The 47,487-nt window shown below is 72.0% G+C and carries 43 protein-coding genes, 1 tRNA gene and 1 pseudogene (1 of these 45 cut by a window edge); 30 read left to right on the forward strand and 15 right to left on the reverse strand.

What is annotated here, in order from left to right:
• The 4 genes in view from ASG70_RS13725 to xerC are tightly spaced (at most 13 nt apart) and all read left to right on the forward strand, a layout consistent with a single transcriptional unit that may run on beyond the window.
• Positions 1–731 carry the 3' portion of an FtsK/SpoIIIE domain-containing protein gene (locus ASG70_RS13725; RefSeq protein ID WP_056884406.1) on the forward strand. 871 nt of this gene lie to the left of the window's left edge, so the window shows 731 of its 1,602 coding nt (coding positions 872–1,602); its start codon lies off the left edge, out of view; its stop codon occupies positions 729–731.
• A gap of 5 nt (positions 732–736) precedes the next feature.
• Positions 737–2,278, forward strand: a complete 1,542-nt coding sequence (locus tag ASG70_RS13730; RefSeq protein ID WP_056884407.1) for a replication initiator — start codon at positions 737–739, stop codon at positions 2,276–2,278.
• A 13-nt stretch (positions 2,279–2,291) separates the two neighbouring features.
• Positions 2,292–2,501, forward strand: a complete 210-nt coding sequence (locus tag ASG70_RS13735; RefSeq protein ID WP_056884408.1) for an AlpA family transcriptional regulator — start codon at positions 2,292–2,294, stop codon at positions 2,499–2,501.
• A complete protein-coding gene (xerC, locus tag ASG70_RS13740) occupies positions 2,498–3,673 on the forward strand; it encodes a tyrosine recombinase XerC (RefSeq protein ID WP_235531502.1) in 1,176 nt (391 codons plus the stop codon). The genes ASG70_RS13735 and xerC overlap by 4 nt, the downstream gene beginning before the upstream one ends.
• Positions 3,674–3,751: 78 nt before the next feature.
• Here the strand turns inward: xerC and ASG70_RS13745 are convergent.
• Together ASG70_RS13745 and ASG70_RS13755 are read right to left on the reverse strand one after the other, a co-directional pair.
• Positions 3,752–3,824 (reverse strand) — tRNA-Lys (locus ASG70_RS13745).
• Between the two features lie 442 nt (positions 3,825–4,266).
• Complete coding sequence (locus ASG70_RS13755) at positions 4,267–4,812, reverse strand: hypothetical protein (protein WP_156400003.1); 546 nt, start codon at positions 4,810–4,812, stop codon at positions 4,267–4,269.
• A 637-nt stretch (positions 4,813–5,449) separates the two neighbouring features.
• Between ASG70_RS13755 and ASG70_RS13765 the strand changes: the two genes are divergently transcribed.
• From ASG70_RS13765 to ASG70_RS13780, 4 genes are all read left to right on the forward strand, one after another.
• The gene (locus ASG70_RS13765) at positions 5,450–7,552 is read left to right on the forward strand and encodes a hypothetical protein (protein WP_056884412.1); all 2,103 of its coding nucleotides are present in this window, start codon (positions 5,450–5,452) and stop codon (positions 7,550–7,552) included.
• A 46-nt stretch (positions 7,553–7,598) separates the two neighbouring features.
• Positions 7,599–9,080 (forward strand): glycoside hydrolase family 3 N-terminal domain-containing protein, encoded by a 1,482-nt coding sequence (locus tag ASG70_RS13770; protein ID WP_056884413.1) that lies wholly within the window; start codon positions 7,599–7,601, stop codon positions 9,078–9,080.
• 102 nt (positions 9,081–9,182) lie between these two features.
• Complete coding sequence (locus ASG70_RS13775; protein WP_056884475.1) at positions 9,183–11,474, forward strand: MMPL family transporter; 2,292 nt, start codon at positions 9,183–9,185, stop codon at positions 11,472–11,474.
• An 11-nt stretch (positions 11,475–11,485) separates the two neighbouring features.
• Entirely contained in the window at positions 11,486–12,250 is a 765-nt protein-coding gene (locus tag ASG70_RS13780) for a hemerythrin domain-containing protein (RefSeq protein ID WP_082590777.1), read from the forward strand.
• Between the two features lie 22 nt (positions 12,251–12,272).
• On the opposite strand, the gene ASG70_RS13785 is transcribed toward ASG70_RS13780, so the two are convergent.
• Entirely contained in the window at positions 12,273–15,656 is a 3,384-nt protein-coding gene (locus ASG70_RS13785; protein ID WP_162253918.1) for a BTAD domain-containing putative transcriptional regulator, read from the reverse strand.
• Positions 15,657–15,837: 181 nt separating this feature from the next.
• Entirely contained in the window at positions 15,838–17,253 is a 1,416-nt protein-coding gene (locus ASG70_RS13790; protein WP_056884415.1) for an FAD-binding oxidoreductase, read from the reverse strand.
• 426 nt (positions 17,254–17,679) lie between these two features.
• Between ASG70_RS13790 and ASG70_RS13795 the strand changes: the two are divergent.
• The 6 genes and pseudogenes from ASG70_RS13795 to ASG70_RS13820 form a co-directional block, all read left to right on the forward strand.
• Positions 17,680–18,321: pseudogene (locus ASG70_RS13795) on the forward strand (SDR family NAD(P)-dependent oxidoreductase); the annotation flags it as partial.
• A 37-nt stretch (positions 18,322–18,358) separates the two neighbouring features.
• Positions 18,359–19,006, forward strand: coding sequence for a hypothetical protein (locus ASG70_RS13800; protein ID WP_056884416.1), 648 nt, complete (start codon positions 18,359–18,361; stop codon positions 19,004–19,006).
• Between the two features lie 529 nt (positions 19,007–19,535).
• Positions 19,536–19,754 (forward strand): hypothetical protein, encoded by a 219-nt coding sequence (locus ASG70_RS13805; protein WP_056884417.1) that lies wholly within the window; start codon positions 19,536–19,538, stop codon positions 19,752–19,754.
• Between the two features lie 99 nt (positions 19,755–19,853).
• Entirely contained in the window at positions 19,854–20,480 is a 627-nt protein-coding gene (locus tag ASG70_RS13810) for a DUF47 domain-containing protein (protein WP_056884418.1), read from the forward strand.
• An 8-nt stretch (positions 20,481–20,488) separates the two neighbouring features.
• On the forward strand, positions 20,489–21,481 hold the full coding sequence (locus ASG70_RS13815) for an inorganic phosphate transporter (RefSeq protein WP_056884419.1): 993 nt from the start codon (positions 20,489–20,491) through the stop codon (positions 21,479–21,481).
• Between the two features lie 188 nt (positions 21,482–21,669).
• Positions 21,670–22,764 (forward strand): hypothetical protein, encoded by a 1,095-nt coding sequence (locus tag ASG70_RS13820; protein WP_056884420.1) that lies wholly within the window; start codon positions 21,670–21,672, stop codon positions 22,762–22,764.
• 59 nt (positions 22,765–22,823) lie between these two features.
• Here ASG70_RS13820 and pstB read toward each other — a convergent pair whose 3' ends face one another.
• The 7 genes from pstB to mshD form a co-directional block, all read right to left on the reverse strand.
• Positions 22,824–23,600 carry a phosphate ABC transporter ATP-binding protein PstB gene (gene pstB, locus ASG70_RS13825; protein ID WP_056884421.1) on the reverse strand — a complete coding sequence of 259 codons (777 nt, stop codon included), beginning with the start codon at positions 23,598–23,600 and terminating at the stop codon, positions 22,824–22,826.
• 74 nt (positions 23,601–23,674) lie between these two features.
• On the reverse strand, positions 23,675–24,685 hold the full coding sequence (pstA, locus tag ASG70_RS13830; RefSeq protein WP_082590779.1) for a phosphate ABC transporter permease PstA: 1,011 nt from the start codon (positions 24,683–24,685) through the stop codon (positions 23,675–23,677).
• Positions 24,682–25,692 (reverse strand): phosphate ABC transporter permease subunit PstC, encoded by a 1,011-nt coding sequence (pstC, locus tag ASG70_RS13835; protein WP_056884422.1) that lies wholly within the window; start codon positions 25,690–25,692, stop codon positions 24,682–24,684. Before pstC ends, pstA begins: the two co-directional genes overlap by 4 nt.
• Positions 25,693–25,773: 81 nt before the next feature.
• Positions 25,774–26,892 carry a phosphate ABC transporter substrate-binding protein PstS gene (pstS, locus tag ASG70_RS13840; RefSeq protein ID WP_056884423.1) on the reverse strand — a complete coding sequence of 373 codons (1,119 nt, stop codon included), beginning with the start codon at positions 26,890–26,892 and terminating at the stop codon, positions 25,774–25,776.
• A gap of 271 nt (positions 26,893–27,163) precedes the next feature.
• A complete protein-coding gene (locus ASG70_RS13845; protein ID WP_056884424.1) occupies positions 27,164–28,114 on the reverse strand; it encodes an NUDIX hydrolase in 951 nt (316 codons plus the stop codon).
• Positions 28,111–30,381 (reverse strand): RNA degradosome polyphosphate kinase, encoded by a 2,271-nt coding sequence (locus tag ASG70_RS13850; protein ID WP_056884425.1) that lies wholly within the window; start codon positions 30,379–30,381, stop codon positions 28,111–28,113. Before ASG70_RS13850 ends, ASG70_RS13845 begins: the two co-directional genes overlap by 4 nt.
• A 4-nt stretch (positions 30,382–30,385) precedes the next feature.
• Complete coding sequence (mshD, locus tag ASG70_RS13855; protein ID WP_235531503.1) at positions 30,386–31,384, reverse strand: mycothiol synthase; 999 nt, start codon at positions 31,382–31,384, stop codon at positions 30,386–30,388.
• A 102-nt stretch (positions 31,385–31,486) separates the two neighbouring features.
• On the opposite strand from mshD, the gene ASG70_RS13860 reads away from it, so the two are divergent.
• Positions 31,487–33,388, forward strand: a complete 1,902-nt coding sequence (locus tag ASG70_RS13860) for a bifunctional UDP-sugar hydrolase/5'-nucleotidase (protein ID WP_056884427.1) — start codon at positions 31,487–31,489, stop codon at positions 33,386–33,388.
• Positions 33,389–33,508: 120 nt separating this feature from the next.
• Here ASG70_RS13860 and ASG70_RS13865 read toward each other — a convergent pair whose 3' ends face one another.
• On the reverse strand, positions 33,509–34,198 hold the full coding sequence (locus ASG70_RS13865; protein ID WP_056884428.1) for a response regulator transcription factor: 690 nt from the start codon (positions 34,196–34,198) through the stop codon (positions 33,509–33,511).
• Between the two features lie 92 nt (positions 34,199–34,290).
• Between ASG70_RS13865 and ASG70_RS13870 the strand changes: the two genes are divergently transcribed.
• Both ASG70_RS13870 and ASG70_RS13875 read left to right on the forward strand, forming a co-directional pair.
• On the forward strand, positions 34,291–34,557 hold the full coding sequence (locus tag ASG70_RS13870; protein WP_235531504.1) for a MoaD/ThiS family protein: 267 nt from the start codon (positions 34,291–34,293) through the stop codon (positions 34,555–34,557).
• A gap of 16 nt (positions 34,558–34,573) precedes the next feature.
• The gene (locus ASG70_RS13875; RefSeq protein WP_056884429.1) at positions 34,574–35,428 is read left to right on the forward strand and encodes a hypothetical protein; all 855 of its coding nucleotides are present in this window, start codon (positions 34,574–34,576) and stop codon (positions 35,426–35,428) included.
• Between the two features lie 62 nt (positions 35,429–35,490).
• Here the strand turns inward: ASG70_RS13875 and ASG70_RS13880 are convergent, their stop codons facing one another.
• Complete coding sequence (locus tag ASG70_RS13880; protein ID WP_056884430.1) at positions 35,491–35,880, reverse strand: DsrE family protein; 390 nt, start codon at positions 35,878–35,880, stop codon at positions 35,491–35,493.
• Positions 35,881–36,002: 122 nt separating this feature from the next.
• Here ASG70_RS13880 and ASG70_RS13885 point away from each other — a divergent pair, with 122 nt between their 5' ends.
• The 5 genes from ASG70_RS13885 to ASG70_RS13905 all read left to right on the forward strand — a co-directional run bounded on the left by ASG70_RS13885 (position 36,003) and on the right by ASG70_RS13905 (position 39,712).
• Positions 36,003–36,500, forward strand: a complete 498-nt coding sequence (locus tag ASG70_RS13885) for an FABP family protein (protein ID WP_056884431.1) — start codon at positions 36,003–36,005, stop codon at positions 36,498–36,500.
• 6 nt (positions 36,501–36,506) lie between these two features.
• Complete coding sequence (locus ASG70_RS13890) at positions 36,507–37,091, forward strand: hypothetical protein (RefSeq protein WP_056884432.1); 585 nt, start codon at positions 36,507–36,509, stop codon at positions 37,089–37,091.
• Entirely contained in the window at positions 37,091–38,020 is a 930-nt protein-coding gene (locus tag ASG70_RS13895; RefSeq protein WP_156400005.1) for a hypothetical protein, read from the forward strand. The genes ASG70_RS13890 and ASG70_RS13895 overlap by 1 nt, the downstream gene beginning before the upstream one ends.
• A gap of 137 nt (positions 38,021–38,157) precedes the next feature.
• Positions 38,158–38,628, forward strand: coding sequence for a Fur family transcriptional regulator (locus tag ASG70_RS13900; RefSeq protein WP_235531505.1), 471 nt, complete (start codon positions 38,158–38,160; stop codon positions 38,626–38,628).
• Entirely contained in the window at positions 38,606–39,712 is a 1,107-nt protein-coding gene (locus ASG70_RS13905) for a folate-binding protein YgfZ (RefSeq protein ID WP_369818915.1), read from the forward strand. The genes ASG70_RS13900 and ASG70_RS13905 overlap by 23 nt, the downstream gene beginning before the upstream one ends.
• A 37-nt stretch (positions 39,713–39,749) precedes the next feature.
• Here ASG70_RS13905 and ASG70_RS13910 read toward each other — a convergent pair whose 3' ends face one another.
• Positions 39,750–41,162 carry a polysaccharide biosynthesis tyrosine autokinase gene (locus tag ASG70_RS13910; protein ID WP_056884435.1) on the reverse strand — a complete coding sequence of 471 codons (1,413 nt, stop codon included), beginning with the start codon at positions 41,160–41,162 and terminating at the stop codon, positions 39,750–39,752.
• 149 nt (positions 41,163–41,311) lie between these two features.
• On the opposite strand from ASG70_RS13910, the gene ASG70_RS13915 reads away from it, so the two are divergent.
• The 7 genes from ASG70_RS13915 (at position 41,312) to ASG70_RS13945 (ending at position 45,716) form a co-directional block, all read left to right on the forward strand.
• Complete coding sequence (locus ASG70_RS13915; protein ID WP_056884436.1) at positions 41,312–42,157, forward strand: 3-keto-5-aminohexanoate cleavage protein; 846 nt, start codon at positions 41,312–41,314, stop codon at positions 42,155–42,157.
• 75 nt (positions 42,158–42,232) lie between these two features.
• Positions 42,233–42,724 (forward strand): helix-turn-helix domain-containing protein, encoded by a 492-nt coding sequence (locus ASG70_RS13920; RefSeq protein WP_056884437.1) that lies wholly within the window; start codon positions 42,233–42,235, stop codon positions 42,722–42,724.
• 1 nt (position 42,725) lies between these two features.
• Complete coding sequence (locus ASG70_RS13925) at positions 42,726–43,436, forward strand: hypothetical protein (RefSeq protein WP_056884438.1); 711 nt, start codon at positions 42,726–42,728, stop codon at positions 43,434–43,436.
• 115 nt (positions 43,437–43,551) lie between these two features.
• Positions 43,552–44,532, forward strand: a complete 981-nt coding sequence (locus ASG70_RS13930) for an asparaginase (RefSeq protein WP_056884439.1) — start codon at positions 43,552–43,554, stop codon at positions 44,530–44,532.
• A 19-nt stretch (positions 44,533–44,551) separates the two neighbouring features.
• Positions 44,552–44,977 carry a D-aminoacyl-tRNA deacylase gene (dtd, locus tag ASG70_RS13935; protein ID WP_056884440.1) on the forward strand — a complete coding sequence of 142 codons (426 nt, stop codon included), beginning with the start codon at positions 44,552–44,554 and terminating at the stop codon, positions 44,975–44,977.
• 17 nt (positions 44,978–44,994) lie between these two features.
• Positions 44,995–45,333 carry a DUF2516 family protein gene (locus ASG70_RS13940; RefSeq protein WP_056884441.1) on the forward strand — a complete coding sequence of 113 codons (339 nt, stop codon included), beginning with the start codon at positions 44,995–44,997 and terminating at the stop codon, positions 45,331–45,333.
• Between the two features lie 26 nt (positions 45,334–45,359).
• Positions 45,360–45,716 (forward strand): phosphomannose isomerase type II C-terminal cupin domain, encoded by a 357-nt coding sequence (locus ASG70_RS13945; protein ID WP_056884479.1) that lies wholly within the window; start codon positions 45,360–45,362, stop codon positions 45,714–45,716.
• A 68-nt stretch (positions 45,717–45,784) separates the two neighbouring features.
• Here ASG70_RS13945 and ASG70_RS13950 read toward each other — a convergent pair whose 3' ends face one another.
• A complete protein-coding gene (locus ASG70_RS13950) occupies positions 45,785–46,579 on the reverse strand; it encodes a class I SAM-dependent methyltransferase (RefSeq protein ID WP_200949298.1) in 795 nt (264 codons plus the stop codon).
• Positions 46,580–46,634: 55 nt separating this feature from the next.
• On the opposite strand from ASG70_RS13950, the gene ASG70_RS13955 reads away from it, so the two are divergent.
• Entirely contained in the window at positions 46,635–47,423 is a 789-nt protein-coding gene (locus tag ASG70_RS13955) for a hypothetical protein (protein ID WP_056884443.1), read from the forward strand.
• Positions 47,424–47,487: the final 64 nt, after the last annotated feature.

Below are 47,487 nucleotides of genomic sequence, written 5' to 3' on the forward strand. Positions count from 1 at the left end.
CCCCGGAGACGATGTGCGACCTGCTCGAAGACCTCGTCGCCGTCATGGACGCCCGTGCCAAGACCCTCGCCGCCCAGGGCATCCGCAAGCACCAGCCATCGGTAGAGTCCCCGCACCTGCTCGCTGTGATCGACGAGCTCGCCACCCTGACGGCGTTCGCCGAGCGCACCACCGTCCGACGGATTGAACAGGCCCTCGGGCTGCTGCTCACCAAGGGACGCGCGGTCGGCATCACCGTGCTGGCGGCGGTGCAGGACCCCGGCAAGGACGTCGTCGGCTGGCGCGATCTGTTCCCGACCCGGGTCGCGATGCGCCTGGACAACCCGATCCAGGTCGACATGGTCCTCGGCGACGGAGCCCGCGACATGGGCGCCACCGCGGACCACATCTCCGAACGTACCCCCGGAGTGGCCTTCATCCGGGTCGAAGGCACCCGCGCCATACGAAGGGTCCGCGCCTCCTATCTGACCGACGCCGATATCGCCGACCTCGCATCGTCGGTGACCGCATCCGCTGCCCTGACCGCGCCGCGCGCACCCAAGCCGGCCGACCCGTTCGACTCCTGGCCATCGCGCCCGACCCCAGTTGCTCCCCGAGCCGAGGCAGGGTCAACGGCCACGGCCACGACGGCACCTAGGGCCGCGAAGACGACAGCCACGGGGGACGGGGCCGCGGGCAAGCCCAGAAAGCCCCGTAAGCCGCGCAACCGCAACGGGTCCCAGGTCGCCTGACCGCCATGACCACGACCGGAGCCGCGACGCCGCCGCGACCCTTCGCCGGGTTCGGGGACGAGGCAGAACTGGACCTCGACCTCGCCTCACCCCGGGTCGCGGCACAGGTCGTGAAGCGGCTGCTATCCCCGGACTTCGAGGACTGGTCGACCGCCGTGGCGCGGGTCGGGTCGTGCACCAACCCGATCCACCTGACCGGGACCTCTACCCGGGTCGACGCGGGCACGGGGGAGGTGCTGTCGTCGTACTCCTCGGACTCCGAACCGTTGGGGACGACGTTGATCCGGTGCGGCAACCGCAGGGCGGACAAGTGCCCGTCCTGCTCCCGGGTCTACGCGGCCGACATGTTCCACCTCATCCGCTCCGGCGTCGCTGGTGGCAAGGGCGTCCCCGAGCGGGTGGGGGAGAACCCGCTGGTCTTTGCCACCTTGACCGCGCCGTCGTTCGGCCACGTCCACGGCAAACGCGACAACGGACGAGCCTGCCGCCCCCACGCCAAGATGTCACGGTGCGAGCACGGCCGACTCACGACCTGCCTAGCCAAGCACGAGGACGGGGACCCGCTGCTGGGGCAGCCGCTGTGCTGGGAGTGCTACAACTACGCCTCCCACATCGTCTGGCAGTGGTGGGCGCCCGAGCTGTGGCGACGGTTCACCATCGCCCTCAAAAGACTCCTCGCCCAACGCCTCGACGTTCGCGAGGCCAAGCTCAATGACCACGTCACGGTGCAGTACTCCAAGGTGGCCGAGTACCAACGCCGCGGCCTGATCCACTTCCACGCCCTGATCCGCCTCGACGGGCCCAAGGCCGATGAAGGCTTTGCCCCCGCCCCCGGGTGGCTGACCGCGCAGCACCTGGCCGACCTGGTCCAGGAAGCGGCACGTTCGGTCCGGTTCACCGCGCCCCCGGTGTTGGCCGACGACGTCGACCGAGTGCTGGCGTTCGGCGCCCAGGCCGACTCCCGACCGGTGAAGGTGGGACATCGCACCGACGACCCGAACGGGCCCTTGGCACCGGAGCAGGTCGCCGGGTACCTGGCGAAGTACTCGACCAAGTCCGCCACTGACACCGTCGACGGCGAGGCATCGAACTCCCACCTGCGCCGGATCCAAACCGTGGCGGGCGAGTTCGCGACCCTCGTCGAGGACGAATGGGCCGCCGCGGGCATGCCGTGCGAGCTGAAGGAGCTGACCTACGGGCTGCTTGGCAAGTGGCACACCGCGCTGGGGTTCCGGGGCCATTTCGCCACGAAGTCCCGCCGCTACTCGGTCACCCTCGGCGCGCTACGACGTGCCCGCCGACGTGCCCAGGCGCTGCTCGCGGACGCGCAACGCACCGGTATACCCGTGGACCTGACAGCGATGGAAGCACAGCTGCTCGCCGACGACGAGGACGAAACCACGCTCGTCATCGGGTCCTGGGCCTTCGCCGGGATCGGGTGGGACACCGAGGGCGACGTCCAGCTCGCTCGCGCCGCTGCGGCTCGGGCACGCGAGTATGCACAACACCGAGCGGAGATTAAACGTGTTGCTGGGCAATCGAACTGAGAGGTGAAGGGTGATGAGCGGTGAGACGAGAGTCTTGAGTGACGACCGGTTGTGGACGGTCGAGGATGTGGCTTACTACCTCGGGGTGCCGGTTCAGACCGTGTACTGGTGGCGGGGTGCTGGGAAGGGGCCGCCCGGGCGTCGGGTGGGCAAGCGGGTCCGGTATCGCGGTGAGGACGTGAAGGCGTGGTTTGCCTCGCTCGCCGTTGGGGTTTCGGCGTGAGCGTGCTCGGCCTGGGTGAGCATGGGGAGGTCTTCTTCAGCGCCGAGCGTGGTCGGACGGTGGCGATGGTCTACTACCGCGACTTCTCCGGCATCCGTCGGCGTCTCCGCGCCACTGGGAAGTCGAAGGCCGAGGCTCGTCGTGCCGTGGAGGTGTCGCTGCGTCGTGCTCTGACGGTTGGGGCGGATGGCGACTTCACGCCGCGGTCGACTCTGGCCGACGGGGCTCGCGGCTGGCTCGCCATGTTCGAGGGCCTGGTCGAGCGTGGCAGCCGGTCTCCGTCGACGTTGGACCTGTACCGCGACGCCATCGAGCGGCACGTGATCCCGGGAGTCGGGTCGCTCAAGCTCGGGGAGGTCAGCACGGCTCGGATGGACCGGTTCCTCCAGTCGGTCCTCGAGGAGAAGGGCTACGCCACGGCGAAGCTGTGCCGCACCGTGCTGTCGGGCCTCTGCGGCTGGCTGGTGCGTCGCGACGGTTTGAGCGTGAACCCGGTGCGCGACGTCACGCCATTGGAGGCTGATCGCGACCGGACCGCTCGGGCCTTGTCGGTCAAGGAGATCAGCGACTGGCTGGCGATCCTGGACGCCGACCCGGTCGCCAGGAGGAAGGACCTTCCCGAGCTGGCGCGGTTCATCCTCGCGACGGGCCTGCGTCTCGGTGAGGCGTTGGGGATCCGGTGGAGCGACGTCGACATGGATCGCGGCGTGGTCAACGTCGAGCGCACGGTCATCCGGGTCAAGGGGAAGGGGCTACGAGCATCCCGGCTCAAGTCGAAGACGTCGTACCGCGTGCTGCTCCTTCCCGGGTGGTGCCTGGCGATGTTAAAGGCTCGTCGGGTGCGTCTCGGGGCCTTCGACGGCCCGGTCTTCGCTGATGCGAAGGGTGGCTACCGGGATCGCAACAACGTCGGCCGGGCCTTCCGGGAGGTGCGCGCCGGCACGGAGTTCGACTGGGTGAAGCCGCACACGTATCGCAAGACGGTGGCGACGCTGCTGGATGGGAGCGGTGCGACCGCACGGCTGATCGCTGACCAGCTGGGGCACTCGCGGGTGTCCATGACGCAGGACGTCTACCTGGGCCGGCGTGCTGTGGACCCGAGCGTCGCCCTGGCGTTGGAGGGATTCGACCCGGACGCCGGACGGTCCACCGACGTGGTGGAGACGCCGTGAGCGTGTCCTGCTCCGTGTCCTTCTCCGCCGCTGTCGAGGGGCTGACTGCACTGCTCAGGTCGCTGACGTGCGTGTTTGTGGGCCCCGTGGGGCTCGAACCCACAACCTACGGATTAAAAGTCCGCAGCTCTGCCAATTGAGCTAGAGGCCCGGGGGATCAGGGATTTAGTCGGGACTTCCCTAGGGACTTCCCTAGGGAAGATCGATCGCAGTGACCCCGGCGGTGACAGGGTACCGGGCAGCGAACGGCGCAGCGGCGATGGCGTAGCGGTACCGCACCAGATGGCCAAGGATCGCAGCCCATGGCGTCGGGCGCGCTTCGGGTGAACTCGGCGTGCCTCTGTTCTGCTACGCGAGCAGCTGACCGCCCGCGTGCGCTGCTCGTGCAGACGGTGCACGCGGACGCCGACGGCGTCACCGTGCACGTCGTTAAGTCCCGCGAGGGGCTGGAGACGAGGCCGACCGCCTCGAGCGCGCAGCGCTGACCCATCACGGCCCGCGTTCCCGGAACCTGGGGGATGCGGGCCGTACCCATGCCCGCGCGCCCACGCCCACGAGAGGCCGCGCCGGAGCAGCCGCCCGGGGCGGGGCGGTCAGCCGACCATGTGCTCCACGGTGAAGCACGTCAGGACCGCGCTCGCCTGAAGGTTCGGGTCCGAGCTCGTGCGCGCTTCGTACAGGTTCTGCCACAGGCCGAGGACGTCGTTGGCCAGCTGCTGGCCCTCGCTGGGGGAGTAGTCGGCGAACCGTTCGGCGATGTTCTCCTCCAGCTGCTGGGCGGTGGTGATCTTCCCGCGCACGCCATCGCAGGCGATGCTGACCAGGTTCGAGCGGACCTCGTCCGGGGTGGCCTCGTACATCTGGTGCAGGTTCGTCATCGACTGCGACCACAGGGTCTCGTTGTCCAGCTTCGGGGCGGTGTCCCGGATGACTCCCTCAGCGACCCCCGCCTCGGACGCCAGGTGGGTCACGTCGCCGGCGGTGAGCTCCAGCGTGCCCCGTGAGCTCCCGACGACGGTGCCCACCTCCCGCACGGCCGCCTGCGCGACCTCGACCTTGCCGCCGCCGCACGCCGCGGCGGTGACAGCCACCACCAGGAAACCACCTATCAACGCCTGCCCGCACCGTCGACCGATCATGAGCCGTCCCCTTACCCGACTTCGTTGCCTGCCTTTGCTGTCCCCTGCCGTCCCGAAGACCCGCGCCAGTGCACACGGTTCCGTGCACCGCTGATGCACCGCCCTCGACTGTGCCCCCGACTGCGGCGGTCGCGGGCCCGCCGTTTTGCGTAGCCGTGCCGGTGTTGTCCTGCGGTGTCTGGACGAATCGGACCTGGGGCGAACGGTCCCCGCGCATGCGCTACAACGCCCACACCGACACCACGCCCGCCCCGCAGGACCTGGACACGGTGGTGGGGCAGGCAGCGGAGGAGAGGGCAACTCGCATCATGCCCGGCACGGTCCGCGAAGCGGACCGTGCCGCGTTCCAGCCGGTGCGCACTCACGTTCCACACATGGGCCAAGGGCGTCCCACCGCACAGGAATGCCGCCGCTCGCGTACGAGGTAAACGCCCGCGTCAGAACTAAATCCCTGATCCCCCAGAGGCCCGGGGGTTCCACGCTTCAATCCACCCAAGCCCTCCACGGAACCCTGCACGGAAGTATGCCGCACCCCTCGAGGGTGCCTGGCGTGGGTCATCCCTTCGGCTCGACCTGTCATCTGCGTCCGCGATTTCGGTGACCCGGCGCACTCGTCGGCGGCTACTTTCTGCGCACCATGAACTCCTCCGCGCGCGCCCGCACCTTCACGCGCCTGCTCCCGCTCACCCTCGCCGCTGCGGCCGTGGGCGCCGTCGGTGTCGCTGCGGGCGGGGGATCCGCACAGGCCAGCCCGGTCCTGGCCGCGAACCTGCGCCTGATGGACCACGCCCGCATGGGTGCCAGCAACGGCCCGGTGCTGCACTCGATGGTGGCCCCGTCGCCGCCGGGCTTCGATGCGACCAAGCCCGTCTCCGACGCCGCACTGACCAGTCGCGCTGGGATCGGCCTGGACCGGTTCGGCACGCCCGTCGCCACGTCGGACCCCCTTGCCTCAGCCGACGTCACCCGGGGGACGTCCCGCCCGGCCGGGGCGGACAACCCCGCCTCGGGCGACCCCGTGCTCGGCACCTCCGCGGCGACCGTCCCGGCCGGCACCCCGCACATGACCAACTTGCTGTCCCAGCACGTCGAGCCGTCGTGCACCGGGACGGGCAGTGACGGCAAGCGGGTCCAGGTCGTCTACGCCTACGAGGCGGGCTCGGCCGACGACTTCGCCGGCAAGGAAGCGGTGATCCGCAACGAGATCGCGAACATCGACGACGTGTTCGCCGTGTCGTCCGCCGAGACCGGGGGCGGCCGACGCGTCCGCTGGGCGGCCGACACCGAGTGCGTGCCCCAGATCGCGGTCGTGCAGGTGCCTGCCGGTGCCATCCGCAACAGCACCAACGGATCCAGCGACTGGTCCGTCCTGAAGAGCTCGCTGGCCTCGCAGGGCCTCAACCGGGCCGACCGCAAGTACCTCGTCTTCGGCGACGCCCCTGCCGCCAACCCGGGCATCTGCGGGATCGGTGACCGGTACCTCGACGAGAGCCCGACCAACAACGACAACGACGACTACGCCGCGCAGTACGGCGCCGTGTACCAAGGCTGCTTCGCCGCGTTCCCGAACGACCAGACCAGCGCCGGGCACGAGCTCGTCCACACCCTCGGCGCGGTCCAGGGCGGCGCCCCGAACGCCTCGCAGTACGGGCACTGCACCGACGACGGCGACCTCATGTGCTACCCCGACGGGTCCAGCACACCGATGCGCCAGGTCTGCCCCACGGCCCACGAGCCCCTGCTCGACTGCAACCACGACGACTACTTCTCGACCAGCCCGGTGGCGGGGACCTACCTGGCGGACCACTGGAACGTCGCGAGCTCCTCCTACCTCGACACCGTCCCCGCGATGTCGCCCCCGCCGACTGGCGGGACCTCGGCCGCCGCCACGTCGTGGACGAGTGTGACCGCCACCGGGACGACCTCGGTCACCCTGTCCTCGGTGATGCGTGACTCGGTGTCGGCTCAGCCCGTCACGGGCGCACTCGTCACGGTGCAGCGCGCGCCGTACGGCTCCGCGTCGTACTCGGCTGCCGGCACCGCGGTCACGGACGCGAGCGGGAAGGTGTCGTACACCGCGTCGGCGTCGACGGCTGCCACCTACCGGTTCGCCTTTTCCGGCAACGACATCCACGCGGCCTCCACCTCGGGCCCGGTCATCGTCAAGGTGCCCACCAGGACCGCCCTGGTCGTCAAGTCCGGGTACCCCACCACGTTCTCCGGGAGCCTCGCCAACGCGGTCACCGGCAAGGCGCTGCCCACCGGCACGCCCGTGACCCTCAAGGTCAAGTGGTACGGCACGAGCACCTGGGCATCCGTCACGACCCTGCGGACCGACGCCTACGGCAAGGTCGCGTGGAGCTGGAACGCCTACCGAAACGGGTACTTCCAGCTCGTCCACGCCGGCGGCCCGTCCACCGTGTCCTCGGCCAGCGCCGCGCCGCTGGTGCGAATCCCGACCAAGGTCACCATGGCCGTGCGGTCGGGGCGGCCGGACGCCCTCTCCGGACGCCTGACGACCGGCGCCGGTGCGTCCATGAAGTACGTCTACGTCTCCCTCCAGTACCGCGCCTACGGCACCAGCACATGGCGCACCGGCACCCAGGTCCGCACGAGCAGCACCGGGACGGTGTCGTACTCCGTGCAGCCCCGGAAGCGGATGTACTACCGCTGGGTGTACGCCGGGACGTCCACCGGGTACCTCGGTGCCACGAGCGCGCAGGGGTACGTCTCCTACTGAGGCCGACTCGGGGCAACCCCGAGCGGGGTTCGTTCGTCACAGAGATATGAGGCGTCGGACGTCGACCAGGGTCGTCTCCCTCGTCGCCGCACTGGCGATCACGGGCGCCTCCACCGTGGCGACCGTCGCCGGTCCCGCCGGTCCCGCCGGCGCGGCCACGACACCGGGCACGACACCGGCCGCGGCACCGGGCCGCGTCACGGCGAGCGTCACGACCCCGGCGAGCCTCGCGCAGGCGGCCCTCGCCCGGATGACGCAGGCGCAGCGCGTCGGGCAGCTGTTCATGGTGGGGACGCCGGCCACCGGGCTGTCGACGGCCGCCGCCTCTGCCATCTCCACCTTCCACGTGGGCAACCTCATCCTGACCGGGCGCAGCTACGCCGGGACCACCCCGGTCCGCTACCTGGCTGCCACCGCCGACCGGCGCACGACGTCCACGGCGACGGCCGGGGTGCCTCTCCTCGTCGCGACCGACCAGGAGGGCGGCGCCGTACAGGTGTTGCAGGGCAGCGGCTTCACGCGCATTCCCACCGCCCTGACCCAGGGCACCTGGGCCGATACGACGCTCACCGCGTCCGCGGCCTCGTGGGGGCTCCAGCTGGCGCGGGCGGGCGTCAACCTCAACCTCGCGCCGGTCATGGACACCGTCCCCGCGACCCTGGGCACGCGGAACCCGCCCATCGGCTACTGGTACCGCGAGTACGGCCACACCCCGACAGTGGTCGCCACCAAGGGCAGCGACGTCGTCCGCGGTGAGCGCAGCGCCGGGCTGGCGGTGACCGCCAAGCACTTCCCCGGTCTGGGGCACGTCACCGCCAACACCGACACGTCGGCCGGCGTGACCGACACGGTCACGACGCGCACCTCCGCCGACATCGCCCCGTTCCGCGCCGCCATCGCCGCAGGGGCGCCCGTGGTCATGGTGTCGCTGGCGGTGTACTCCCGGATCGACGCGAGCCACCCGGCCGTGTTCTCGCCCACCGTCATCACCGGGATGATCCGGGGCGACCTCGGCTTCAAGGGCATCGTGGTCAGCGACGACCTCGGCAACGCCAAGCAGGTCGCGGCCTGGTCGCCCGGCACGCGCGCGGTCGCCTTCATCGCCGCCGGCGGTGACGTCGTCCTGACGGTCATCGCCTCCGTGCTGCCCACCATGGTCGCCGCGGTGAACGCGAGGGCCACGACCGACCCGGTGTTCCGGGCGAAGGTCGACGCGGCGGCGTACCGCGTCCTGCTCGCCAAGGCGACCTACGGCCTGCTCGCGCCCCGCCTGGCCACCGACGGCGTGCTCGGTCCCCTGACCGTCTCCGCCCTGCAGCGCTGGCTGCGGGTGACGGTCACCGGAACCCTGGGATCGACCACCGTCCGCGCCCTCCAGGCGCGCGTGGGCACGACGGCGGACGGCCTCTGGGGCCCGGCCTCGATGGCCGCCCTGCAGTCCTACCTCGGGATCGCCCGCGACGGCGCCGGCACGTGGAACGCCAGGACGGTCAACGCCGGGCAGGCCTACCTCAACACCCAGCTCTGAGGTCCCGAGGCTGGTCCGACCCCAAGTCCGTCCCAAGTGGTGCGCAAGTGCCCGGTCGCACGCTGGTTCACGACCAGCACCGCACCCTCGAAGGACGAACCCATGTCTCGCTTGCTCCACCGCCTCGGCCGAGGCGCCGCACTCCACCCCTGGCGGACGATCTCCGCCTGGCTCGTCGTGGCGGCTGCCGTCGCCGGGCTCGCCGCCGCGTTCGGTGGCACCCCGCACGACGACTACGACGTACCGGGTGCGCGTGCCCAGGTCGGCGTCGACCAGCTCCGCGCGCACCAACCGGGCGCCGGGAACACCTCGGCGCGGGTCGTCGTGCACGACCGCCGCGGCGCCGACGTCGACCCCGCGACCATGGGTGCTCTTGCCGCGCGCCTGCAGCGCCTGCCGCACGTCGTCACGGTCCAACCGGCCGTGGCATCAGCCGACGGCGACACGTCGTTGCTCACGGTCGGGTACGACGCGCCCGTCACCGACACCGACCTCATGGGTCACCTCGAGCCGCTCGACGCAGCCGTCGCACCCACCCGCGCGACCGGCCTGCAGGTCGAGCTCGGCGGTGAGCTGCCCGAGAGCGCTGTGGCCCCGATGCAGGGGCGTGGCGAGCTCATCGGCATCGTCGCGGCCCTGGTGGTCCTCGTCTTCGCGTTCGGGTCCGTGGTGGGCGCCGGGCTGCCCATCGGCGCCGCGCTCGTCGGGCTCGGCATCGGCAGCGCGGGCATCACGCTGCTGGCCGCCGCCACCGACGTGAGCACCGCCGCACCGATGGTCGCCACCATGGTCGGCCTCGGCGTGGGGATCGACTACGCACTGCTGCTCGTCACCCGCCATGTGGAGTACCTGCGGCAGGGGCTGCCGGTGGTCGAGGCCGCGGGCCGCGCGAGTGCCACGGCCGGCCGGTCCGTCGTCTTCGCCGCCAGCACCGTGCTCGTCTCGCTGATGGGGCTGCGCCTGGCCGGCCTCCCGGTCTACAGCTCCTTCGGGTTCGCCACCGCGATCGCCGTCGTGGCCGTGGCCGCCGCGTCGTTGACGCTCGTGCCCGCTCTGGCGCGGTTCGCCGGGCTGCGGCTGCTGCCGCGGCGCGAGCGGCCCAGCCGCAGGCGTCGGGCGGTCACGTCCCTCACCACCGCCCACGGTGGCGGCGCCGGGGCCACCGCCCCCGCCGTCGCCGGCCGAACGGGCACGGCGGGGCGCGCACCGCTGACCGCGCGCTGGGCCGCCCGCGTCGGGCGCCGCCCGCTCCCGTGGGCGGTCGGGGCGGCCGTGCTCATGCTGACCCTCGCCGTCCCCGCGCTCGACATGCGCACCTGGCCTCAGGACGCGAGCAGCGCCTCGACCGACCTCACCACCCGGCGCGCCTACGACCTCGTCGCGGCGGAGTACGGCGCCGGTGCCAACGGGCCCCTCACGTTCGTCGTGGACCGCACCGTGGTCGACGACGACGAGCTCGCCTCGGTGAGGACCTCCGTGCGGACCCACGCTTTCGTCAGCGCACTCACCCCGACCACGGTCTCGCCGGACGGCGCCCTCGCCGTCTTCGACGCCATACCGAGCCTGGCGCCCACCGACGAGCGCACCGGCACCCTCGTGGCAGACCTGCGCGCGGACCTCCCGAAGGGTGTCGAGCTCACCGGCGGCACCGCCTTCTTCTCCGACATCGCCGACATGCTCGCGGCCAGGCTCTGGGTCGTCATCGTGTTCGTGGTGGCAGTGTCGGTCCTCCTGCTCGCGATGGTGTTCCGGTCGGTCGTGGTCCCGCTCAAGGCGGCAGCCATGAACCTGCTGAGCATCGGCGCCGCGTACGGCGTGCTGACGGCGGTCTTCCAGTGGGGTTGGGGCGCCTCGGCGCTCGGTCTCGACCACCCCGTGGCCGTCTCGAGCTGGGTCCCGATCCTCATGTTCGCGATCCTGTTCGGGCTCTCGATGGACTACGAGGTGTTCCTGCTCTCGCGGGTCCGGGAGGACTGGCTCCGCACCGGCGACTCCAAGGGATCGGTCGTCCGGGGACTCTCCTCCACCGGCCGGGTCATCTCCAGCGCAGCCGCGATCATGGTGGCCGTCTTCCTGGGGTTCGCCACCGAGGTCGACGCCGTCGTGAAGATGCTCGGGGTCGGCATGGCCGCGGCGATCCTGCTCGACGCCACCGTGATCCGCATGGTCCTCGTGCCGGCCACCATGTCGCTGCTCGGCGACCGCAACTGGTGGGTGCCCGGCTGGCTGGACCGGCTGCTCCCCGTCGTCCGCGCCGAGGTCGAGGACGACGACGGCGTCGCGGTTCCCACCGCGCCGGCGGACGGCTCCCCGACCCCGCTCGGCGCCCCCACCAAGGCCGTGAACCCGGCCCCGACCCACGACGACGAGCGCACGCCCGTCGGCACCTTCTGAGAGGAACCACCATGACGACGACGACCGACCCGACCACCCCTACCGCCACGAGCAGCCACGACGTCCTGCCAGCCTGGCCCGAGCAGCTGCGCTTCCCGGGACAGGCGGCAGCCCACCCCGGCCCGGTGGACATGACGATGATGTACGTGATGCACCACGCGTTCCGGCGCGACCTCACGGCCTTCGCGGCCGCGGCGACGGCCACCCCAGCCGGGGCGCGGACGACCTGGCGGGCGCTCGCCGCACGCTGGGACGCCTTCGCCGCGGCGCTGCACCACCACCACAGCGGCGAGGACGCCGGGCTCTGGCCCCTCCTCCTCGACCGCACCGACGACGAAGGCCGCGCGATCCTGGAGGCGATGGAGGCCGAGCACGCCGAGATCGACCCGATCCTGCAGGCGTGCGCGGCAGGCTTCGCCCGGCTGTCGACGCACGCGGACGACGACGCCCGTTCGGCGCTGGCCATCCGGCTCACGGCGGCGAAGAGCAGCCTGGGCCGCCACCTCGAGCACGAGGAGACGCTGGCCATCGCCATCGTGCAGGAGGTCATGACCAACGAGGAGTGGCAGGAGCTGGAGGAGGTGCACTTCCGGTCCGGCCTGCGCCCCGCCCAGGTGCTGGCGCTCGTGCCGTGGGCGATGCACCAGGTGCCGGCTCCCTTGCGCCGCACCGTGTTCGGGCGGTCGGGTCGTCCTCACCACCTGATGTGGCTGCTGACGCGGCGCCGCTTCGAGCAGCGCGAGCGGGTGGCGTTCGCCTATGTCGACCGCCCCTGAGGCCCGGTCCTCAGAACCGTCCTCAGAACCCGAACAGGTCCCGCTGGTCGCGCAACCACTGCGCCGCCAGCGGGACCTGCCAGTTCTCGCACAGCTCCAGCGCGCGCTCGGCATGCCGAGCGGCCACGTCCTTCTCCCCGCCCGCGGCAGCGGCGAGGGCGAGGAAGGCGTCCACCGGCCCCAGGGCCACCCCCGACCCGGCACAGCACGAGAAGCCCTCGTACGGCGCGAGCAGCTCGTAGGCCCGCACCCCGAGCTCGCGGTCATCGCGGCCGAGGGCGACCTCGGCCGCCGAGCACCACGTGAGCATCGCGAACCAGTCGTCGTGGCCGAGGTCGAGAGGGTGCCCGGCGACGTACTCCTCGGCCAGGTCCCTGCGCCCGCTGCGCAGGAGGAACATCGCCACGACGGCCGCCAGAGGCAGGGGGCTCTGGGCCTCGGCCGCCATGAGCCCGTCGGCCATCTCCGAGGCCCGGCCCTGCCAGACGCGCAGTGCCATCATCGCCCCGAGTGTCGCGTCGTCGGTCTGGTGCAACGACATCCGCTGGTCGAGCAGCCGGATGTTGGCCAGCCGCTCCTCGCACTCCTCGAAGTGCCCGGCCATGGCCAGCCACGGCAGCTCGAGGCTGTCGAGCACGATGATCCCGTAGGGGAGCCGCTGCCGCTCCGCCGCGTCACGGGCGACCGCGGCGTGCTCCCACATCTCGGCCGGGAGCCCGAGCTCGCCCGAGACGACGGCCCGCAGCGTCGTCGTCACGACGTAGGCGCGGTCGTCGCCGAGCTGGTGGGCCAGGAGCATGGCCTCGCTGACGTAGCGCAGCCGCTGGGGCGCGGTCCGCGGGCACCACAGGGCCACGAACGCGAGCTGGTAGCCGTCCAGGAGCAGGGCAGGGTCCCCGACCCGGTCGGCCATCGCCAGCCCCTCCTCGACCAGGGCGGTGCGCTCGTCGTACCCCGAGCCGTAGTAGGTCTCGAGGGCCAGGCTGAGCATCACCCGACAGCGCAACGGGCTGTCCTGCTCCGGCAGCGCGGCGAGCACCCGACGCAGGGCGGAGACCACGACCTCGTTGACGGTGCCGTGCGGGCCCGACTGCCACAGCGCGCCCACGGCGGTCATCGTGGCGGCGCGGCCGACCAGCTCGACGTCCCCGATCTCGTCGGCGACCCCGATCGCCTCCTCGACCGCCTCGACCAGACCGGCCCAGTCGCCGGCCCAGCGACGAGCGTCGGCGAGGTCGCACAGCAGGTCGAAGCGCTCCCGCGGGGTGCCGTCCGGGTCGAGCGGGTGGGTGTCGAGCGCCGAGACGAGCAGGTCCGTCGCCTCGTCGTACGCGTGCAGGCGCCGCGCCACCACGGCGGCGGACACGGCGGCGAGCCAGCCCCGGGCGGCATACGAGGGCCCGGCGGCGAGCCAGTGCCTGGCCAGCTCGGTCTCGCGCCCGGGCCTGCCCTGCAGCGCCGCGGCGACGCGCGCGTGGGCCCGCGCGCGGCGGGTGGCGGACAGGGAGCCGTAGATGGTGTCGCGGACCAGGGCGTGCCCGAAGAGGTAGAGCTCGATCCCGTCCTCACGCAGCAGGCCGGCGTCCAGCGCAGGGTCCAGGCGGTCGAGGAGCTCCTCCTCCGGCGACCCCGAGACCTCGGCCAGGGTCGGCAGGTCGAACTGGCGACCGAGCACCGCGGCCCAGCGCAGCGCCGTGAGCGACTCCTCGGGGAGGCGCTGCAGGCGCCGTACGAGCACGTCGTGGACCGCCGCGGGCGGGTGCGCCTCACCCTCGAGCACGGTGAGGCCGCCCCCGTCACGGGCCAGCCGCGCATACTCCACGAGGAAGAACGGGTTGCCGTCGGTGCGGTGCGCCAGCTCCACGGCCTGCGTCGCGGTGGGCTCCGACCCGGCGACCGCCTCGACGACCCGGCCCACCTCGTGGGGGGCGAGCCCGTGCAGGTCCACCCGGAGCGCGTGCCGCCGCGCGAGGGCCTCGGCGACGTCGGCGAGCGCACCGGTGGGTTCGGGGCGGTTGCGCCAGGTCGACAGGACGAGCAGCCGCGCGTCGGTCGCGCTCTCCACGAGCAGCCGCAGCACGCGCAGCGAGGCGACGTCGGCCCAGTGCAGGTCGTCGAGGACCACGACCACCGCGGGGCCCCGCGCGGCCTCGACGACGTCAGCGACGATCTGCTCCCAAACCCCGAACGGTGCACTGCCGTCGTCCGGGAGCTCTGGCAGGTCGCGCCCGAGCCCGCGCAGGACCTGCAGCCACGGCCACAGCGGTGGTGCGCCGTCGTCCTGCGAGCACCGTCCCAGCAGCACCGCCGCGCCCCGTTCGCCGGCGCGCGTGGCCAGCTCGGCGGCGAGCCGGCTCTTGCCGATGCCCGGCTCCCCGACGAGGGCCACGAAGGCCGGTGACCCTGTCTCGGCCTGGTCCAGCTGCTCGAGGACCGCTCCCAGCTGGGACTCGCGCCCGACCATCGGCCAGGGCGGCAGGCTGGGCACGACCGACTCGATCTGGCCTAGCCGCACCGAGGACCGGGCGGAGGACCGTCCCGTGGCCAGACCAGGCGCCGGGGGAGAAGGGGCTGGTGCGGCTGCCGTGGCGCCGCCCGGTGCCCGCCACTCGAGGCTCGGGTCCTGGCGCAGCACGGCACCCTGCAGCTCGCGCAGGTCGGCGCTGGGTTCGAGCCCGAGCTCGTCCGCGAGCACCTCCCGCAACTGGCGCAGGGCCTCGAGGGCGTCGGCCTGCCGACCGGCGCGGGTCAGGGCCAGGGCCCGCAGTGCCCAGAGCCGTTCGCGCAGCGGGTGCGCGGTGGTGAGCGCCTCGAGCTCCCCAGCCACGGTGCCGTGGTGCCCGAGCTCGAGCGCGGCCACGGCGCGGTCCTCGAGGGCGACGAGGCGCAGCTCCTGCAAGCGCGCCCGCTCGGCCACCGCGGACGGTGCGTCCTCGAGGTCGGCGTACGGCTCACCGCGCCACTGCGCCAGTGCCGCGTCGAGCTCCGCCGTGATCTCGGCCAGCTCGGAGGCGGTGAGCCCGCGGCTGTCCTGCACCCGATCCGCGTGGCCGAGCCGCCGGTGGGCGCGGCTGACGGCGCGGTCGAAGCGGTGCGCGTCGACGTCGTCCTCGCCCAGGCGCAGCGCGTACCCGGGCGTGACGGTGACGAGCACGGTGGAGGGTGCCCGAGCGGCTCGGTCGGGTTCGAGGGCGCGGCGCAGCCCCGCGACGTACGCCTGAAGCGTGCCGGTCACGCCCGGTGGTGCGCCGACGGGCCAGAGCAGGTCGACCAGGGCGTCCACCGAGACAGGCCGGCCGCGGTTCATCGCGAGGGCGGCGACGAGCGCGCGCTGCTTGCGAGTGCCGAGGTCCACGGGCACGCCGTCCAGCTGGGCTTCAGCAGTGCCGAGGACACCCACTCTCACCCGGCCGAGGATAGGGCCGGGCAGGGCCGTGCCACTCGTCCTTTCGACGGATGCAAGACCGGTCCCGGCCCGTACGGCGCCTCGGCCCAGGTAGGTACGGACAGCTGGTACGGCGCCCCGGCCGGACAGCTCGTACGGCGCCCCACCCAGATGGGGCGGGGCGCCGTACGCGCGTGCGGGCTCAGTCGGTGACGCGCTGGTTCTCCACGAGCCGCGGGATGCGGTGGTTGCCGACGAAGGTGCCGTGCGGGTCGACCGCGGACCGGATGCCCTTGAGCTGCAGCCAGGTCCGCTCCTCATAGCCGGACCTCGGGTCCACCGGGTTCTCCGCGAAGTTGAGGTAGCTGCGGCCGTTCGCCCACGGGGACAGGGCCTTGGTGAGCCGGTGGGCGTCCTGCTCGCCCTGCGCTGCCATCTCCGGCGTCGCGGCGATGGCGGCGGCGAAGGCGACGAAGGCACCGTCGAGGCGCTTCAGCGCACCGCCGCCCTCATGGTCCCGCCCGACCGCACCGCCCAGCTGCCGCAGCTCGGCCAGCAGCAGCGTCGAGCTCGAGCCGGGACCGACCTCGGACAGGAACGCGTCGACCCCGGCGTCGGGGAGGCTGCCAAGCATCGCCGAGTCCGAGACCGCCGGCGTCGGCCCCTCCGGGTCCATGTGCAGGCGCACCAGCGAGCGAGCCGGGACCCGGCCGAACGTGTCGATCTCCGGGGTCAGCGACCGCAGGTCCGCCAGGACCGCCTGCGCCTCGTGGTCCGCCGCGAGCACGGCCCCGTCGATGACGACGACGGAGCGTCCGCGCAGCGGGGCCGGGATGTCCGGCAGCGGCGGGAGGTTGAGGACACGGAACGCCGTCGTGACCTCGTCCGGCGCCCCGGCCGACCAGTCGACCCACCGGCGCAGGGCGGGCTCGGCCTGCGCAACGTCCCAGACGAGCATGCCCGCGTAGGCCGAGGCGATGTCGTAGAGCCGGAACTCGAGGGCGGTGACCACACCGAAGCTGCCGCCGCCACCCCGCAGGGCCCAGAACAGCTCGGGGTTCTGCGTCGCGTCGGCGCGGACGTGCTCGCCGTCGGCGGTGACGAGCTCGACCGCGAGCAGGCTGTTGGTGGCCAGCCCGAGCTTGCGGGCGTACCACCCGATGCCGCCGCCGAGGGAGTACCCGGCGATGCCCACGTCGGGCGAGCTGCCGTGCAGGGCCGCCAGGCCGTGGTCGCCGGCCGACTCGGTGGCGTGCAGCCACAGGGCCCCGCCCTCGACGCGGGCCACCCGGCGCTGCGGGTCGATGCGCACCCCGGTCATGGCCGAGGTGCGCAGCACGACGACGTCGTCGAGGCCCTGGGCGACGAGCGGGCCGGCGTTGTGCCCGGTGCTCTGCGGCGCGACCCGCAGGCCGGCGGCCACTGCGCGCCGGATGACCTCCTGGACCTCGGCGACGGTGCGGGGTGTCGCCACGGCGGCCGGGCGCTGGTCCAGCGCCACGTTCCACGGCAACCTGGCCGCGTCGTACGCCGCGTCGCCGGGCAGGTGGACCCCGTCAGGACAGGCGCCCCGCAGGGACGCGGCGCGCTGCTCGGAGAGGGTGGTGGTGATGCTCATGGTGCGTGCTCCTTGGTCTGCTGTGACTGTGTGAGCAGCCTGCGGCGCAGCGCTTGAGCAGGACTTGGGGCCGACTTGGGGTCGGGATTCGGGCGGGTCCGCCGTCGGGTCGGGCGGAGGGTCGCGGGTCGGTCCGCCAGAGGGTCGCGGGTCGGTCCGCCGGAGGGTTCCGGGCCGGTCCGCGGCCCGGGGCAGGACGCCCGCCGTGGGCATACGATCCGGGGATGACGCCTCCCCGCGATGTCGCCTTGGTCACCGGAACGTCCAGCGGGATGGGCCTCGCAGCGGCCGTGGGCCTCGCCCGGGCGGGGCTGACCGTGGTGGCGACGATGCGCGACACGGGCCGGGTGGACGCGCTCCGCGACGCGGCCTCGCGAGCCCGGCGTCGACGTCGACGTCCGGTCGCTCGACGTCACCGACCCCGAGAGCGCGGAGGCTGCGGTGCAGGGCGTCCTCGCCGACCACGGACGCATCGACGTGCTGGTCAACAACGCCGGCCGTGGTGCGGTGGCGACCCTCGAGCAGCTCACCGACGCCCAGCTCCAGGAGCAGCTCGACGTCAACTACCTCGGGGTCGCCCGCCTCACCCGGCTGGTGCTGCCCTCAATGCGGGCGGCGGGTCGCGGCCGGGTCGTGACGGTCACCAGCGTGGGCGGTGCCGTGGGGCAACCGTTCGCCGACGCCTACTGCGCGTCGAAGTTCGCCGTCGAGGGACTCATGCAGTCACTCGCCCCCGTAGCGGCCACGTTCGGCGTGGTCGTCAGCGTCGTCGAACCCGGTCCAGTGGCAAGCGAGTTCGTCGGCAACGTCCACCGCGCGGATGCAGACGCGCCGACCGACGACCCGTATGCCGCGCTCCTCGGCGCCTACCTCCGGCGCACCGCCGGCGCGTTCGACAACGCCCAGACCTCGGAGCAGGCGGCGGAGGTGATCGTCGAGGCGGCCACCACGGCCGAACCGAAGTTCCGCTGGCAGACCTCGGACCAGGCCGCGGGGTTCGTCGGGATGTCGTTGAAGGACCTCGACGGCGCGGGTGTCCTCGGCGTCACCTCGACCTGGATCGCCTGACCGGCGCACCGAACGCCCGGCTGGGACACTGGAGGCGATGAGAAACGAGCCCAGCGGCCGCCCCGGCCCGCGCCGACCTGCGTTCTTCAGCCCTGCCGCCATGGAGTCGCAGGGCGGCACCGTGCCCGACCCCGCCGAGGTGACCGAGGTCGCGCACGAGACGGCGGCCGTGCTCGTGGGCACCGGGCGTGCCTCCGACGACCCCCAGGTCACCGCGCGCCTCGTCGCCCTTGTGGACGACCTGGGCCTCTCGACGGTGGCCGAGCTCTGGGCCGACCGCCCACCGCGCAGCCTCCCGGGTGCGCTGTGGCGCCTCTACGCGCTGCGCGAGTGGGTGCAGCGCAGTCCCGAGGAGGCGGCCGCCGACTACGCCGCCGGTATGCGGTTCACGGACGTCAACCACGCGGTGGCGGGCGTGGCCGAACCCCCGGGGCCGTCAGAGCTGCGCCAGCTCACCGACGCGATCCTGCGCGGGGTCTTCGAGGGCGACCTGGCCGTCGCCCTGCAGCGCGCAGCGGCGTTCTGCCGCGTCGTGGCTGCCGGCCGGGCCGACCGGGCGCACACGACGGACGCCCAGGACCGCGACGCCGCCGGGCGGCAGACCGAGCGCGCCGCGTCGATGCTGTCGACCGCAGGTGACCTGGAGGCCTGTGCTGCGTTGTGGCGCGCCGGGGAGCTGCTCTGAGGTCGGCTCGGACCACCGCGGATTTCTTGTCCACAAGGGGCCGAACGGGGGAACAGACCCCGGGCCCGCGGGGTTAGAGTCTGGTGTGCGCCGGGCTGCGGTAGCCCCGGGTCCCAACTGAAGCCGCTACGAGCGGCCACGCGCCGTGAGGCGCTCCCAGCCCGGCGTACGACCCTCCACCGAGGTCACTCCTCCGGTGCCCCCGGGCAGCTGTCCGCATGGGTCGCCGCGTCCCGGTGCGAGGTGCTGCGCGCCCGGCGACCCGGGCCCAGCCAGCCGCACACGCGGCATACGCCATGGGTGAAGGACCCACGGTCCTCGACCTCTGTCGGAGCGACCCCCGGGCCTTCAGGGCCGTCCACCGCGCCACCACCGACCTCGAGCGCCATGGCCCCATCATCGGGCATAGGTGAAAGTGACTAGTCCTGATGGTGGGCACATGACCCATTCGGGTGGTTCGTGCGTGCCACTGGTCAAGACATCGCAAACTGGTGACGCGAACAGGTCACCCCTCCGTTAGCGTTTTGCCATGACCACCGATCCGCACGCCGGTGCAGAGCTCACCGACGACGCGCTCCAGGACGAGATCGAGCTCGTCGGGGACCTCGTGGTGGCCGCCTCCGCCAGCGAACGACCGCTCACCGACGACGAGATCGACCGTGCCCTCGGCATCCACCGCGGACACTGCGAGCCCGCCGGCGACCTCACCGAGCGTCCCCACCGGTCGGTCCGGCGCCTCAACGCCTGAAACACCGGGTGAACATCCGACCCCTACCGGGTTGCGCTTTCGAGCCGGGTTGCCCGTAGCATCGTCCCCGGCCATCCCCCCGCATGACCGGAGAGAACCGTGGGCTTTCGCCTCACCCCCCAGGAGAACAGCTTCTACGACCTGTTCGCCAAGTCGGCTTCGTACCTCATCGACGGATCCCGTGAGCTGACCACCATCCTGGGTGTCGCACACGCCGAGCGTGAAGCCGTGGCGACCCGGATGCGGGAGATCGAGCACGCCGCCGACGAGGCGACCCACGAGATCATCCGCAAGGTCAACAGCTCGTTCATCACCCCGTTCGACCGTGAGGACATCCACGGCCTGGCGTCCACGCTCGACGACTGCATGGACCTCATGGACGCGGCGGTCGACCTGATCGTGCTCTACCGCATCGGTGACCTCCCGGCCGGCGTGTCAGACCAGGTCGAGGTGCTGTCGCGGATGTCCGAGCTGACCGCCGAGGCGATGCCGCGGCTGCGCTCGATGAGGGACCTCTCCGAGTACTGGATCGAGATCAACCGCCTCGAGAACCAGGCCGACCAGATCTACCGCGGCCTGCTCGCGGCGCTCTTCAACGGCGAGTACGGCACCGACGCCATCACCGTGATGAAGCTCAAGGAGGTCATCGAGGAGCTCGAGGCCGCCGCCGACGCCTTCGAGGCTGTCGCGCACAAGGTCGAGAGCATCGCGGTCAAGGAGTCCTGAGCCCTCCCATGGAATGGCTTCCGGTCGGAATCGTCATCGCCCTGGCGATGGGCTTCAACTACACCAACGGTTTCCACGACGCGGCGAACGCCATCGCGACCTCGGTCTCGACGCGCGCGCTCACCCCCCGCGTCGCCCTCGCGATGGCCGCCGTCGCCAACCTGTTCGGCGCGTTCTTCGGCAAGAAGGTCGCTGACACCGTCGGCAAGGGCATCATCGACGCCCCGGTCGGCTCGGTCGGCCTGGGCATCTGCGCCGCCGCCCTCATCGGCGCGATCGGCTGGAACCTCCTCACCTGGTGGTACGGCCTGCCCTCGTCGTCGTCCCACGCCCTCATCGGCGGCCTCGGCGGTGCGGCGCTCGCTGCCGGCGCGACCGTGAAGTGGCAGGGGATCTTCGAGAAGGTCGTCATCCCGATGGTGCTGTCGCCGGTCGTCGGCGTCATCCTCGGCTACCTCGTCATGACAGCGATCCTGTGGCTGTTCCGCGGCGCCCAGCCGGGCCGCGTGTCGCGTGGTTTCCGTTACGCCCAGACCGCTTCCGCGGCCGCCATGGCGTTCGGCCACGGCCTGCAGGACGCCTCGAAGACGGCCGGTGTGGTCGTGCTCGCACTGACCGTGGGTGGCTACCACTCCGGCTCTGGTGTCCCGTGGTGGGTGCTGCTGATCTCCGCCATCGTCATCTCCCTCGGCACGTATGCCGGTGGCTGGCGGATCATGCGCACGCTGGGCCGGCGCATCATCCACCTCGACCCGCCGCAGGGCTTCGCCGCCGAGACGACCGCAGCGTCGATCCTCTACGTCGCGGGCCTCGCGTTCGGCGCCCCGATCTCGACGACCCACACCATCACCTCCGCGATCATGGGCGTGGGCGCCACGAAGCGCCTGTCCGCGGTCCGCTGGGGTGTCGCCGGCAACATCGTCGGCGCCTGGGTCCTCACCTTCCCCGGAGCCGGCATCGTCGCCGCCATCAGCTTCTGGATCATCCACCTCTTCCTCTGACCCGGCCCCGCCCCTCCCCGGCTTGTTGCCAGTGGGTGGTCACGGAAGGGTTGATTCGGCCGCGGCGTGACGAGCCATCGGCAACAAGTGGGTCGTGGACTGTCCACAGGTGGCGTGTGTGGTGACGGGTGTCCACAGCTGGCGCCCCATCGCCGCCGCAGCCACCGGATGCCCGTCACCGTGACCTGGTGCGCACCACACCCGTCGACGCATGGCTCAGGCTGCCGCAGCCGTTCCTGTCGCGCGAGGCCCACGCCGCGGGACTGAGCAGCACTGCGATCGCCGGTGGTGTCCGGCGCGGTGAGCTGGTAGTCCTTTCCCGCCATCTGTATGCCGCGCGCTCGTGTTGGTCACGCCTCTCGGCTACCGAGGCGCACACGGCCCTCGCGCGTGCCGCCCAGCTGTCCGTAGCAGGGTCCGTCGTGAGCCATACATCGGCCGCGCTCCTCCATGGGCTCCCGCGGCCGTGGGGTCCCACGGGTGCCGTATGCCTGACGGCCCGCGACTCGACGCGCACGGCGGCGCACGACGACTGGCGTCGTGTTCTCGACGGAGCCCTTCCGGGCGATCACGTCACGGTGGTCGAGGGGGTGCCGGTCACGACGGTTGACCGGACGGTTGTCGACTGTCTGCGCACGCTCCGGCTCCGCGACGGACTGGCAATCGCCGACGCGGCCCTGGGCGCCGGAGCGACCGTCGTCCGGGCGCTGGAGCGGGTACGCAGGCAGCAGCGCGGGTGGCCGGGGGTCCGAACCGCGGACCTGGGAATCTCCTTGGCCGATGGACGGCGTGAGTCGTGGCTGGAATCGGCCTCAGTGGGAACAGCAGTGGCCCTGGGGTGGCCGGTGCCGCTGAGCCAGGTCGGCATCCACCGGCTCGACGGCGCCTTCGTCGGACGTGTCGACCTGCTCTGGGCGGACCTCGGCGTCGTGGGTGAGGCCGATGGGCGCAGCAAGTACCTGGGCCAGTTCGACGAGGCGTGGGACGCCGAGCGGGCGGCGGCCCTCATGGTTCGGGAGCGTGACCGCGAGCGCGAGCTGGAGTCCGTGGGCCTGGCCGTGGCGCGGTGGGGCAGCTCGGCCCTGCGTGCCGGAGGTGGCGGTCTCGAGGTTGCACTGCGCGCGGCCAGCCATCGCGCTCGGGCCGATCGGGTGCGGTGCCTCTGGCGGGACGAGGCGCAAGGCGTGCTGAGGGAGTGGCGTGAGCTGCCGCCAGCGCCCCGTATCCCACGCCACTTGTTGCCGGTGAATCGTCACCCAGGGCGCCAAAGACCCGTTTGGTGACCAGCTGCCGGCAACAAGCGGGGTCTGAGTCGGGGAGAGAGGAGGGGAGGGGCCCGGGGTCAGCCGAAGCGGCCGGAGATGTAGTCCTCGGTCGCCTTCACGCTGGGGTTGTTGAAGATGCGCTGGGTGTCGTCGATCTCCACGAGCTTGCCGGGCTTGCCGGTCGCGGCGAGGTTGAAGAACGCCGTCCGGTCCGAGACGCGGGCCGCCTGCTGCATGTTGTGCGTGACGATGACGATCGTGTACTTGCTCTTCAGCTCGCCGATCAGGTCCTCGATGGCCAGCGTGGAGATCGGGTCGAGGGCCGAGCAGGGCTCGTCCATGAGGAGCACCTGCGGCTCGACGGCGATGGCGCGCGCGATGCACAGCCGCTGCTGCTGCCCACCGGAGAGGCCGGCGCCGGGCTTGCCGAGCCGGTCCTTGACCTCCTTCCAGAGGTTGGCACCCTGGAGTGACTTCTCCACGACCTCGTCGAGCTTCTTCCTGCCCTTGACGCCGTTGAGCCGCAGGCCGGCGGCGACGTTGTCGTAGATGGACATCGTCGGGAACGGGTTGGGTCGCTGGAACACCATGCCGACCGTCCGGCGCACCGCCACCGGGTCGACGCTGGAGGCGTAGAGGTCCTGGTCGTCGAGCATGACCTTGCCCTCGACGCGACCGCCAGGGGTGACCTCGTGCATGCGGTTGAGCGTGCGCAGGAACGTCGACTTGCCGCAGCCGGACGGCCCGATGAACGCAGTCACCGAGCGCGGTTCCACGGTCATCGTGACGCCTTCGACGGCCTTGAACCCGCCGTAGTAGACGTTCAGGTCGCTGACGTCGATTCGCTTGGCCATGAGGGGTGTTCGTCCTTCGCTTGCAGGGAGCTGGGGGAGGTTCGGGAGGGGGCGGCGGTACGGCGCGGGCGCCGCTACCGCTTGACGGAGCCGAAGCGGGCGACGACCCGGCCGGCGACGTTGAGCAGGAGCACGATGAGGATGAGGGTGAGCGCGGACGCCCACATGCGGTCGACGGCGGGCTGCAGCACCTCGGTGCGGTCCTGGTTGATCATCGTCGGCAGCGTGGGCATGAGGCCACCGAAGAGGTCCGTCGCGATCGACTTCGTGTAGGGCCCGAGGATCAGCAGCGGGGCGGTCTCGCCCATGACGCGAGCCAGGCCGAGCAGCACGCCGGTGACGATGCCGGAGAACGCGGTCGGCAGCACCACCTTCATGATCGTCTTCCACTTCGGCACCCCGAGGGCGTAGGAGGCCTCGCGCAGCTCGTTCGGCACGAGCTTGAGCATCTCCTCGGTCGAGCGCACCACCACGGGGATCATGAGGAGCACGAGGGCGAGGCAGACCGCGAAGCCGACGCGCTGCAGCCCGAACGTCGTCACCCAGAGCGCGTAGACGAACAGGCCGGCGACGATCGACGGGACGCCGGTGAGGATGTCGACCATGAACGACACGGCCTTGGCGAGCCGGCCGCGGCCGTACTCGACGAGGTAGATCGCGGTCAGGATGCCGATCGGCACGGAGATCGCCGCGGTGGTCAGGCCTTGGATCAGGGTCCCTTGGATGGCGTGGACGGCGCCCCCGCCCTCACGCCGGGAGGTGATCCCGCGCTGGGAGTTGGTCCACCACTGCGCGTCGAGGAGCAGGTGGTAGCCCTTGGAGCCGACGGTCCACAGGATCCACACGAGCGGGACGAGGGCGAGCAGGAACGCCGCCCACATCACCACCCGCGCGAGCTGGTCCTTGACCGCCCGCCCGCGGGCCTTGTGGCCGAGTTCGGTGGGCGCCGTACCGCGCGTGGACGGTGGCGTGGCAGCCGCACCGGTCGTCGCAGCGGAGGTCGCGCCGGCCCTGGAGGTGCCGGACGCGGAGGCACCGGCGGACCCGGCCGAGGGGCCGGGCGAAGCAGTGGTCGAGGTCGTCATTCGCTGAAGGCCTTCCTGCGCTCGATCACGACGCGCGCGATCGCGTTGACCACGAAGGTCAGGACGAAGAGCACGAGCCCGGCGGCGATGAAGGCGCCCGCCTTCTGCGGCGTGTCGAACTCGGCCGCGTTGTTGGCGATCCGCGAGGCGAAGGTCTCGCCACCGTTGAGCAGCGACCAGGTCCACTTCGCACCGTCGGGCAGCGTGGAGAGGATGATCGTCACGGCGATGGTCTCGCCGAGGGCCCGGCCGAGGCCGAGCATCGAGGCGGAGATGATGCCGGGCTTGCCGAAGGGCAGCACCGCGGTGCGGATCATCTCCCAGCGGGTGGCGCCGAGGGCCAGCGCCCCCTCCTTGTGCGTCACCGGCGTCTGCGCGAAGACCTCGCGCGACAGGGCGGTGACGATGGGCAGCACCATGATGGCCAGCACGATGCCGACGAACAGGATCGTGCTGCCGCCGCTGATGCCGGCGCCGGTGAACAGCGGGATCCAGCCGAGCGTGTGCTGCAGGAACCCCTGGACGGGCTCGAACACCGGCCCGAACGTCCGCAGGCCCCAGATGCCGTAGACGATCGAGGGGACCGCGGCGAGCAGGTCGATGAGGCTGGCCGCGGGGCGGGAGAGCCAGGCCGGCGCGTACTGCGTGATGAACAGGGCCACCGCCACACCCACCGGCACGGCGATGAGCATCGCGATGGCGCTCACCGTGACGGTCGTCCAGAGCAGCTCGACGATGCCGAAACGCGGGTGCGCCCCGTCGACCGACCACTCGCGCGAGGTGAGGAAGTTGGCGTCGTTGCGGGCCAGGGCCGGGATGGCCTGCCACAGCAGGAAGACGCCCACGAGGGTGACGAGGGCGATGACGAGCAGGCCTGCGCCCTTGGCGGCGCCGCCGAAGAGGCGGTCGCCGAGGCGGCCGGTGCCGGCGCCGTCGCCGCTGAGCGGTGCGCTGCCGTGGGGTCCGGGGGTCTCGTCGGCCAGGGATACGCCGGTCACTGATGACACGTGATGCCTATCGCGGTTGGGGGAGGGAAGTGCAACAGCGTGCCGGGGGCCCGGTCAGCGGGCCCCCGACACGCTCGGTGGTCAGGACAGCGCGTCGATCGCCGCGTCGACCTTGGTGCGGACCTCGTCGGGGAGCGGCGCGTAGCCGATCTCCTCGAGGGACTTCTGGGTCTGCTCGGAGGCGAAGCTCTTGAGGAAGGACTTGACGAGCTTGGCCTTGGCCGGGTCCTTGCTCTTGGAGCAGACGATCTCGTAGGTCACCAGGTTGATCGGGTAGGCCCCGGCCTCCTTGGTGGCGTAGTCGAGCTTGAGGCGCAGGTCGTTGCCCTGGCCGTCTGACTTCGCGGTGGCAACGGCCTTCCCGACGGTCTCACCGGTGAGCTCGACCGGGCCGGCGCCGTTGTCGATCTGGGCGATGCCGAGCTTGTTGTCCTTGGCGTAGGACCACTCGGCGTAGGTGATGCCACCCTCGGTGGACTGCACCGCGCCGGCGACACCCGCCGACTTCTCCTTGCCCTCGCCCTTGCCGGTCCAGCTCTTGGCCGGCTCGGCGGTCCAGGCGGACGGCGCCGCCCCGTTGAGGTACTTGGTGAAGTTCTCGGTGGTGCCGGACTCGTCCGAGCGGAAGAAGACCTTGATGGGCTCGGAGGGGAGCGTGACGCCGGAGTTGATCTTGGCGATCGAGGCGTCGTTCCAGGTGGTCACCTTGCCGTTGAAGATGTTGGCGATGACCTCGGGGGTCAGGACGAGCTTGTCGACGCCCTTGACGTGGTAGGCGACGGCGATGGGGCCGGTCACCATGGGCAGGTTCCAGGCGGGGGAACCGCAGTACTTGGCGGCCTCGTCGGCCTCGACCTTGCCGTCCTTCTCCGTCGTCTTGAGCGCGGAGTCGGAGCCGGCGAAGTCGACCTGGCCGGCGAGGAACTGCTTGATGCCCGCGCCCGAGCCGGTCGGGTTGTAGTTGACGGTCGCCCCGGAGCAGGTGTCCTGGAAGGCCGAGATGGCCTCGTCGATCGCGTTCTTCTGGGCGGAGGAGCCCTCGGCGTTCAGGGTGCCCGTCGGGCAGTCGGACGAGCTGGAGCTCGACGAGCCGCCGCCGGCGGCGTCGGAGCCGTTGTTGTTGTCGGAGCCGCACGCCGTCAGGGCGATGGACCCGACCACGGCGACGCTGGCCAGCAGGCCGAGACGCTGGATCTTCACGGTGTTCAAACCTCTCAACAAGGGAACTCGGGTGGAAACTCGTGGCGGGCGTGGGTGCCCGACGTCAGCGAAGGTAGGCAGGGCGAATGACGCCGCGGCCCGTCGTGGGTGAACGCAGGGTGAACACCAGCCAGACATTGGAGGGCGTCACACCGACCCGTGGGCGGGTTCCACGTGAACGGCCGGTCAGCACCCGGTCAGCAACGGCCTGTCGGCTGGACGAAGCCGCTGGTCAGGGCACTGCGGTGCCGCCGGGGCAGGGGGCCACGGTTCAGGGCAGGTGGCGCTCCACGGCCACGACCCGGGCCGCCTCGCCCTGGCCGACGAGGTGCACCACGAGCGCCTCGCCCTTGCCCATGGCGTCCTCCCGGGCGGCTTGGAGGTTCGCCGCGACGGCGGCTGCATCCGGCTCGCCCGGGTGGACGCGCTCCAGGAGGCAGGCCAGCAGGTCGGGCAGCACCGGCCCGTGGCTGCACAGGGCCGACGGCGTACCGCGCTCGACGAGCCGGTGCAGGTGGCGCACCGCCCGCGTGGGGTCGGCTGCATACCCCTCCTCGCTGAGCCCGTCCTTGGTGCGCAGCGGGAGGCCGCGCTCCGCGGCGTACGGCGCGAGGGTGCGGGCGCAGCGCACCGACGGTGAGCTGACCAGCCGCCGCACCCCGTAGGCGCCGAGCAGGGAGGCGATCGCGGCGGCCCGGCCCTCGCCGACCTGGTCGAGCGGGCGCTGCGTGTCCTCGCCCTGCCAGGAGCCCCGGCCCACCGCACGAGCGTGCCGCACCAGCACGAGGGGCCAGGTCGTGAGGGTGCCCGCCTTGTCGGCGCGGACCAGGGCGCGCAGCTGTTCGCGGTCGCGCGCGTAGTCCAGCCGGTCGGACGCGGCAACCACGTCGAGCCACCGGACCTCGTCGATCTCGTTCTGCAGCGGGCCCGCCGGCTGCGTCGCCTCGGCGGCCCAGTAGTGCACGGTCTTGGTCGCCGGGGCGCCGTCGCCGTCGAGGACGACGTACTCCGCGGTCGGCAGCGGGCGGCCGAGGCCCACCGGCAGGGACGTCTCCTCGAGGGTCTCCCGGACCGCCGCGACGGGCCACGGCTCACCGGGGTCGAGCTTGCCCTTCGCCCACGACCAGTCGTCGTACTTGGGCCGGTGCACCAGCGCCACCTCGAGCTGGCCGCGCCGTCGGCGCCACGGGACGGTGCCCGCGGCGGGGATGGGGGCGGTCAACGCCGGCGGGCCTTGCGGCGGCGCTTCGCGTGGGCCTCGATCATGGCTGCCTGGAGGTCGGGGAGCGGTCCGCCGTCGGCGTCGAGCGTCACGCGCGTCCAGCGCCCGTCGCCGCCGAGCTCCCAGTGGGCGTACTCGTCGCTCATCCCACGGGCGAGCAGTGCCTGGAGGTCCTCGACGTGTCGGGGCTCGGCGAGGCGCACCAGCGCCTCGACGCGGCGGTCGAGGTTGCGGTGCATCATGTCGGCGCTGCCGATGTAGACCTCGGGGTCGCCGGCGTTGCCGAAGAGGAAGACGCGCGAGTGCTCGAGGAAGCGGCCCAGCACCGAGCGCACCCGGATGTTGTCGGACAGGCCCTCGACCCCGGGGCGCAGCGCACAGATCCCGCGCACCCAGACGTCGACCTGCACGCCGGCCTGCGAGGCGCGGTAGAGGGCGTCGATCACCTGCTCGTCGACGATCGAGTTGACCTTGATCTGCACGAGGCCGCCCTCACCCGCCTCGGCGTGGTCCATCTCGGCCTCGATGCGGTCGACGAGGCCGGAGCGGACCGAGCGCGGCGCCACGAGCAGGCGCTTGAACTTGCTGCGGGGAGCGAACCCCGACAGCTGGTTGAACAGCCGGGCCAGGTCGTCGCCGACCTGGGGGTCGGAGGTCAGGAGGCCGAGGTCCTCGTAGATGCGGGCCGTCTTGCCGTTGTAGTTGCCGGTGCCGATGTGGCAGAACCGCCGCAGCGTGCCGTCGGTCTCCTGGCGGACCACCATGCAGAGCTTGGCGTGCGTCTTGAGCCCCACGATGCCGTAGACCACGTGGACGCCGGCGTGCTCGAGCTTGCGGGCCCAGGAGATGTTGTTCTGCTCGTCGAAGCGGGCCTTGATCTCCACGATCGCCAGCACCTGCTTGCCGGCCTCGGCGGCGTCGATGAGGGCGTCGATGATGGGGGAGTCGCCGCTGGTGCGGTAGAGGGTCTGCTTGATCGCCAGGACGTTGGGGTCGGCGGCGGCCTGCTCGATGAACGACTGCACCGACGTGGAGAAGGAGTCGTAGGGGTGGTGCAGCAGGACGTCCTTGTCGCGCACCACGGACAGGATGTCGGCGGCCTTGGAGCTCTCGGCGGGCGACAGGTCGGGGTGGGACTGGCCACGGAACGGCTCGTAGCGCAGGTCGGACCGCTCGAGGTCGGCGATGAGGTTGAGGCCACGCAGGTCGAGCGGCGCCGGCAGCCGGTAGACCTCGCTCTCGCTGACCCCCAGCTCGCGCACCAGCATGTCGAGCACGTGGTCGTCGATGGTCTCGTCGACCTCGAGCCGCACGGGCGGCCCGAACCGGCGGCGTGTGAGCTCGCGCTCCAGGGCCGTGAGGATGTTCTCGGCGTCGTCCTCCTCGACCTCGAGGTCCTCGTTGCGGGTGACGCGGAAGGTGAAGTGCTCCTGCACCTCCATCCCGGGGAACAGCATGTCGAGGTGGGCCGCGATGACGTCCTCGAGCGGCACGAACCGCGTCGAGAAGAGGTCGGAGGTCACCGGGTCCCCGGCCTCGGGCTCGATGTGCAGGAGCCGTGGCAGCAGCGGCGGCACCTTGACGCGGGCGAAGTGCTCCTTGCCGGTCTTGGGGTTGACCAGCACCACGGCGAGGTTGAGGGACAGGCCGGAGATGTAGGGGAACGGGTGGGCCGGGTCGACGGCCAGCGGCGTGAGCACGGGGAAGACGCGGTCGGCGAAGAGCTCGCTCTGGAGCTCGCGCTCGGCGTCGCTCAGCTCGTCCCAGCGGACCACCGAGATGCCCTCGTCCTCCAGGGCCGGCTGCACCTTGTCCTTGTAGACCACGCTCTGCATCGCCTGCAGCTCGTGGGCGACCAGTGAGATCTGCTCGAGCACCTCGCGCGGCTCGAGGCCCGAGGCCGAGCGCACAGCCAGCCCGGTCGCGATACGGCGTTTGAGGCCGGCGACGCGCACCATGAAGAACTCGTCGAGGTTCGAGGTGAAGATGGCCAGGAAACGGGCCCGCTCGAGCAGGGGCACCGAGTCGTCCGCCGCGAGCTGGAGGACCCGCTCGTTGAACTGCAGCCACGAGATCTCGCGGTCGAGGAACCGGTCACTGGGCAGGCCGCTGGCGTCCGTCTGGCTGGGGCCGTGCACCACGCGCATGAACCGGCCGTTGGAGGCGCGCGGCTGGGCGCTCGCGATCGACACCTCCTGGCCGGCGACGTCCGCGGGCCCGCCGTCGAGGGCCTCGGCCTGCTCGGCGGTGCGGCTGGTCACGCTCATGCGCTCATCCTGACAGTGGTTCGTGAACTGCGTGCGAATACATGACGTCCACCATGATGCTGCGGAACCCGAGCGCCGTGTAGGTGTGTATCGCCGCGTGGTTGTCGCCGTCGACGTACAGGTCCACCTCTTCCAGCCCGAGGGAGGCGAGGTGCGCGAGCCCGAGCGCCGTGAGCGGACGGCCCAGCCCACGTCCCTGGTACCGCGGGTGCACGCCCACCACGTACACCTCCCCGGCGCTGTGGCTCGCTTCGCGACCCTCGCCGCCGTGGGCCCGCCCGACCGTCGGGGTGTCAGGGTCGACCTTGGTCCAGTGAAACGCGGCCACCTCGTCAGGTGCGTCGTCGGGTGCGTCGTCTGCGGTGACGATGACGAAGCCGGCCGCGTCGAACCACGGCTGCGCCATCCGGTCCTGCAGGTCCGCCAGCGTCATCCGGCCCTGCTCCGGGTGCTGGGCGAAGGCGGCGGCGTTGGTGGCCAGCCAGGGCTCCTCGTCGCGGCCGGGCTCGAACGTCCTGGCGCGGAACCCCTCTGGCAGGGCGACGGCCGCCGGGTCCAGGTCGGCAGGTGTGAGCGGCCGCGCCATCTTGTGCAGCTCCCGGACGGCTTGCAGCCGGAGGCGGTGCGCCAGGGCGGTGGCACCGGGGAGCTGCCCGTGCGACCACAGCCGGGCCGCGGGGGCGTCGGCCAGGACCGCCTCCGCGAGGGCGGTGCCCAGCCCGCGGCGGCGGGCTGCCGGGTCGACGACGAGCTCGCCCGAGGCGTCCGGCGCGGCGGCGTCGTCGAGCTGCGCGTAGGCCTGCACGGTCGCCTGGCCGCCGGCGCCGTCCTCGACCACGAGGTAGTGGCGCACCTCGCCCGGCCCTGCCGCGAGGGCGAGCTCGGTCTGCTCGGACAGCGGCCGCACCCCGTCCTCGGACGTCGCGCGACGCTGCAGCTCACGCACCTGCGCGCGCTCCGGGTCCGTCAACGTGTCGCTGCGGCAGATCTGTGATGAAGGCACGGAAAGCATTGCACCACGCATCTTCCTTTCCCGCGGTCGCGCCGTTAGCGTGCACGGGTCCGGCTACCGCCGGGGACACCCTTTCCGCACAAGGATGCATTCATGACCTCTCCCCGTACCAGGCGCTTGTCGGGCGTCGTGGCCGTCGCTGCGCTCGCCGCGTCGGGCGCCGCCTTCGTCAGCGGCAGCTCGCAGGCCGCCTCGAACGGCCCGACCATCGACATCCAGCTCCTGTCCTTCAACGACTTCCACGGCAACCTCGAGCCCCCGGCGGGCTCCAGTGGCCGGATCATCACGTCGGACACCTACACCGAGACGTCCTCGACGAACCCGAGCACGGGTGTGACCTCCTACGCCGTGACGCCGACCACGGTCAACGCCGGTGGGGTGGAGTACCTGGCGGGCCACCTCAAGGCCCTGCGTGCGGGACACCCGTACACCGCCACCGTCGCGGCCGGTGACATCGTCGGTGCGTCCCCGCTGCTGTCGGCCGCCTTCCACGACGAGCCCAGCATCGAGGCCATGAACAGCCTCGGGCTCGACGTCACGGCCGTGGGCAACCACGAGTTCGACGAGGGCTACAAGGAGCTCCAGCGCCTCGCGAACGGCGGCTGCATCGACGACGGCGCGGGTGCGGCCAACCAGGACTCCTGCCCCGGCGGCAAGACCTTCACCGGCGCGAACTTCCCGATCCTCGCGGCCAACGTCAAGTACAAGGCCAACGGCCAGACCATCCTCCCGGCCACCTGGGTGAAGAACTTCAAGGGTGCCAAGGTCGGCTTCATCGGCATGACCCTCAAGGACACCCCCAACATCGTGACCGCCTCCGGCATCGAGGGCCTGGAGTTCACCGACGAGGTGGAGACCGCCAACGCGCTCGTGCCGCAGCTCGAGGCGAAGGGTGTCAAGGCCATCGTCGTCCTCATCCACCAGGGCGGCGTGCCGGCCCGCACGGCCACCTACCCCGGCGGCCCGCACACCAACCCGGCGACCGGCCTCGAGAACAAGTACGACTCGGCCTGCCCGACGGGCACCAGCGACGGCCTGAACGTCCCGGCCAGCCCGATCATCCCGATCGCGCAGAAGCTGTCGCCCCAGATCGACGTGATCATCAGCGGCCACACCCACACGCCGTACGTGTGCAGCATCCCCGACCCGGCCGGCCAGCCCCGACTGGTCACCTCCGCGTCGTCGTTCGGCCGGCTCGTCACCGAGACCGACCTGACCTTCGACCGGCGCACCCAGGACATCGTGCGCAGTGCCGTGTCGGGCAGCAACGTCGTCGTCACCCGTGACCCCGAGTTCAAGGACGCCGCCCAGACCAAGCTCATCGCCGACTACAAGACGCTCATCCGTCCGGTCGCGAGCAAGGTCCTCGGCAGCATCAGTGGCGACATCACGACCGCCTCGAACGCCGGTGGGGAGTCCAAGCTCGGCGACCTCATCGCGGACGCCCAGCTCGCCGACCCGTCGACCACGACCGGCGGCCAGCCCCCGGTCATCGCCTTCATGAACCCGGGCGGCATCCGGACCAACCTCACCTACAGCAACTCCCCGTGGGGTGAGGCGCCCGGCGACGTGACCTACGACGAGGCCTTCCAGGTCCAGCCGTTCAACAACTACCTCGTCTCCGTCTCGCTCACCGGCGCCCAGATCAAGGAGATCCTGCTCGAGCAGTGGGGTGGCGGTGCGAAGACCTCGCCCAACTCCACGGCCCGCCCGGTCATCCTCCAGGTCTCCAACGGGTTCGCCTACAGCTACAGCGACGCCTCCGGCAGCCGGGTCCTTGGCCCGGTGACGCTCGGCGGGTCCCCGATCAGCGACACCGCGACCTACCGGGTGGTGACGAACAACTTCGTCGCCGACGGTGGCGACGGCCTGCCCGGGTTCCGCGATGGCACCGGCCGGTTCTTCGGCGGGCTCGACATCGACGCGTTCGCCAACTACCTGCAGGCGCACTCGCCCTACAGCCCGACGACGGACACGCGCATCACGAAGAACTGACCGACCCGCTGTACGACGAAGGCGCCCCTCCCGGACGGGAGGGGCGCCTTCTCGCGTGTCGCGCGGTCGCGCGGCCGGACGCGGCCGCAGCCGCCACACGACGGCAGGAGCTGCCGGTGCTCAGGCGTCGGCGGCGACGTCCTCGGCAGGCACGAAGCGGTAGCCGACGTTGCGCACCGTGCCGATGAGCACCTCGTGCTCGGAACCGAGCTTGGCGCGCAGCCGGCGGACGTGGACGTCGACGGTGCGCGTGCCGCCGTAGTAGTCGTAGCCCCAGACCTCCTGCAGGAGCTGGGCACGGCTGAAGACGCGGCCCGGGTGCTGCGCGAGGTACTTGAGGAGCTCGAACTCCTTGTAGGTGAGGTCGAGCAGCCGTCCGCGCACGCGTGCCGAGTAGGTGGCCTCGTCGATGGTGACGTCACCGGAGGTGATCTGGACCTCCTCCGGCTCCTGGAGGTCCTGCAGGCGGCCGGCCGCGAGCCGGAGCCGCGCCTCCACCTCGGCGGGGCCCGCGGACTCCAGCAGCACCTCGTCGACACCCCACTCCGCGGTGATGCCGGCGAGGCCGCCCTCGGTCAGGACGGCGATGAGCGGCACGGACATCCCGGTGGCGCGCAGCACCCGGCACAGCGAGCGGGAGACCGCGAGGTCGCGGCGGGCGTCCAGCAGCACCGCGTCAGCGGGCGGGGCGTCCACGAGGGCGGTGGGCTCGGCCGGGAGGATCCGCACCTGGTGCGACAGCAGCCCCAGTGCCGGCAGCACCTCGGCGCTGGGCGCCAGGGCGTTGGTCAGCAGCAGCAGACGGGCCATGCCAGAGAAGGATACGGTGCCGGGGGTGCCGCCGAGATGGCGCACACATGCTGAGACCCCCGTCTCAGCATCAGGTCGAGGAGGGGAGAGCAGTGGGTACGCCGTCCGACCGCGCCGTGGGTGCGGTGACCATCCGCTACTGGGCCGGGGCGCGTGCCGCCGCCGGTGTGGAGCAGGACGAGCTGACCGACGTCACGACCGTGGGGGCAGCCCTCGCCGCCGTCGTGGCACTGCACCCGCCGCTCGAGCCCGTGGCCGCCGTCAGCACCCTGCTGCTCGACGGCAGGTCCGTGGACCGGGAGGCACCCCTCACCGGTGGGTCCGTCCTCGAGGTCCTGCCGCCCTTCGCCGGTGGGTGATGCGAGGATGCGGGCTGTGTCCGACGTTCCCGAGCAGCAGGCCCCCGAGGGTGCGGTGCCGCTGACCCGTCGTGAGCGTCGCGCCAGCAGCCGTCGCGGTCCGCAGGTGCTGCCCCGGCGAGCCCTGCTCGCCCGGCCGCTCACCATGGTCACGACCATGGCGTTCGCGGCCCTGGTCGGCCTGACCGCGTACGCCAGCCCGGGCTTCGTCGCCGTGTCCGTCGCGCTCGCAGGACTCGTCCTCGCCTGGGGCTGGCCCCAGCTGCTGAGCCTACCGAGCCCTCGGGGCACGAGCACCGTGCTGGCCGTCGGCACCGTGCTCATGACTGCCGCGGTCCTGCTCACCGACGAGGCGCCCTACCTCCAGTGGATGCCGGCCGCGATGGCCGTGTCGGTGATCGTGGCGTTCCTGCACCAGCTCATGCGCCGGGACGGCCGGCCACGGCTCGCCGAGTCGGTGTCGGCGAGCGTCACCGGGCTGGCGGTGATCTCGGCGGGGATCGCCCTGGCACCCATCCCCGAGGTGCTGCACGGCGACCACGCCCTGGCCGCCGCGATGGCGGGGCTCGGCCTCGGCGTCCTCGCGGACCCGCTCATCAAGGTGCCGAGGCTGCGGCAGTGGGCGCTGTTCATCTCGATGGTGCTCGGCGGCCTCGCCGGCATGCTGGTCTCGGTGGTTGCCGACCACCCGCGCCTGTGGCCGGCTGCCCTGCTGGGCCTGTTCTCGGCAGCGGTGTCGCACGCGGCGCGCCGCGTCATGGCCGTGCTCCCGGCAACCGCGATGGCGCGTGCCCAGCTGGCGGTCGGGGCGTCGTCGTCGCTGCTGGTGGGGGTCGTCGCCTACGTCGTGGTGCGCTACTTCGTCGCCTGAGCGACCTTTCCTGACGCGCCGTCCCCCGTGGACCGGGCGCCGGCACCGTGAAGGGGGCCGGCTCAGTACACCAGCGCCTGGGTGGCCGGCGCCATGACCTCCTCGACGAACGCCGCAGCGCCTCGCACCACTGCACCAGGGACGAGGTCGGCCTCGGTGAGCTCACGGCGGGCAGCGCACTGGCCGCAGACGGTGACCCGGCCTGCCGCCAGCACGGCGGCCATGAGGTCCGCAGCGGCTGCGGCGTGGGGCAGCTCGAACTCCTCGGCCCGGCCGGGCACGGCCATCCACGTGGCGTCGCCGGTGAGCCACAGGCTGACGTCGACGCCGCTGGCCGCCGCGGTCGCCGCGACGGTGAGGGCCTGGTTGAGGCGCTCGGGTGCGTCGGTGCCGCAGGTGGCCTTCACCACCAGGCGCGTGCTCGGGGTTGCCGGAGCTGTGGGGACGGTCATGGGCTACAGGCTACGATCTGGCTCGTGCACACCTTCTACATCGGCCTGCTCGTCGCCTCCGCCGTCGTGATCACCTGGTTCGCCGGGTTCGTCGTCTACCGCCTGGTCAAGACGCCCCGCTGATGGTGTTCCACCTCGACACCGACCTGCCGCGTGAGCTCGCGCCGCTGGCCTGGATGATCGGCCGCTGGGAGGGCGCCGGCGTCGTCGGCTACCCCACCATCGAGTCGGCGAACTTCGGCCAGGAGATCGAGGTCAGCCATGACGGCCGGCCCTTCCTGACCTGGCGCAGCCAGACCTGGCTGCTCAACGAGGCCGGGGAGCAGGTGCGTCCGCTGGCGACCGAGCTCGGCTTCTGGCGCCCCGTGGAGGGCGGCGAGGTCGAGCTGCTGCTGACCCACCCCACGGGCATCGTCGAGCTCTACTTCGGCAAGGCCGAGCCGGCCAAGATCGAGCTGCGCACCGACGGTGTCCTGCGCAGCCCGCACGCCAAGGAGTACAACGCCGCGACGCGCCTCTACGGCCTGGTCAACTCCAACCTGCTGTGGGCCATGGACATGGCCGCCGCCGGCCAGAAGCTGCAGAGCCACGTGTCGGCCGAGCTCAAGCGCGTTGGTTGAGAGCTGGTGACGGCCACCGCGCAGATCCTCACGGTCTGCACCGGCAACATCTGCCGTTCACCCTTCCTCGAGCGTGCCCTGCAGGCTGAGCTGGATGGCTCCTGGGGGACCGGGGCGGCGCTGGTCAGCAGCGCGGGTACGGGTGCGTTGGCCGGCCACGGCATGGACGCGCGCGCCCAGGTTCGCCTCGAGGATGCCGGGTACGCCGCTCACGGCTTCGTCGCTCGTCAGCTCACGGCGTCGATGGTCGCCGAGTCGGACCTGGTGCTGACCGCGACCCGCGCCCACCGCGCCGAGGTCGCCCGGCTGCACCCCCGGGCCCTGCGCTACGTGTTCTCCTTCCGCGAGTTCGCGGAGCTCGTCGCTAGGGTCCCCGCCGAGCGGCTGCACGCCGTGACCGGGTCCGCCCGGGAACAGGTCGTGCGTGCCGTGGGACTGGCGGTCGCCCAGCGAGGGGCGCGCGCACCCCTGAGCGACCTCGATGCCGACATCGTCGACCCCTTCCGTCGCGCAGACGAGGTCTTCGACGAGATGAGCCGGCAGATCATGGAATCGCTGCCGAGCGTTGCCCACGCACTGGGCAGGGCCTGATGGGACGTCTCTCGGAGCGGATGGGCACCGTCGGCCTCGCCGTGCTGCTGGTCGTCGACGTCGTCCTGGTCGGGACCGCGCTCACCACCACCCATGAGCCGGTGACGGGCGGGGGAGCGCCGGTCGTGGCCACGCCCGTCGGGGCCGGCGACGGCGCGGCTGCGCCGGGAGCGTCGGCAACCACCTCCTCCTCCCCGGCGGCCGAGGCTGTCCCGCTCGTGGTCGGGCTGACCGTGGTCAACCCGACCACCGCCGTCCGCTTCACGACCGGGACCTGCGCAGACGGGGGAGCAACGATGGCCCTGACGACGGACGGGGGGCGGTCCTGGAAAGCGCAGACGGCGCCGTTCGACGTCCTGACGAGGGTCAGGGTGCGGGCCAACGGGTCGGCCTTCGCCGTCGGAGCCGACTCCGGGGCTCGGTGCGCCGCCCGGATCCGGCAGGCCGACTCCTACTCGGGGAGCTTCGGGACCCCTCGCGCGGTGCAGGACGCGTGGTTCCGCGACCCGCACAGCGCCGGCTCCATAGGTCTTCCGAAGGGTCACCTGGGGCGCCCGTGCGGCGGCGAGGCCGTCGTCGACCTCTCCGTGGTGGACGCCGGTGCGGTGGTGCTGTGCGCCGACGGGCGGGTCCTGTCCAGCGCCAGCGGTGACCACTGGAAGACCCGGGCGACGCTCGACGGCGCCCTGGCGGTCGCCCAGACGAACGGGGGGCGCGTGCTGGTGGCCGCCCCCGGCCTCGGTGGCTGTGCGGGGGTGGCGGTGGTCGACGCCGCGAGCCCCGACACCGTCGTGGGGTGCGCGGCGCTGGACACCGCGAAGGTCGAGCCCGGGACCGTTGCCCTGGCGGTCACCACCGATGGTGGATGGCTGGCGGTGGGCGACGACACCTACCGTTCCGACAAGGCCTACTCCACCTGGAAGAGCTGACGCTCGACCGGTGTGCCGGGTGCGGACGTGCCGGCGTGCCGCTGTGCCGCATACGGGCAGCCGGCTGCACGCCCGGCCGTCGCTGTCGGGTCCCGAGGCCTCGAGGTCGGGTACCTCGCCGACCGTAGAGTGGGACCGTGTACGACGCAGGTGAGCTGTTGCGAGCCCACGGACTCAGGATGACCCCCCAACGCCAACGGGTGCTGGACGCGGTCGCGACCCTCGGGCACGCCACCCCGGACGACGTCGTGGCCCGGGTCTCGGCAGACGGGGGGACGCCGCTGGCCACCTCGACGGTGTACCGGGCCCTGGAGGCGTTGGAGTCCCTGGGTATCGTCGGCCACACCCACCTCGACCACCATGCACCGAGCTACCACCTGGCGGACCACGCCGACCACGTCCACCTCGTCTGCCGGTCGTGCGGCCGCGTGCAGCAGTGCGACCGGCAGGCGGCAGATGCCTTCATCGGGAATGTTCTCAGGGCCACGGGCTTTGTCGCTGACGTGACGCACATGGCGGTGCACGGCGAGTGCGCAGAGTGCGCGAGCGGCCCCGATGGCCACCAGAGCGCGAAGGAGCCCCAGCGTGGACCCACGCACGACCACTGACCCTGCGGACGAGACGACCCGCGAGCGCCTCCCCAGCGAGGCCCCCCCTGCAGCTGGCCCGACGGACGACCGCCGTCGCTCGGCGCTGTTGTCGCGACCGGGAGCGGTCGAGGGGGACGGGGCTGACGCGGGCGTCGCGGCCCACTACGGCAACCCCATGCGGGAGCAGCGCCTCCTGGTGGACGGCCTGGCGGTGGTCGACCTGTCCCACCGTGGCGTGGTCACGGTCTCCGGCCCCGACAGGCTGTCCTGGCTGCACTCGATCACGACCCAGCACCTCACTGGCCTGCCGCCGCTGCAGTCCCGGGAGTCGCTCGTCCTCAGTCCCAAGGGGCACATCGAGCACGACCTCCACCTGGTCGACGACGGCGAGACCACCTGGATCACGACCGAGCCGGGTACCGCGCCGGCCCTCACCGCGTGGCTGGCCTCGATGCGCTTCATGCTGCGCGTCGACGTCAACGACGTCAGTGACGACTGGGCCGTGGTGGGCGAGTCCTCCTCCGCCGAGGCCCTCCCGGGTGAGCACCTGGCGTGGCGCGACCCCTGGCCCGGGCTCGTCGGCGACACCGCCGCCTACGGCCCCGACGAGGGTCACCCGGCCCGGGGCCGCGCGTGGCGCGAGGTGATCGTGCCGATGGCAGACCTCGCGTCGGCAGTCGGCGACCGGGATCTTGCGGGCACGTGGGCGGCGGAGGCGCTGCGCGTGGCTGCCTGGCGCCCGCGGCTGGGCTTCGAGACGGACCACCGCACCATCCCCCACGAGACCGACTGGCTGCGTACCGCCGTCCACCTGCACAAGGGCTGCTACCGGGGACAGGAGACGGTGGCGCGGGTCCACAACCTGGGGCGGCCACCGCGGCGCCTGACCTTCCTGCACCTCGACGGCTCCGGGCACGGCCTCCCCGAACGGGGCGGGGCCATCCTGCTCGAAGATCGTCAGGTCGGGTGGGTCACCTCGGTGGCGAGACACTTCGAGGACGGCCCGATCGGGCTCGCCCTCCTGAAGCGCAACACCCCCGTCGACGCGACGTTGGAGGTCGACGGGGTGACGGCCAGCCAGACCGAGGTCGTGGCCCCCTGAGCGGAGGTGGCGAGGGTCAGAGCGGAGGTGCCGAGGGTCAGACGCTGGCGCTCTGGCGGTCCTTGGCGCGCTGCTTGCGGCTGCGGTCAGCCGTGAGCGGCGCGTAGCCGTTGCCGTAGTAGTAGGTGCCGGCGTCGGCCCCGCGGGTGGGGATGCGGTTGACCACGATGCCGAGCAGGTTGCCGCCGACGGTCTCCAGCGACTCGAGTGCCCGGTTGAGCTGTTCCTTCTTCACGACTCCGCAGCCAGCCACCATGACCACGCCGCCGGTGATGGTGCTCAACACCGTCGAGTCGGTCGCAGGCAGGACGGGGGGAGCGTCGATGATGACGTAGTCGAACATCTGCTCGAGCTGGCGGATGGTGCGCGACATGGTGTCCGAACCCAGGAGCTCGCTCGGGTTGGGCGGGATCTGACCTGCGCCCAGCACCTGGATGCCGGTGTCCCCGTAGGGCTGCAGGACGTCGGCGAGGTCTGCCTGACCGATCAGCACGTTGGTCAGCCCGACCGCACCCTCCATGCCCATGTAGCGCAGGAGGCGGGGACGGCGGAGGTCACCCTCGATCACGCACACGCGCGCACCTGCCGCGGCCATGCTGATGGCGAGGTTGGCGGTCGTGGTGGTCTTGCCCTCTCCAGGGAGGGAGGACGTGAAGACGATCGACCGCGGGTGCTTGGCGGCGTCGACGAACTGCAGGTTGGTACGCAGCGCCCGGAACGCCTCCGCGCGCGTGCTGTGGGGGTCCGACTGGACGATGAGCGGGTGCTTGGGCGCATCAGGGTCGAAGAGGATCCCGCCGATGACGGTCTCGTCCGTGGCGTCCTTGACGTCGCGCTCGCTCCGCACGGAGGTGTCGAAGGTGTCCCGCAGGAGCGCGGTGCCGAGTCCGAGCACGATGCCGAGGACGACCCCCAGGCCGATGTTGCGCACCGGGTTGGGGCTGATGGGCGCGGTGGGCACCGAGGGCGGGCGCACGACCGACACCTTGACCGGGCTGGGGGAGGTGTCGGACACCCGCTCCAGGTCGAGGATGCTCGCCGAGAACTGCTTGCCCACGGCGTCGGCGATGTTCGCCGCCGACTGGGGGTTGCGGTCGGTGACCAGCACGTCGATCAGGACCGTCTCGATCGGGACGGTCGCGGTGATCTTCTGCCCGAGGCTGTCGGCCGACATGTCGAGGCCCAGCTCCTTGATCACCGGGTCGAGCACGGCGGGCGTCGTGATCAGGTCGGCGTAGGACTTCACCCGCTGCTGGCTGAAGGTGTTGCCCTGGAGCAGCTGGGTGGAGTCGGCGCCCGCCGAGGTGGAGACGAACAGCTGGGTGCGCGCCTGGTACACCTTCGGACTGGTCAACGTGAAGAGGGCGGCGAGCGCGACGACGAGGAGCGTCACGGCGGTGATGAGGCGCCAGCGCTTGCTGACCACTCGGTAGTAGTCGCGGAGGTCCACGGTCCTGCTTTCGTTGTGTTGCCGGTCGCCGGTTGTCGCCGCTTGTTCGAGTTTGCGGTCGGGCGCCCGCCAGTCTCCCACACCCACTTGCAGGGACGGTGCGCTAGAGGCGGCCGCAATGGCACGGCACTGCTGCCAAGATGTCCGCCATGGCCACGACCCCCGGCACCCTGATCACCGTCGCACCCACCGGCGCCGAGCTGTCCAAGGGTGACTTCCCGCAGCTGCCGACCACGCTCGAGGAGCTCGTCGAGACCGCCGTCTCGTGCGAGGCCGCCGGCGCGTCGATGATCCACCTGCACATCCGCGACGCCGAGCACCGCCCGACGCTCGACCACGGCCACCTCAAGGCCGCGGTCGACGCCCTTCGGGAGCAGACGACCCTGGTGGTGCAGCTGTCGACCGGTGGCAGCGTCCATGACCCGCTCGAGCAGCGGCTGACGGTCCTCGACGCCGAGCCCGACTCCTGCTCGCTCACCTGCGGCACCACCAACTTCGGGGACGACGTCTTCCTCAACCCCTACGGCTTCATGTCCGACCTCTACGTGCAGGCGCAGGAGCGCGAGGTCGTGCCGGAGTTCGAGCTGTTCGACCTCGGCCACGTCGCCGCCCTCGCCCGCCTCATCGACACCCACGGGCTGCCCTTCGGCGGCAAGGTGCACGTCGACTTCGTGACCGGTGTCCCGGGCGGCATGCCGGGGACGCCGGCCGCCCTCGTCGCCGGCGTCTCGATGCTGCCCGCCGAGGTCACCTCCTGGTCGGCGACTGGTATCGGGCGCACCCACCTGCCCATCGCTGCCGCGGCCCTCGCGGCAGGCGGCCACCTGCGCGTCGGGATGGAGGACAACGTGGTGTTCTCGCGCGGAGTCCAGGTCCAGCACAACCGTGAGCTCGTCGAGCGCGCGGCGCACCTCGCCGAGGTGATGCAGCGTCCTGCGATGTCGACGGATGACGCCCGCGCCCTGCTGGGCGTCAAGGACCGCCGCACCGCCTGACACCGGACGGGATGTGGTCACCGTCACGCTGCCTGCAGTTTGCATTTTGCTAACTAGAGCAAGCACACTGGAGGCATGAGCCGGATTCCGCTGGGACCCCTGGGAGGTGAGAGCCTCGGTGACTACCTGCGCGAGCAGCGCCAGACCGCCAGGCTCTCGCTGCGCCAGCTGTCCGAGCTGGCCGGGGTCTCCAACCCCTACCTGTCGCAGATCGAGCGGGGCCTGAAGAAGCCCAGCGCCGAGATCCTCCAGCAGCTCGCCAAGGGCCTCGAGGTCTCCGCCGAGTCGCTCTACGTGCGGGCCGGCATCCTCGACGAGCGCCAGGGCCACCAGGCCGAGGCGCCGGACACCCGGGCCGTCATCGGCGCCGACCCGCGACTCAACGCCCGTCAGAAGTCCGCCCTGCTGGACATCTACGACTCGTTCGTCGGTGGCGACGCCGCCCCGAGGAGCACCCGCACCCGCAAGGCCGCCTCCGGCACCACGCGCAAGGCCGCCTCCGGCACCACGCGCAAGCCCACGACCCGGGCAGCCAAGACCTCCACCACCCGCACCGAAGGAGAATGACATGGCACTCGTTGCCGACATCCGCAAGAACGTCATCGACACGACCCCGGTGTTCGCCGCCGTGGGCCTGACCGACCTGGCCGTCGAGAAGGTCCGCGAGGCCCGCACCCGCGCCGCGGCCCGCACCGAGGCGCTGCGCGCCGAGCTCGCCGCAGACCTCGACCCGGCCGCCCTCCAGACCCGCGCGCAGACCCGCGTCCTCGGTGTCGCCGAGCAGGCGCAGGAGCTGCCGGCCCTGGCGCTCAACCGCAGCCTCGTGCTGGCCGGCAAGGCGCAGGAGTCCTACGAGTCCGTCGCCGCCCGCGGCGAGCAGCTCGTCAAGCGCGTCCGCACCCAGAAGGCCACCCAGGACCTGATCGCCCAGGCCGGCACCACCGTCGCCCTCGGCAAGGGTGCGGTCACCACCGTGCGCAAGTCGGCCACCGACATCCAGCGCTCCGCCAAGGCCACGCTGACCACCGGTCGCAAGGAGGCCGCCACGGTCGCCGACGTCGTCGCGGGCTCGGTCGCCGTGGAGACCGCCGAGGTGGCCACGGCCGCCAAGGAGTCCGCCAAGCGCACCCGTACGGCTGCCAAGCGCACCTCGACCACCACCAAGAAGTCCGCCACCGCCACCAAGTCCGCCACCAAGCGCGCGACCACCGGTGCGAAGAAGACCGCGTCGACTGCGAAGAAGGCCAGCACCACCGCCGCCGCCAAGGTCGGCGACTGACCAGCGAGTGACCGGCGACTGAGCCGGGCCCTGCCCTGCAGCGCCGCGAACGGCCCCCACCCCACACGGGGTGGGGGCCGTCCGTCGTCCGCTGACCGTGGCTAGGCTCGGTGGGGTGAGCACGCTGCATACCGCCACCCCGCCCGCCCTCGACGACGCCCCCGTCCTCGCGCACTACGTGCGTGGCGGGTTCGTGGAGTCCGCCCACCGTGCCTCCGTGGTCGCGACCGGGCCGGACGGCGCGCACCTGCTCGCGCTGGGCGCCGTCGACGACCCGGTGTTCCCGCGGTCGTCCAACAAGCCGGTGCAGACGCTGGCCATGGTGCGTGCGGGGCTCCGTATGCCGGCCCACCATCTCGCCATCGCGTCGGCGAGCCACTCTGGTGAGGACTTCCACCTCACGGCGGTGCGCGAGATGCTCGCCTCCGTCGGGCTCACCGAGGGCGCCCTGCAGAACACCCCCGACTACCCCGTGAACGACGACGCGCGCGAGGCGGTCCTGCGCAGCGGGGGCGGCAAGCTGCCCATCACCCAGAACTGCTCCGGCAAGCACGCCGCGATGCTCGCCACCTGCGTGGTCAACGGCTGGGACACCACGACGTACCGCGACCCCTCGCACCCGCTGCAGCAGGCCATCGCGCAGACGCTGGCCGAGCTCACCGGCGACGAGATCACCTCCACCGCGGTCGACGGCTGTGGGGCCCCGGTGATGGCCGTGACGCTCGCCGGCCTGGCCCGCGCGTTCGGCGCCATGGCCTCGGCCCCGGCCGGCACCCACGAGGCCGAGGTGGCCGACGCGATCCGCGCCAACCCCGCCTACCTCGGCGGCACCGGCCGCGACGTCACCGCCCTCATCGAGCACACTCCCGGCCTCATCGCCAAGGACGGTGCCGAGTCCGTGTACGCCGTGGGGCTGGCCGACGGCCGCGGCGTCGCCCTCAAGGTCGCCGACGGCTACCCCCGCGCCAAGCCGGTCATCCTCGCTGCCGCCCTGCGACGCCTCGGCGTCGACTCCCCGGCCCTCGCCCAGCTGGAGCACTCGCCGGTGCTCGGGCACGGCGAGCCGGTCGGCGCCATCGTCGCCGTCAACATCTGAGCCGGGGCCGACCCCAGCCGTGCGTGCCGTCCTGCAGCGCGTGAGCAGTGCCTCGGTGACCGTCGGCGGGGTCGTCGTCGGCGCCATCGACGGTCCCGGGCTGGTGGCCCTGGTCGGCGTGACCCACGACGACGGGCCCGACCAGGTCGCCACGATGGCCCGCAAGATCAGCGAGCTGAGGATCCTGCGCGACGAGCGCTCGGTCGCCGACGTGGGCGCCCCGGTGCTCGTCGTCAGCCAGTTCACGCTCTACGCCGACACCCGCAAGGGGCGACGCCCGTCGTGGAACAACGCCGCCCCCGGGCCGGTCGCCGAACCCCTGGTCGACGCGGTCGTGCAGGCGCTGCGGGCCCGTGGGGTCGAGGTCGCCACAGGGCGGTTCGGCGCGATGATGGACGTCTCCCTGGTCAACGACGGGCCGGTGACCCTGGTCGTCGACGTCTGACGTCTAGGCTGTCGTCCATGTTCGGGACACTCGGAAGCCTGCAGGCCGTGGTGACGCTGCTGCTCAGCCTCGTGGCGTTCGCCGCCGAGGTCTTCGCCCTGGTCGACGCGCTGCGCTACCGGCCGGAGGTCTACGTCGCGGCGGGCAAGCGCACCAAGCAGTTCTGGACGATCATCCTGGCCGTCGCCGTCCTCCTGGGCTTCGTCTCGCTGGGGTCCTCCGGGCGGATCTTCTCGATCGGCCTCATCGCGTTCGTCGGCGCCGCGATCTACCTGGCCGACGTGAGGCCGGCCCTGAGGCAGATGGTGGGACGAGGGGGCGGGAGCCAGCACATGGGCCCCTACGGACCGTGGTGACCGCCGTGGCAGGTCAGGGGGAGGCCATGCGCGACCCGCGCGAGGAGATCTTCGTCCAGGAGCGCCCGTGGGGGCAGTTCGAGCAGTTCGTCTCCAACGAGCGCGTGACGGTCAAGATCATCACGGTCCAGCCGGGCCACCGGCTGTCGCTGCAGACGCACGAGCACCGCGGTGAGTTCTGGCAGGTGCTCGACGGGCCCATCGAGGTCACCGTGGGTGAGCGCACGTGGAGCGCCCAGCCGGGGGAGAAGGTCTGGGTCCCGCAGGGCGCCGTCCACCGGATGGCCAACCGGGGCGACGCCCCGGGGCGGCTGCTCGAGGTGGCGTTCGGCGACTTCGACGAGGCCGACATCGTGCGCCTCGAGGACGACTACGCCCGCTGACGCGACGCCCCACTGAAGCGACGCGCCTGCTGACCCGACGCTCACCGGTGGACGCGCCACCGGCTGACCTACGCCGCCGGCGCCACCGCGTCCCAGGCGACGGTGACCTCGCCGAGCCTCCATCGGCTCGGGCCGTCGAGCACCGGCCAGCCCTCGTCGCGCAGGGCCTGCACCGTCGCGAGGAAGCGCTGTCGCCGGCCGAAGCTCCCGTGGTGGGCGGCGTGCGACCACGAGCGGTCCAGCGCCGAGAGCCACCCGTGCACGGCCTCGCCCGCGACGTTGCGGTGGATGAGCGCCTTGGGCAGGCGCTCGGCGACGTCCGACGGTGTGTGCAGCCCGCGCAGCCGCCACGACAGGGTCAGCGACAGCGGACCGTGGCGGTCGACCGCGACCCAGGTGCTGCGCCGTCCGAGCTCGTCGCAGGTGCCGTCGACGAGCAGGCCGTCGGGCGTCAGCCGGTCCTGCACGGTGGCCCACGCCGCGCCGACCTGTGACTCGTCGTACTGCCGGAGCACGTTGAACGCGCGGACCACCGTCGCCTGTCGTCCCCGGGGAAGCGGCACCTCGAACCCGCCGAGGGCGAAAGAGAGCCCGTCGCGCGCCAGGGCCTGGCCCAGGGCCACGCGGTCCGGCTCGATCTCGATGCCGACCACCTCGACGTCGGGGCGCACCCGGCGTAGGCGGTCGTGCAGCTCGACAGCGGTGACCGGCGAGGCGCCGTACCCGAGGTCGACGACGACGGGCGGCGGACCGGGGCGGCGCAGGCGCCAGGCCTGGGGGCCGGCGAGCCAGCGGTCCACGCGCCGCAGGCGGTTGGGGTTGGTGGTGCCCCGGGTGACCGTCCCGACCGGTCGCTGTCGCACCACGCGGGGCAGCCTACGGGCAGGCGCCACCAGGCCACGCCCCTAGGGTGATCCCGTGCCCGGGCGCCAGATCGACATCAGCCGCAGCATGGTCGCGCTGGTGGCCTCGCTCACGGCACTGGCGCTGCTCGGCCTCTCGACCCACCTCCCCGGGTGGCTGGGGCGCGACGAGGGGTTCGACGACATCTCCCCGGGGCTGCTCACCGTGGCTGCGGACGCCAAGGGCGTCGCCACCCTGGGTGGCGGGGTCTCGGTCTCGCTGTACCCCGACGGGTTGCGGATCCTGCGCGGCGAGGACCTGCTCACCCAGACGGTGATCGGCGGGTCGATGCTCTCGGCCCTCGAGGGGCGGGCGACGGGACGCGGGGTCGACACCGAGGAGAAGGTGACCCGGGTGCTCAGCAACGTCACCATCGACGAGCTCACCTTCCTGCCGGGTCGGGCCACCTACTTCGGGCACGTCTCCGACGGCGAGGTGACGATGCCCCTCGTGATGCGGGTGGAGCTCGCCGGCTCGGTGATCCGGCTCGGCGTCGACGTCAACGGTGCCGACGGCGTGGTCTGGCACCTCGACCACCGTCCCCTGACGACGGGGATCCGCCCGGCCCTGCCGTCGGTCAACCTGCGCAGGAAGGCGGCGTGGCTGGCGCCGAGCTCGGCGGAAGGGCAAGCGGCGTTCTCCACCAACCTCGGGACGAACGTCGGCGTCGGGCCGGGGCGCGTGGCGCGAGGGGTGGACGTGCGTGAGGAGGGTCGCATCGACGTCCACGTCTGGTCGAACGCCGCGTTCCTCACCGTCTCGTCGTTCGCCCGGCCGCAGCCCGCACCGTCGCCGTCGACCTAGATGTACTGACCTGGCAGGTTGGTTGAGGGAGTGCGACTCCTCGATCTGAGGGGATGACGTGGGA

The sequence above is a fragment of the Phycicoccus sp. Soil748 genome, from assembly GCF_001428025.1.
GTDB lineage: Bacteria > Actinomycetota > Actinomycetes > Actinomycetales > Dermatophilaceae > Pedococcus.

What these genes read in the sequence shown, in the direction of transcription:
- ASG70_RS13730 (WP_056884407.1), top strand. Translation starts at nt 737, where the DNA reads ATGACCACGACCGGAGCCGCGACGCCGCCGCGACCCTTCGCCGGGTTC.
- ASG70_RS13735 (WP_056884408.1), top strand. Translation starts at nt 2,292, where the DNA reads ATGAGCGGTGAGACGAGAGTCTTGAGTGACGACCGGTTGTGGACGGTC.
- ASG70_RS13755 (WP_156400003.1), bottom strand. Translation starts at nt 4,812, where the DNA reads ATGATCGGTCGACGGTGCGGGCAGGCGTTGATAGGTGGTTTCCTGGTG.
- ASG70_RS13765 (WP_056884412.1), top strand. Translation starts at nt 5,450, where the DNA reads ATGAACTCCTCCGCGCGCGCCCGCACCTTCACGCGCCTGCTCCCGCTC.
- ASG70_RS13770 (WP_056884413.1), top strand. Translation starts at nt 7,599, where the DNA reads ATGAGGCGTCGGACGTCGACCAGGGTCGTCTCCCTCGTCGCCGCACTG.
- ASG70_RS13775 (WP_056884475.1), top strand. Translation starts at nt 9,183, where the DNA reads ATGTCTCGCTTGCTCCACCGCCTCGGCCGAGGCGCCGCACTCCACCCC.
- ASG70_RS13780 (WP_082590777.1), top strand. Translation starts at nt 11,486, where the DNA reads ATGACGACGACGACCGACCCGACCACCCCTACCGCCACGAGCAGCCAC.
- ASG70_RS13790 (WP_056884415.1), bottom strand. Translation starts at nt 17,253, where the DNA reads ATGAGCATCACCACCACCCTCTCCGAGCAGCGCGCCGCGTCCCTGCGG.
- ASG70_RS13800 (WP_056884416.1), top strand. Translation starts at nt 18,359, where the DNA reads ATGAGAAACGAGCCCAGCGGCCGCCCCGGCCCGCGCCGACCTGCGTTC.
- ASG70_RS13805 (WP_056884417.1), top strand. Translation starts at nt 19,536, where the DNA reads ATGACCACCGATCCGCACGCCGGTGCAGAGCTCACCGACGACGCGCTC.
- ASG70_RS13815 (WP_056884419.1), top strand. Translation starts at nt 20,489, where the DNA reads ATGGAATGGCTTCCGGTCGGAATCGTCATCGCCCTGGCGATGGGCTTC.
- pstB (WP_056884421.1), bottom strand. Translation starts at nt 23,600, where the DNA reads ATGGCCAAGCGAATCGACGTCAGCGACCTGAACGTCTACTACGGCGGG.
- pstA (WP_082590779.1), bottom strand. Translation starts at nt 24,685, where the DNA reads ATGACGACCTCGACCACTGCTTCGCCCGGCCCCTCGGCCGGGTCCGCC.
- ASG70_RS13850 (WP_056884425.1), bottom strand. Translation starts at nt 30,381, where the DNA reads ATGAGCGTGACCAGCCGCACCGCCGAGCAGGCCGAGGCCCTCGACGGC.
- ASG70_RS13860 (WP_056884427.1), top strand. Translation starts at nt 31,487, where the DNA reads ATGACCTCTCCCCGTACCAGGCGCTTGTCGGGCGTCGTGGCCGTCGCT.
- ASG70_RS13865 (WP_056884428.1), bottom strand. Translation starts at nt 34,198, where the DNA reads ATGGCCCGTCTGCTGCTGCTGACCAACGCCCTGGCGCCCAGCGCCGAG.
- ASG70_RS13880 (WP_056884430.1), bottom strand. Translation starts at nt 35,880, where the DNA reads ATGACCGTCCCCACAGCTCCGGCAACCCCGAGCACGCGCCTGGTGGTG.
- ASG70_RS13885 (WP_056884431.1), top strand. Translation starts at nt 36,003, where the DNA reads ATGGTGTTCCACCTCGACACCGACCTGCCGCGTGAGCTCGCGCCGCTG.
- ASG70_RS13895 (WP_156400005.1), top strand. Translation starts at nt 37,091, where the DNA reads ATGGGACGTCTCTCGGAGCGGATGGGCACCGTCGGCCTCGCCGTGCTG.
- ASG70_RS13915 (WP_056884436.1), top strand. Translation starts at nt 41,312, where the DNA reads ATGGCCACGACCCCCGGCACCCTGATCACCGTCGCACCCACCGGCGCC.
- ASG70_RS13920 (WP_056884437.1), top strand. Translation starts at nt 42,233, where the DNA reads ATGAGCCGGATTCCGCTGGGACCCCTGGGAGGTGAGAGCCTCGGTGAC.
- ASG70_RS13925 (WP_056884438.1), top strand. Translation starts at nt 42,726, where the DNA reads ATGGCACTCGTTGCCGACATCCGCAAGAACGTCATCGACACGACCCCG.
- ASG70_RS13940 (WP_056884441.1), top strand. Translation starts at nt 44,995, where the DNA reads ATGTTCGGGACACTCGGAAGCCTGCAGGCCGTGGTGACGCTGCTGCTC.
- ASG70_RS13945 (WP_056884479.1), top strand. Translation starts at nt 45,360, where the DNA reads ATGCGCGACCCGCGCGAGGAGATCTTCGTCCAGGAGCGCCCGTGGGGG.